This window comes from Bacteroidota bacterium (assembly GCA_016721765.1).
Lineage (GTDB): Bacteria > Bacteroidota > Bacteroidia > UBA4408 > UBA4408 > UBA4408.
In genome coordinates this window covers 57,672-110,000 of the sequence record JADKHO010000003.1, presented here as the reverse complement: position 1 = coordinate 110,000, position 52,329 = coordinate 57,672, and the positions used below count along the sequence as shown (strand labels likewise).

Genomic DNA, 52,329 nt, shown 5'->3' with positions numbered 1-52,329 from the left:
CGGTGTGTACAAGGCCCGGGAACGTATTCACCGTATCATTGCTGATATACGATTACTAGCGAATCCAGCTTCATGAGGTCGAGTTGCAGACCTCAATCCGAACTGAGACGAGTTTTAGAGATTGGCATCATGTTACCATGTAGCAGCCCTTTGTACTCGCCATTGTAGCACGTGTGTAGCCCTGGACGTAAGGGCCGTGCTGACTTGACGTCATCCCCACCTTCCTCACCGCTTACGCGGGCAGTTTCATTAGAGTCCCCAGCATAACCTGATGGCAACTAATGATAGGGGTTGCGCTCGTTGCGGGACTTAACCCAACACCTCACGGCACGAGCTGACGACAGCCATGCAGCACCTAGTTTCGCGCCCCGAAGGGATGAATGCTTTCACACTCAGTCGCTAACTTTCAAGCCCAGGTAAGGTTCCTCGCGTATCATCGAATTAAACCACATGCTCCTCCGCTTGTGCGGGCCCCCGTCAATTCCTTTGAGTTTCACTCTTGCGAGCGTACTCCCCAGGTGGATTACTTATCACTTTCGCTAAGACGCGTACTGTATATCGCACACATCGAGTAATCATAGTTTACAGCGTGGACTACCAGGGTATCTAATCCTGTTTGATCCCCACGCTTTCGTGCCTCAGCGTCAGTTATAGTTTAGTGAGCTGCCTTCGCAATCGGTGTTCTGTGTCATATCTAAGCATTTCACCGCTACACGACACATTCCGCCCACTTCAATTATACTCAAGATTAGCAGTATCAATGGCAGTTCTGTCGTTAAGCGACAGGCTTTCACCACTGACTTACTATTCCGCCTACGCACCCTTTAAACCCAATAAATCCGGATAACGCTTGGATCCTCCGTATTACCGCGGCTGCTGGCACGGAGTTAGCCGATCCTTATTCTTACAGTACCGTCAGCCTGATACACGTATCAGGGTTTCTTCCCGTATAAAAGAAGTTTACAACCCATAGGGCCTTCATCCTTCACGCGGCATGGCTGGTTCAGAGTTGCCTCCATTGACCAATATTCCTTACTGCTGCCTCCCGTAGGAGTCTGGTCCGTGTCTCAGTACCAGTGTGGGGGTTAGTCCTCTCAGATCCCCTAGACATCGTAGCCTTGGTGAGCCGTTACCTCACCAACTAGCTAATGTCACGCATGCCTATCTTCAACCGACTGATCTTTAATTATAATTTGATGCCAAATCATAAAGTTATGGAATATTAATCCCTCTTTCGAGGGGCTATCTTCCAGTTGAAGGTAAGTTGCATACGCGTTACGCACCCGTGCGCCACTCGTCATCAAGTATTGCTACTCATGTTACCGTTCGACTTGCATGTATTAAGCCTGCCGCTAGCGTTCATCCTGAGCCAGGATCAAACTCTTCATTGTAGTTTGTCTTGAATCTCAAAATTAATTTGAAATTTTAATTATTTGGAATTTGTTTCATATCGAAAAACCTAAAAGATTAATTCGATAGGATACTTGCTTTGCTTTTTGCTATCTTCAATATTTTCAAAGAACGTAACTATAATGAACCTTTTGAAAGGTTTATAATAATCAATTTTGTACTCTTTTAATGAACTTCCCTTTTCGTTTGGGGCTGCAAAAGTAAACAACTTTATATTAACTCCAAATTAATTTTCAATTATTTTTCTAATTAGCTGAAAAACAGTTGAATAATTTTTCTTTGTTAAAATTGCCTCAGATTTCTATTTTGAAGCGTTATTTAAAAGAGCATTCCTTTTTGTAAGGGGCTGCAAATGTACAGCGATTTTTTAAACTAACAAATGTGTATGTAATATTTTTTTCAACTCCCCCTTTAAGTGCTGAATTTCAATGATTTATTTTTCACTTATGGGGTTGCGCTCGAAACAGGAATTGTTTTTCCATTAAAAAAATGGGAGCTCTTTAATGCAAATTCTGTAATAAAATCAGCCATTTCAGCGGGTTCATGTGGTGCTACATATTCCGGGAACGCCTTTTTAAGCATGTTGGTGTTCACTGATCCCAATGCTAAACAATTTACACGTATTTTATCCTTCTTTAATTCTTCAGCCAAGCATTCGGCTAAAATCGATAAAGCTCCCTTTGATGAACTATAAGCACTTAACCCGGGAAACTTCACCGTACCATTCATTCCGCCCATGCTCCCAATTAGTATTACTTGCGCATGCTCACTCTTTCTCAATGATGGCAACAACGCTTGTATTAACAAATAGGGCGCAAATACATTCACTTCATAAACCTGTTTTAATTCCTCCGGTGAAATGGTATCAAAGGGTTTATTGATGATGCTTCCGGCATTACAAATTAAGACATCCAATTCAGACATATGTAGACCGACTTGTTCCTGAATTCCTGCCATGCTTCTGGGATCCGTTAAATCCATGGCTAAGGGGATTAATGTATCACACTTATACTCGGCATTTATTTCGGATTTCAATTTATTCAACTTTTCAGCATCCCTCGCGATTGCTATTATTTTATTAGAAGCATCAGTAGCAAATTTCTTTGCAACAAAATACCCTATTCCATTCGATGCTCCTGTGATAACAATATTCATTTTGATGTAAAATTTAAAGTAAAAAAAAAGCACCGAAATTATTTTTCGATGCTTTTTCAAAGTTATTAAATTTGATTAATACTCCCACATGTCATGCTCGTAATTGAAAATATTTTCTTTTATCTTCTCTGCTTCCAATAATGCATCCATACCGGTTTTGTATGAATTGATATATCTATCATAAACATTTGACTCTTTTAGAACGTAGCTTGCAAAATCTCGCTTCCAAAAAATATCTTCAAAAGTTCTTCTTTCTGCATCATTATTACGATTAAACACTTCAGAATTCGCAAAAACATAACGGGTTTCAGGGAAGTAAATCCAAAATAAAGGCTTTTGTCCTCTAACTGTTACTCCATCATCCTCTATTACGTCAAGTAAGCAGCACAAACCAATAATTCTAACATCCATAACTGATCGTTGCTTATCAAAAAACCAATCCTCTTTAATGTCAATCTTTTTGATACTTTCAGGCTTAAATGGATTATTAATCACCTTGGGAATAAGGTTACCCGGATTATCCGGATCATCGACATATTGCGTATCAATTTTACCAGCTAGCAGACCTTGTACCTCTGATTTTGTTAATGGTTTCTTAAATTCATCGTCTGCACCATCATAAGCAGTTATTGTACCGTCATTTAAAATACCATCTAGAATTACCTGAACAATACTTTTGCGGTTATTGATTTTTTCAATAGGAAAATAAAGTGGGTGATTCTTTTTTTCTCTTAAATCTATTCGTCTCCAAATCCTTCTTGACCATTGAACATCCGCTTCACGCAAATAGGTATAGGGAATAACCTTCCTTTCTGGTGAATGCTCTTTAACGTAAACACCATCCAAAACATTCGTTTGAGCTAAACTTTGCTTTGTCACAACTAAAGAAAAAAATAAACCAGCGATAATTAATCCTAATTTTATTTTAGTCATTTTGAATTTATTTTTAGTTAACTTTTAATATAATGGTATTTAGCCCTCTTGTTGTTCCATCAGGCATTTTAGCTTTAATATCCTCAAAATATACTTTTTGATTGCTTGGAAGGGCTTGAATCATCGAAATCATCTCAGAAGTTAACGCACCATTGGGTGAAGTCTTTTCTTGAATCATTCCGCCCTTACCTGTAACACTCATTCTAAAACCTGTAATAAGAATTTTCAAATCAAAATCAAAAGATTCCATTTTGGGTATAACATTACCCGCCGCAATTAATAATCCCTTTTTGATTGGTCCTCCATTTGTTCCGCCTATATATGCAACTGGAGTTGGTAATTGCTTAACTCTAAACTCAAAAGGTGTTCCCATAGGTCTTGTGGTTGTTCCCATTTTAGCGCCCACACTAATAGTGCATTTATTTGAGCCACTAACAACCCTAACATTATACTTACCGCTGCTAACTTTGGTTAATGTACCTCCATTACCCGCCAAATTAGCAACTATATTTTCTGGAGCAACACCGGCAGCACTAATATCCACCGGGTTATCTACTCCAATGTAAAATACATTCATTTTAGTTGGTGAAACTGCTGCTGCTGGCTTAGCCACTTGATACTCAGAAGTAAATGGATAGGAATCAAACTCACCAGGACGTCCTGGTTTCTCAACTTTAATTACCCCACTCCATTTTTGCAAACCTTCAGCGCTTGTTCTAATCACATATTTTCCAAGACCACCTTCAACCGGTAATTCTTTCCCTTCACCACCTGTTTTTAATTTTGAAGTATCACCAACAATTATTTTTGGATTAGTAGTTGAATTTGATGCAACTAATAATACATCTGCGGTATACTCATCTCCTGCAATCACATAGCTTGATTTTGCAATTACTTTAGCAGACAACTTATCAAAAGTAAAATCTTGACCCTTTACCGATTGAAACAATTGATTCACAACATCTGCTTCAGCATTCTTAGCATCTGCTTGAATTCCGGATAAAATAGTAATAATTGCAGCCAAAGGAATATGTTCGAAGTTGGTAGTCTCCCACGTTCTTACTTCTCCTTCTTTTGGTTTCGGATCCGGAGTTTTCAAACCCAATTTTGATTCCATTTGCTGTTTTACAACCGGTAAGAAAATTTCTTGCCCGGGAGGATTGTCAAACAACTTAATAAAATCAGCACGTGCAGCATTAATTTTTGCTTTCAAATCAGCAGCTGTAAAATCGCCCTTTTTAGGACTTTCAGGGTTACTGCCAATCATGATTTCAGATGGAACGGTGTAATTGTCTTTGGATTGCAAATACTCTAAATGCATTGTATCTGCAGCATCCATTGTAATTTTATCCGTTTCAGATAACAATTTTGTTTTGATTTGCTTAATGTATTTTACCAAATCATTAGAAATCTTTTGAGCCTTTTTTGCACGCTCGTAATAAGGCCCTGTTTTTTTAGGATCCTTGGTATTTGCGGCTTCGAAGTCACTGTAGACTTTTTCATTTTTCTTTGAAAAATTCTCATTGGTTTTTTCCAAGCCATCGTTAACGATTATGAATGAATCCAAAATTTCTTTTGAAACGTTTAGTGCTAACAAGGCTGTTAACACTAAATACATCATACCAATCATCTTCTGCCTTGGGGTTCCTTTTGCTGACATACTCTTTAAGTGTTTTTTATGAAGTGATTATAATACTTATAAGTTAAAAACTACAAATTATCTATTGTAGTTCATTGCTGTTAGCATGTTACCATAAATGGTATTCAATGAGCTCAAGTTTGTGGCTAATTTACCCACTTCATCTTTATATTTTCTTGTATCGTCAACAGAACCACTCAAGTTTTCAATTAATTGATTCATACCTTCATACATTTTGTTTGACACTTTCAAATGGTCGTTTGCACCTTGTAATTGCAATTCATAAACTGCATTAAGTGCAGATAAATTTTTTGAAACGGCAACCAATTGCTCACCATAAACTTGACCATCCAAATTAGTGCTTGTAAGACCTGTAAGCGCCTCAGAAGCCTTGATGTAGGATTGAGCCAATTGTCCAACAGAAGTAGTAGCCCCTTTAATATTATCTACATATCCTTGAGTTGCAACAGTAGCATCAGTAATATTTGAAAGCTTTCCTGCTTGCTCGCTTAGGCTTCTCATTCCACTGCCTAAACTTTCAATCAATTCAGGACCAATTTTGGCTTCGCTTAATAATTTATCAAGCTCAGCGGCAATAGGATCTTTTTTATGTTTGCTATCTTTATGACGACTTGCACCATGCTCATCAGCTCCTCTCAATTCAGGATAAACCAAACTCCAATCATCCTCTTCATGCACTGGTTCAAAAGCCGAAAAGAAGAAGATAACGGCCTCAATAGACAGACCGGCAACCAACATCGGACCCGCACCTGGCCAGTGTTGAATCTTAAACATCGCTCCTACAATTACGATAGAAGCTCCCCATCCATAAAGATAACCCATGAATGTTTTTCCTTTTTTTGACTGAAGTTTTTGAATGATTCCCATAGTTTGTTAAAGATTTAAAGGGTTGTTTTTAGATTTGTAAATAAACTATTTCTACTAAAGATTACTGCTCGTCTCCCGGAACTCTACCCAAATAAGACATCACACATCTGAATCCAATGTAACACTTTGCAGTATCTTGGTATTCATAGGTACGGGATCCATTTTGCAAGTAATAAGAAACATCTTTCCATGAACCGCCACGAATAACTTTTCGTTTAAGTGCAACTGCGTCATTCTCGGATGCTTCATAAACATAGTCCGGATTCATGTCATGCGAAAAATTATAAGCTGATTCGTCAAAAGCGTTACTTGTCCATTCAGATACGTTTCCAGACATGTCATACAAACCGTAATCATTTGGATTATATGTTCCAACTTTTAGTGTATTTAACCCCCCATCATCTGTATAGTTACCGCGAAGTGGTTTAAAATTCGCAAGGAAACATCCTCTAACATTCCTAATATAGGGACCACCCCAAGGATAAGGAGAAAGAGCTAAACCTCCTCTGGAAGCATACTCCCATTCGGTTTCGGTTGGCAATCTAAAATCTTGTACAATTGGAACACCTTGTCCCATAAAAAATCCGTTTAATAGCTGTGTTCTCCAAATACAAAATGCTCGTGCTTGTTTCCATGTTACCCCCACAACAGGATATTCATCATAAGCCGGGTGCCAAAAATACATATTGGTCATTGGCTCATTAAAGGAATATGTAAAATCATGAATCCAGGCTAACGTATCAGGATACACATTAATTACGTCCTTCTTAATAAACACCGATCTATCTGTCATTCCCTGTTCTCTGTTAGCTTTTCGAGCTGCTTCTCTAAGGTCAATCCAATAATATTCAAAATCCAATTTACGTGCATCAATTTCTTTTCTGTGGTAATAGCGTTCATTAACCGGTAAGAACATATCTGCGAGTGCTTCTTTCGCATCTTCATCGTCCCACTTTAAACGTTCTTCCCAATTGAGTTGACGAAAATCCGGATCTTCTTCGTTTTCTGCTTGGAGAAAATCCTCATTGCCGGCTTCTGCAATTTTTCTTCGGGCAATTGAATCTCTCACCCAATTCACAAACTGACGGTACTCGTTATTGGTAATTTCAGTTTCATCCATGTAAAATGACTGCATGGAAACTGTTTTTGCCTGAGTTGTTTGCGAATATGGAACATCCTGATCACTTGGACCCATTTGGAAACTTCCTAAGGGTATAATAAGCATACCATATGGGTTGAAATCATACCAAGTTTCTCTGTTTTGTGCTCCAATCAATTGGCCGTTATCACCACTTGCGCAGCTTTGTAGGACAATTGCTAAAAGAATAAAATAGATTACCTTTTTGATGTTTTCTAAAAGATGATTCATTTTTGTTTTTTTTGGTTTAACATTCTTCCCTGCAAAACTCACCATTTATTTAATTCTTGCTTAAATAATACAATTGACTCTTACGAGTCTGAAAAAAATTAGTTACTTTTATAGGAAACGAACGTTTTTATACTTGGTAGTTGTGGTTTTTGGAACAATTGTATAACAGAATCCAAGCATCAACTCGTGACTACCATTACTTTGTGTTTTAAGCTTAGAAGTAGTAACATCGTAAGCATAACCAACTTTAAAAGCACTTTTTGCATTAAGTGCCTTTTGAAATCCAACCATTGGGACAATTGCATCGGATGTTCTATAGCTAACGCCTAACCAAAGCAAATTATTGTAGAGAACATTTACATTCAAGTCAAATTGTGTGGATGAACCAACCGATTTAACCAATGCAGATGGGCGTAACGTAAACGTTTCATTAATGTCATAATTATAACCGGCGGTTACATAATAGTGACGGGCAATTTCAAAACTCAAGTTATTTTTTTCAATCTTTCCTTGATTCAAGTGAGTAGATGATAAACCAACATAAAACTTAGGAGTGTGGTAATGAACCCCAAAACCTAAATCAAAAGTATTGTCAGATGCCTTACCGGTAGGAATTGCTTTATCGGCAGCAATTGGATCTGTAGATTTCCAATTTCCATTTATCGATTTATTATATAATCCAGCCTCTACTCCAATACCCAAATTTCCATCGTTACCAATGGGTAAACGAAATGCATAAGACAGCTTGCCGAAAAAATTATTTTCAAAACCTAATTTATCTGTTGCTACGGTTAAACCCAAACCACCATGAAGCATTTTTACCGGAGCGTCAATTGAAAGAATATTTGTTTTAGGTGCCCCGTCAAATCCAACCCATTGCTGTCTTCCAATCAAAGTAGCACAAATTGAACCGTTTGCCCCGGCATAACCGGGATTATATCCAAGTCGGTTGTACATGTAGTGACTAACTTGTGGGTCTTGCTGTGCAAAGGAAAAAGAACCAATAAAAACGAAGCAGGCTAAAAGTGTTTTTTTCATATATGAATCGTTGTAATGCAGTTAAAATCTTTCAATAAATCCAGTCACCAATACATCAATCTCTAAAAAATTGGTGGGTAAAGTAAGTAAACATATTTTTAATTACCAAATTTTGGCAGAAATTATATTTTTCATGCTTTGTACTAGTTACATGGCATACCTATTAATCAGCTCAGTTTTTGGAAGGTGAGCCACCATTTATCGGGCATGTCTTCCTTGCAGGCAGTTTGGTAATCCTGATAGCTGCAAGGCACAAGGTGATGCCGCTCGTATTTAATTTTCTTATTCGGCGGATAAGGAACATCCATCCACCATCGATCACTTTTGGGGCTTTTGTAAAAAACAATTTCATATTTATTGTTTTGTATAAATACCCGGTACTTCGTAAAATCTCCTCGGCTTCCAATTGGAAAATCCTTTTTGCGATTGGAAAAGCCTTCCAAAAAATACCAAATCATTTGCGCCACCAAATGCGCTGTCTGACCATCTTTATCTAAACTCGGATTAAGCTCGTAAAATCCAATTGACGATAATTTATCGCTCATTCCTGCATAGCGCGCAATTTGACAAGCTTCCTCTCCGTGAAATCCATTGGGTGTTGCATTTGCATTTCCGGGTGCATCTGAATAACGAATACAAGAAATATCAAAACTAACAATATCGGCGTTACGAACAATGGGTTCAACTTCTTCCATGTTTGAGCGCACGTAGCCCAATCGATGGGTATCGAAAAATAATTTCGACATAAGCTCAACCGCATTTTTATCCACAAAATAGGTTTGATAGCCTATGTTGCTATAGTTGAATAAATAATTGGGTTTGTGTAAAATAATTTTGCTCAGATAGGATTGTGAATCCAACTCCTGATTCATTTCACCTAAATCAAATTTGGAATCTATAGAAACAATATTTACAACTTGTTCCAGTTCTTCATAAGCTTTATAATTCGCGTAGGTTAAGTCTTGCCCACCGCCAATAATTACCGGTACAATATTATTTTTTACTAGCTCTTTCACCACCGCAGAAACTGCGAAGTAAGTATCTTCAATAGAAAAGCCGGCATTAATATTTCCCAAATCCACAACTGAAATTGGACCTGACGGTTGAAATAATTTATACAAATGGTTTCGAACATGATCTGGTGATTCTGAACAACCCACATTATTTAAGGATTTTCGATCTTCCTTTACACCAATTAAAGCAAGTTGCACACCCGTCAAATCAGGGAATCCGCTTTGCGAATTGCGTGCAAGCGTTCTGCCGAGTTGTGTAGGTTGGTAGTCTGAACTATTCAGAATGCCTGTATTCTCGAGTGGCTCAAAGTAGATTGAAATATCCATACTTGCTATGTGACTATTTCTTTTTAGGTGATTTTGCTTTCGCAACACTTTTTTTTGCGGGTGCTTTTTTAGCAGATTCTTTCTTTGCAGGGGCTTTCTTTGAAGCCTTTTTAGGCTTTTCAGCTTTTGCAGGTAATGATTTTTTATTTGCAGCAACTTTAAATTTTGGTGCAGGTGCAGCGGCGGCAATTGCCAAACATTCTTCCAGTGTAAGGGTTGCCGGTTCGGTTCCTTTGGGTATTTTATAATTATTTTTCTCAATTGCAATATAAGGGCCCCATCTGCCATTAAGCACTTGCACACTTGGATTTTCTTTAAAGCTTACTATAACTTTTTCACGATCCGCTTTGCGTTTTGCTTCAATAAGTTCAATACATCTTGCTTCGCTTACAAGCATTGGATCGTCCTCCTTTTTTAAGGAATAAAAAGCCGAATTGTGACGAATGTAAGGGCCAAAACGTCCAATATTTACTTGCATCTCCTTGTCCTCATAAGTTCCTGAGATTCTGGGAAGCTTAAATAATTCGAGCGCATCTTCCAAGGTTATGCTTTCGAGACGCTGATTCGCGCGTAGACTCGCGAATTTAGGTTTGTCCTGATCATCACCCGACTCTCCAATTTGAATTAAGGCACCAAATCTTCCAATACGAGCATAAATATTTTTCTTTGTAGTCGGATCTACTCCAAGCAAACGCTCACCACTAGCACGATCGGTGTTCTCCAAGGTGCTTTCAACATGGGCATGAAACGGCTTATAAAAATCAGCCAACATTTTTGTCCAATCTAATTTTCCTTCAGCAATAATATCAAACTCTTCCTCCACATAAGCAGTGAAATTATAATCCATTATCTCATCAAAATTTTTAAGCAAAAAATCGGTTACCACCATACCGATATCAGAAGGAAATAATTTTGATTTCTCCGCTCCTGTATTTTCAGTTTTTACCTCTTTGGAAATAGAATTATTTTTTAGCGTAAGCACTTGGAATTTACGTTGAACCCCTTCCCTATCTTCCTTCACAACATAACCTCTTTTTTGAACTGTTGATATGGTTGGGGCATAAGTAGAAGGTCGACCAATACCCAATTCCTCCAGCTTTTTTACCAAACTTGCTTCCGTGTATCTTGGAGGATGGTTGCTAAAGCGTTGCGTCGCATTTGATTCAATCATTTGGAGCATTTCGCCTATTTCGATAGGTGGCAACATACCTTCTTGTTCCTCCGTATTTTCATCATCTGTGCCTTCCATATATACTTTCAAAAAACCATCAAACTTAAGTACCTCACCTTGTGCGATATACTTTTCCTTACTTTTTGAAATGGCTATGGTCGCCACAGTTTTTTCCAATACTGCATCGCTCATTTGTGAGGCGATAGTACGTTTCCAAATTAAATCATACAAGCGCTTTTCATTGTTTTCGCCTTCCACATTTTTTTGGTTGATGTAGGTTGGACGAATCGCTTCGTGGGCTTCTTGGGCTCCTTTACTTTTGGTTTTATATTGACGCGGCTGGTGGTAATTGTTTCCATAAGCACTGTTAATTTCATCCTTAATTGTACCCATTGCCAATTCAGAAAGATTTACCGAATCTGTTCTCATGTAAGTAATCTTACCGGATTCATATAATCGCTGTGCAAGCGTCATGGTTTGAGCCACCGAAAAACCTAACTTTCTACTTGCTTCTTGTTGAAGTGTGGAAGTGGTAAAAGGTGCTGAGGGTGATTTTTTTCCTGGCTTTACTTCAAGGTTTTCAATACTGAAATCAGCACCGATACAATCTTGCAAGAAGGCCATCGCTTCCGGCTCCGTTGCAAATCGTTTAGGTAATTCGGCCTTTAAGCTTGCCCCACTTTTAAGTTCAAATAATGCCGATACACGAAAAGCAGAGGTACTCACGTGAGCAGATACTTCTCTTTCTCTTTCAACGATTAACCGCACCGCAACCGATTGCACTCTACCGGCGGATAAGGACGGCTTTATTTTTTTCCATAAAACAGGCGATAACTCAAATCCTACTAACCTGTCTAAAATTCTTCTGGCCTGCTGGGCATCTACTAAATTCTTATCAATTTTTCTAGGATTATCAATTGCTGCAAGGATGGCCGTTTTGGTAATTTCATGAAAAACGATACGCTTCGTTTTGCTTTCTTCCAAATTTAATGTCTCGAACAAATGCCAAGATATGGCTTCTCCTTCTCGGTCTTCATCACTTGCCAACCATACCACATCCGCAGCTTTCGAGAGCTTTCTTAGTTCCGCTACAACCTTTTGCTTATCCTCTGAAACTTCATAATTGGGCTTAAACTTATTGGCAATTTCAACACCAAAATCCTTTTTAGCTAAATCTCGAACATGTCCAAAACTTGATTTAACAGTAAAATCTTTACCTAAAAATCCTTCTATAGTTTTAGCTTTGGCGGGGGACTCAACAATTACTAAATTTTTCGACATCTTATTTTAATTGGGTTTTAGGAGCAACAAAAATTTCACAAAGGAAAACAATTACAAAGTTGATTTCCAAATATTTTAAATTTTGGATTTCCGTTTTTGACTCATATATATTACATATATATAATTTTTTGAAATAATTCCCTTAACACATTTTGCAAAACTGACACTTTGGCAAAGTCGCTAAAAAAGGCTTACTTTGCAGCCCCAAAAAAAGGGTTCAATACATGTTGCTCGAAGAAAAAACAATTGACGAAAGCATTCAAGGACAGCCTACATTGCTGCCTACTGCCCATGCAGAAGTGAAGCGAAAACTATACCTTGAAAGTTATGGATGTGCGATGAACTTTGCGGATAGCGAGGTGGTAGCTTCCATTTTATTGAATAATGGTTTCGCCACTACTGATCTGGTGGGTGAAGCAGATGTTATTTTCATGAATACCTGTGCCATCCGAGATAATGCTGAAACACGAGTAAGAACACGCTTGCAGGATTTAAAAAAATTAAAAAAGCAAAATCCTGGATTGGTCATTGGGGTTTTAGGGTGTATGGCGGAACGACTAAAATCTAAGTTACTGGAAGAAGAAAAATTGGTAGATATTGTTGTAGGTCCTGATGCTTACCGCGATTTACCTAACTTAATTGAGCAAGTAGATTCCGGACAAAGGGCAGTAAATGTTTTGCTTTCGCGGGAAGAAACCTATGCGGATATTAGTCCCGTTAGGCTATCGAGCAATGGTGTTACAGCTTTTGTTTCCATTACCAGAGGCTGTGATAATATGTGTGCATTTTGCGTGGTTCCTTTCACCAGAGGAAGAGAGAGAAGCAGAGATCCCGAATCGATTGTTAATGAAGCCACAGATTTATTTGAGCGTGGGTACAGAGAAGTTACTCTGCTAGGTCAAAATGTAGATTCCTATTTGTGGACAGGCGGTGGTTTGAAAAAAGACAACCCTACGACCGAAGAATTGGAGCATGCAACCACTTTTGCTCAATTGCTTGAAAAGGTGGCATTGATTAACCCCTTGTTGCGTGTAAGGTTTAGCACCTCTCACCCCAAAGATATGACGGATGATGTATTGTATATGATTGCCAAGCATGAAAACATCTGCAATTACATTCACTTACCGGTGCAATCCGGAAATTCGCGGATGCTTGAATTGATGAATAGAGGTTATACACGTGAGTGGTACAAAAACAGAATTTTAAAAATAAGAGAAATAATTCCTGATTGTGGTATTTCAACCGATACCATATCGGGCTTTTGCAGTGAAACAGAAGAAGAGCACAAGGAAACAGTGACTTTAATGGAATGGGTAGGATTTGATTTTGCGTATATGTTTAAGTATTCAGAACGCCCGGGTACATTAGCTGCACGGAAAATGAAAGACGATATTGATGAGGCTATTAAGCAAAACCGTTTGGCGGAAATTGTTGCACTTCAACAAAAGCTATCTGAAGTAAAAACCAAAGCCGGTGTTGGTAAGATTCATAAGGTGCTAATTGAAGGAACATCAAAAAAATCAGCAGATTTTTTTGCCGGAAGAAATCCACAAAATACAACAGTAGTGTTTCCTAAAGAATCATACAAAATTGGTGAATATGTAAATGTATTGGCCACTTCTTGCACGCCAGCAACTTTGATTGGAAAGGTTGTTTAAGTAAACGTGAAGTACCAAATACAAGTTGCGGCCTTTAACGCCGTTTAATACTTAAAATAAAATGACAGTTTTAGATATAAAGCAACGTTTTGGAATCATCGGCAGCTCTTCTTTATTAGATCGGGCTATCGATATTGCAAAACAAGTTGCACCAACAGATTTAACCGTCTTAGTTAATGGAGAAAGCGGGTCTGGAAAAGAAGTCTTTCCTCAAATTATTCATCAATTAAGTACCCGAAAGCACGGACCGTACATTGCAGTAAATTGTGGCGCTATCCCGGAAGGGACAATAGATTCGGAATTATTTGGACACGAAAAGGGATCCTTTACCGGTGCCCATGAAGCTCGAAAAGGTTATTTCGAAATGGTGGGTGGTGGCACCATTTTTTTGGATGAAGTAGCTGAATTGCCCATGAGCACACAGGCGCGACTTTTACGAGTTTTAGAAACCGGCGAATTTATTAAAGTGGGCGCTTCGAAAGTACTTAAAACCGATGTTCGTATAATAGCTGCAACCAATGTAAATATTCCGGAAGCGATACGAAAAGGGCGATTTAGGGAGGATTTATACTATCGCTTGAACACCGTGCCAATAAAAGTTCCTTCGCTGCGTGAGCGCAAAGAAGATATACATTTATTGTTTCGCAAGTTTGCATCCGATTTTGCCACCAAATACCGCATGCCGACAATAAAATTAGTAGGTGCTGAGCAATATCTCGAGAATTATAGTTGGCCGGGAAATGTGCGTCAATTGAAAAATATTGCGGAGCAAATTTCTGTAATCGAAAAAAACAGAGACATATCCCCTGAAATTTTGGTTCGATACCTACCGGTTGAAAGTGCCAACACTTTGCCCATACTGGTAAAGGGAGAAAAATCAGACAGCGATTTTAGCGAACGTGATATTTTGTATAAAGTACTGTTTGATATGAAGAAAGAATTGGATGGTGTAAAAAAGATAGTGGCAGATATCATTCAAGGCAAAAAAATTACCGAGACCGATTTGACTGCTAATGCAGAACATTCAGCTTACAACGATTCACTTAGTCAGGAAAATACTTCTTTACAAGTGCATCGGCCAATACTTAGCCACCAGCAGCCCATTCATGAGATAGAGGAATCTTTATCCCTTGAAGAGAAAGAAAAGGATTTTATAAAAAAGGCCCTTGAAAGACATAAAGGAAAACGCAAAAACGCTGCTAAAGAATTAGGTATTTCAGAGCGTACACTTTATCGAAAAATTAATGAATACAAAATACCGGGATAAACTATACTATGAATAAAAGTTTTTTAGTTAGTATTCTTTTAGTTTTAGCTTCTTTCACTTCCTGTAAGGTGAATTATTCCTTTACCGGAGCATCAATTCCGCCGGATGTAAAAACAATTTCGGTGCAAACTTTTCCAAATTATGCTCCTTTGGTTCAACCTATATTAGGCCAAACATTTACAGAAGCATTGAAGGATAAATTTCAGGCGCAAACTAATTTGCAGCTGGTTTCGCGAGGAGGGGATTTAAGTTTTGAAGGTTCCATTACAGGCTACAATGTTGCACCTATATCGATCCAATCGGGTACGGATGTGGCAGCACAAACGCGATTAACCATAACTGTAAATGTAAAATTTAGCAATGCCAAAAACGAGAAGCAAAATTTTGAGAATAGTTTTTCGCGCTTCGCTGATTTTGAGTCCACAAAAAGTTTGGCTACCGAAGAAGAACGATTAATAAAAGAGATAAACGAACAATTGGTGCAGGATATTTTTAATAAGGCAGTCGTAAATTGGTAAAAAAGAGTAAAATGGAAGAATAAACACTCTAACCAAATAATCTGCATTCGACATAATTTGTAAATTTGAAATTAAGAGAAAAGTAAATGAAACGCGAACAATTCATCAACTATATGCTTCATCCTGAGGAACTGAAAGGTGAAAGCGCGGTTGCATTGAATAGTTTACTGAAGGAATTCCCTTATTTTCAAAGTGCTCAATTGTTGTATTTAAAAACTTTGCACAACGAAAAGAGTGTGCATTATCAAAGCCAATTAAAAATTGCTGCAGCCTATTCAGCCAATCGCAAGTCGCTTTATTTTTTAATTAATGGTGAACCTCAAAAAAAGGAGAAAAAGCCGGATTTACCTGAAACTTTCCCGATTCATGAAAATGAGGTTCTTGAAACCATGGAAATTCAGGCAGTTGAAGAAAACAGCCAATCTAAAGTCGAAATTGCAATAGCACTTGCAACAAACGAGGCAAATACAACCCAGGATAACTCTAATGAACCGAATATTGCTGAAATTAACGCTTCCATTTTGCCTATTCAAGAGCATATAGAAATTAAAACACCGGAAAGCACTTCTGAAAAAATACCATCTACTGCTCAAAGCATTGCGCCAGAAATTCTCGAATTGAACACCGAAGTTATGTCGGAAGCGCTTAGTGCAAAACTGTCAAATGAATTAATAAATTTACCAGAAAAGCTATCCGATCAGGAAAAAAATATAGTTCCTTCTGCACCAGTTATTGCACCTGAAATTGCGAAGGAGATACGAATTGAACATCATAGTTTCCTAGATTGGTTAAAGATAAGTCAACTACAAAAAATTACAACACCTGAACAGAAAGTTGTGGCTGTGGATTTAAAGCCAGAGAAAGAAGAAAAAAAGATATTGATTGAGAAGTTTATCAGCACCGAACCTCGCATCGTTCCTAAGAAACAAGAATTTTACAATCCTATAAATAAAGCAAGGCAGAGTGTGATGGAAAACGATTTTATTGTTTCGGAGACCCTTGCTAAAGTTTATTTAAAACAAGGAAACTTCCAAAAGGCGCTAAAATCCTACGAAATTTTAAGTTTGAAATTTCCGGAAAAAAGCAGTTACTTTGCAGCCCAAATTTTAAAAATCAAAAAATTACAACAGGAAAAAAAATAATACCTGTTTTGCAGCTTTAAAGTTGGAGTAAATATTAAATCAAAATAAATTAAAAAATGGAAACATTAGTAACAGTATTGATTATGATTGTGAGTGTGGTGTTGGTATTGGTGGTGTTGGTTCAAAATTCTAAAGGAGGCGGATTGTCATCACAATTCTCGAGCAGCAACCAGGTAATGGGCGTAAAAAAGACAAGTGAATTGATTGAAAAAATTACTTGGGGTTTGGCAATTGCCTTATTGGTATTGTGTGTAACCTCTTCTTTCGTATTAAATAGTACAACAACAGTGGCAAAGGATACAGAATTAAGAGAAAAAATTGAAAATACAGCTGCTCCGAAACCACTTCAAAACTTGCCTGCATCCGCAGCAGCAGGGGCTGATAGCACCAAAAAATAATTCTAAACAGCTGTCGAGTAGTTGTTTTCAACTCACTTCGAACGTTAAGAAATACAATATAAAATGTCAGAGTGTCCGCATTTCTGACATTTTTTGTGTCCTAAAATCTGCCAACTGCAAAATTGTCTATCATTATGCTAGTCAAGGCTTGTGGCACAATCTGTGACAAGTGAAAGGGCATTAAAATTTAATCAACAAAATTTCAAACTAAATAAAAACAAAAATGGCTAAAGTAAAAATTACCCCGATTGCAGACAGAGTGATAGTTGAAGCTGCTGCTGCTGAAGAAAAAACTGCCGGTGGTTTAATCATTCCCGACACGGCAAAAGAAAAACCACAAAAAGGAAAAGTAATTGCAGTGGGCACCGGAAAAAAAGATGAGCCAATGACTGTAAAAGTTGGCGATGAAGTGCTTTATGGAAAATATGCTGGAACAGAAGTAACTGTTGACGGAAAGGATTACCTCATTATGCGCGAGTCGGATATTTTCGCAATCGTTTAATATTGAAATGTCAAAAAGAGGAATGCATTTGCGCTAACCTACTATTTTCCAGCATTTTCTCCCTAGCGAAAGCGAATAATTAACCAAAAATCAATTTATCAAAACAAAAATCAAATAAATAATACATAAAATGGCAAAAGATATAACATTCAACCTTGAAGCACGTGACGCACTGAAAAAAGGTGTAGATGCCTTGGCAAACGCAGTAAAAGTAACACTAGGTCCAAAAGGGCGTAACGTGATTATAGATAAAAAATATGGAGCACCGGCAATTACCAAAGATGGTGTTACTGTTGCAAAGGAAATTGAATTGAAAGATCCTGTAGAAAATATGGGAGCTCAATTGGTGAAGGAAGTAGCTAGTAAAACTGCTGATATTGCCGGTGACGGAACAACTACAGCTACCGTATTAGCACAAGCAATTATTACAGCCGGATTGAAAAATGTGGCTGCCGGAGCAAATCCAATGGATTTAAAACGCGGTATTGACAAAGCAGTTATTGCAGTGATTGAGAATTTGAAAAAGCAATCCCAAAATGTAGGAGATGACAATAAGAAGATTGAACAAGTTGCTACCATTTCTGCAAACAACGATGCCACAATTGGAAAATTGATTGCTGATGCAATGAAAAAAGTTAAAAAAGAAGGAGTTATTACTGTTGAGGAAGCAAAAGGTACTGAAACAACTGTTGAAGTAGTGGAAGGAATGCAATTCGACAGAGGGTATATCTCTCCTTACTTTGTAACCAATGCTGAAAAGATGGAATCTGTAATGGAAACTCCATATGTATTGATTTACGACAAGAAAATTTCTTCGATGAAGGAATTGCTTCCTATACTTGAAAAAACAGCACAATCAGGTCGCCCTTTATTAATTATCGCTGAGGATATTGATGGAGAAGCATTGGCAACTTTAGTTGTAAATAAAATTCGTGGCTCATTAAAAATTTGTGCAGTTAAAGCTCCAGGATTTGGTGACCGCAGAAAAGCAATGTTGGAAGATATCGCTATCCTTACCGGAGGAACAATGATTTCGGAAGAAGGCGGATACAAATTAGAAAATGCCGACCTTTCATATCTTGGTAAAGCTGAAAAAATTACGGTTGACAAAGACAATACAACAATCGTTAATGGTTCAGGTAAAAAGGCAGATATCACTGCACGTGTAAATCAGATTAAAGCACAAATTGAAAATACCACTTCTGATTACGATAAAGAAAAACTTCAAGAACGTTTGGCTAAATTAGCCGGAGGGGTTGCAGTATTGTATGTGGGTGCTGCCACTGAAGTGGAAATGAAAGAGAAAAAAGACCGAGTTGACGATGCCTTGCATGCCACACGCGCTGCAGTAGAAGAAGGAATTGTTGCAGGTGGAGGTGTTGCTTACATCCGTGCAATTGATTCATTGGATAAGTTAAAAGGTGCCAATGATGATGAAAATACCGGTATCGCTATCATTCGACGTGCCATTGAAGAACCGTTACGCCAGATTGTTGCAAATGCAGGTGGCGAAGGCTCTGTTGTGGTAAATAAAGTGAAAGAAGGAAAAGCTGACTTCGGATACAATGCACGTACCGATAAATTTGAAAATTTATTGGCAGCAGGTGTTATTGACCCAACAAAAGTAACTCGTGTAGCATTAGAAAACGCAGCATCCATTGCAGCGATGTTATTAACTACCGAATGTGTACTTGCTGAACAAAAAGAAGACGCAGCTCCAATGCCGGGCGGAATGCCAGGTGGAATGGGCGGAATGGGTGGCATGATGTAAGCATTCAAATACTTAGTTCCAAACAGTTTATGAATGGCACTAAAGTTAAAAGCCTCGCAGAAATAAATTCTGCGAGGCTTTTGCATTAAGAGTAACAAGGATTACAATGTTGCAAGAATATTCACATTCAACATTCCATTTAATAATATTATCGGCGAGTATAAAGCAAAAAAAAGCGGACCTTAGTCCGCTCTTAGCTTTTAATATTCGTCTTCATTAAAGAAGAAATCATCTTTGGATGGATAATCCGGCCAAATTTCTTCAATGGTATCATAAATCTCACCTTCGTCTTCGATCTCTTGCAAGTTTTCGATCACTTCCAATGGAGCTCCTGAACGCATTGCAAAATCAATTAATTCATCTTTGGTGGCAGGCCATGGTGCATCTTCGAGATAGGATGCTAATTCTAATGTCCAATACATATTGTACTATTATTTTAGGTTTGCTTACGCAAAATTAGATTAAGGGTTTCTTGCTTCCCTCAGAATTTTCTAAGGGTGTGCAAAAGTAAAAATTTAATGATAGGAACAAAACAAATAAAACAATTTTAAATTCTTGGTTTCCAAGGTGTTTCATTTACCTTTAGTTGCAAGCTTAGAAAGCGTGACAATACGAAGAGATAATCAGAGAGTCGATTCAGGTATTGTACAACTAATGGAGCCACAAAATTATTTTCAGCCAGATGAATAGTGTTCCGTTCGGCTCGGCGACACACACAACGGGCGATGTGACAAAATGAAATGATGGGATGCCCTCCCGGAAGCACAAAAGAGCGCATTTCAGGAAGCTTTGCATCCATTTCGTCCATTTCACTTTCCAGTAAACTTATGTCCTCTTGTTTCAAATCAGGAATTTTCATTTTAGATTTTTCGGGATCACTAGCAAGTGATGATCCTATCGTAAAAAGTCGGTCTTGAATTTCGGCTAAAATTGATTTGGAGTGTGCATCTATTTCCTGATCCTTAATTAATCCAACATAGGAATTTAATTCGTCGACTGTGCCGTACGATTCGATCCGAATATGATGTTTAGGAACGCGCGTGCCGCCAATTAAAGAGGTTTCGCCAGTATCACCGGTTCTAGTGTATATTTTAAATGCCATTTGAAAAAACTGATGTAATTTGTATTAATTACTATTGAAAAGACATGTTAATACTTTTCAGTATTAAATTGCCTTCTCGGTACGCTCTACTTTCCTATAATTCACATTTTGTTCATCCGATTCAATAAGTCCATCCTTCAAACGGATTATTCGATGTGCATACTTTGCAATGTCTTCTTCATGTGTTACAACAATAATGGTATTTCCCGCGGCATGAATATCCTGAAACAAGCCCATTATTTCAACCGATGTTTTTGAATCCAGATTACCGGTAGGCTCATCGGCTAAAATAATGGCGGGATGGTTCACCAATGCTCTAGCCACTGCAACCCTTTGACGTTGCCCGCCCGAAAGTTCATTGGGTTTATGAAGCATTCGATTTGTTAAACCAACTTCACCTAATACCTGTGTGGCTCTTGCTATGCGCTCCTCTTTTGATTTTCCAGCATAAATTAAGGGCAATGTAACATTTTCTAAAGCTGTAGATTTTGGAAGTAAATTAAAGGTTTGAAAAACGAAGCCAATTTCCTTATTTCTAATTTCGGCCAGTTCATTGTCGTTGAGTTGACTTACATCGGTTCCATTAAGCACGTAAGTCCCACCGCTAGCGGTATCCAAACAACCTAAAATATTCATCAGGGTAGATTTTCCGGAACCTGAAGGACCCATTAAAGCCACGTACTCATTTTTAAAAATCTCGAGTGATACAGAGTTTAGTGCACTTACTACCTCGTTTCCAATTTGAAATTTTCGTGAAATATTGGTTAAACGTATGATGGTTTTCATCCCATTTTTTTCTCAAAGTTAACTCAAATCCTAATAGCGAATCGTAAAATTTTCTTTTACTTGTTCCTTTCTGAAAAATACAATACCCACAAAAAACAAATCGATTGTAACCTTCACTTGCGGATGTTGTTTAATGCAAGTCCATGCTTCTTCCATTTCAATACTCCAATGAATATCATCAAATACAAAAACGGTTTCGTTGCAACAAAACTTTAAGCATTCTTCAAAATAGGCAATTGTAGGAATCCGTCTATGGTTACCATCAAAAAAAACGAAATGCAATTTCTCTAGTTTTTGAATTGAATGGGATAAATTTTCTTCAAAGGTGCCTGGTAATACCTCCACATTTGAAAGCATTAATGCATTAAAATTTTGCTGAGCAATGCGCGCCAATTCAGTGCTTCCTTCCAAGCTAATAAACTGCGCTTGCTTGTGCGCAGAAGCCATATACATTCCACTTAATCCAAGTGATGTGCCCAATTCCAATATCGTGGAAGGCTGAAATTTATTTACAAGGCGAAATAACAAGCGTCCGTATTTTTTAGGTTTAGCGGAATGCATAGCCAACTCACTGATTTTTCGTTTCGAATTGTTAACACGAAGCGAGCCTGCGCCAAAATCCTGCATAAAAATAAGCGAATGATTTGCCAACATTTTTTCCCGAATCTTCTCAATTTTAGAAAAGCAATAGAATTCCTTTTCATCATAAATAACGGTGGTTACTAAATCATACACAAAGGGAGAATGCACGCCGTGTTCGTTTGTTGAACGGAAATAATAAAGCAGGTAACGAAAAAGCAGTTGCAGTTTTTTCATTTTGCGAAAATAGAGAAATGAGATTGAAAATTCATTTCATAAAAAAGAGCAGTTAATTTCGGTGATTCCAATTTCTCTTATATGGGTCCTTTTAACTTCTCGCAGAGGCTTTTCAGGTTTTCGGCTTTAGTTGAATTTTATTTTTATCTGCGCTTTTTCATTGGTGTTTTCTCACTTTTTGCTTGATCAAAAAGTAAGCAAAAAATCAAGGCTGATGAGTAATTGGCTAAAATTTGAATTAATTTTTACTCGCAACCCAAGCCGCTCGATAATATTCTGTTAAAAGAAAATACTTTCATTTCTCGCTCGTGGATTGCTTACACAGTGCCCGCGCATAAAAATGAATTCAAATTTCTTAACGCCAATTTCTCATAGGCCGGTCCTTTCCGGATTTTGATTTTGTTTTATGCGTTTCGTTTTAGGGTGATTTTGAATTGGATTTTTTTGAATGAGAAATGGCTGGCGACTGAAAAGCAAAAAAGGAGCAACGTTTTTAGCCTTGCTCCTTTCAAAATTAAAATGCTTTAGGTTAAAATTTAAACCCTACAGTAGTCAACACTGCACCCGATTGAATTTTATTTGTGCTGGCATGCACATAAGCAGGATCAAACATGTAATATTTTTCGCTGCTTTGTGAAAATTGATAGGCAACATCCAAATAAAATACTTCCATCTTATATCCTAAGCCAAATGAGTAGGTGCTACGACTGCCATCGTTAACATCGTTTTTGTATGGAGTACCATAGTAAGAGTATCCTGCGCGAATGCTAAAAGGATCAAAACGCCATTCGGTACCCACTCTAATATTTGAAGCGGAGGTATAGGATGTTTGAATCGTTTTATTTGCAGTTCTAAATTCATCTTTGCTGGCGTTGAGTTTTGCTTGAGCATAATTCACATATTCATAATCTGCGCTAATCACACCATGCTTACCGATAATAAATCCTATACTCCCAATGGCACGAAACGGGGTTGTTAAGGAGTAATCAAACATTCCTTCCGGTGAAGAATAGGTTTTTACTTTTCCGTAAGAGGGAAGAAATTCAGGTGTTTCAAAATACTTATAGGTGGCGGTAATGCTATCACTATAAATATCCGTCATGTTGTAATAAAGTGTTGGGGTGTGCACAGCTGCCCCAATTCTTAACCAATCAAATACCGAATAAATTGCACCCACTTTAAAATCAACACCACGGCCGGTTGTACTTAATTTTCGGTCCAACACAAATTTCTCCAAATCCATTCTATAAAGTGGAACATAAGTACCCGTTTTGGTAGTATCGTTATCACTTTCTTCGTACCTGGAATTTTCTTCGTATTTAATTTTTTGAATCCAATACTTGCGCCCAAGTATAGTTTGTTATTATAATTTGCACCAAACGAAAGTGCTGTTTCTCCCATAGAACCGGTAGTTTCAACCGACATTTTTTGGGTACCCTTTAAGTTATTGGTATTGGCAAAATACACGTTATTTTGGCCGGGGATGGTATCTATTAAATAAGTTTGGTAGGCAAGATCGGCCCCAAATTGATCGAGGTAATCGGGGCTTTTACCATTTGCTTCATCCACATATTGAAAAAGTTTTGACGATCCATCGGCATCCCCTTCAATGAAACTGCGGTTATGGAAATTGTTTTGTCGGTTGTAAGCAATCCCAAAGCTAAAGCTTTTCCACTCTGCATTTCCATCATTCTTAGCTTTTGGCACATTGATAATAAATGCAGCATTACCAAAATTCATATTAAACTTATTGTCTTTATTGCTGCTATTGTTGTAACTGCTGCTTGTTGTCCTATTAAATAGCGTGGGCGAAAAAGTTAAATCAGATTTTCTGTATAATGCAATGCCGGCGGGGTTCGAAGCTAAGGTACTAGCATCTGCCCCTAAGGCTCCAAATGCACCTCCCATCCCAACATATCGAGCAGTTCCACCATAAGTTATTTGAGAATAGCGTAACGCATCTACTTGATCTTGTGCTTTTACCTCACTTATCAATGCGGCAGCAACGCTTATTGTTATAACAAGTCTTTTCATAAATTCATTATTAAATTTAGTGAGCTTATCTTCTGCGGCCTCCACCATTTGAATTGCCTTCGCGTTGTGCCGGTGCAGAATTATTTTGTTGCATACGCGGAGCTTCTTGACGTGGTTGCTCAAAACGTTGCTCATTACGCGGTGCGGTTTGAGTTTCTTGACGCGGTGCGCTCTCAAATACATTTCTTCTGGGGCGTCCTTCATTTTGTGGCACCACAATTCTTGGAGGCTCCTCATTGCGTTTTATTTCATTGTTTGGACGCGTTCCATTTGCCGGATTGGAGCGTGGAGTTTCATAGGTTGGTTTTGTAGGTTCTTGGTTGTTATTACCATTTGCTCCATTATATCTTGGGCGACCTGTATTGCCTCCATTGTCATATACCGGCTCTTGATTCGCATTGGTTTTTGGAGTATTTGAATTGTTCCAATTTCCATTTGGTCGCACTCCCCCATTTGAATTGTTATTGGCCGGCTGAGTGGTTTCGGAATGAGTAGGTCTTCCATTGGATCCGTTTTCAGACTCAGAAGTTTTACCTTTTACAGGAGTTGATTCATCTTTAGTAGTCCAATTGTTTGGTCTTCCATTCGTTTCCGTCTCAATTATTTTACCTTTAACCGGAGTTTCATTTACTGCACCTTTTGGGGTAGAATAAGTTGGCCTGCCGGTGTTTTCATTTTCAAGTGTTCCTTTTGCAGGAGTTGCGGTACCGTTAGATTTTGGTGTACTATCAGAAGGTCTTCCGGTACTATTATTTGTTCCGATAGTTGCATCTTCTCTTTTTGGTCGTCCGGAATCCTCACCGTTCTTAATTGTATTAATATCTCTACCACGATCAACTGTAACAGCTCTTTCGAATTTGTCGCCAAAACTATCTGCGCCTCTTCCATGTGTTCCGGTGCCATTTGAAGCGGTACCATTGCGTGGGCCGTAATAGGTATTTTTATGTTCGTAGCTGTTGTAGTAATAATAGTTATTGCCATAAAAGCCATTATTAAAACCTTGATTGTAACCATCCCAATAGCCGTTTGCATAACCATTATTATATCCGTTCCAATATCCGCCATAACCAAAGGAATTGTATCCATATCCCATCCATGGATTATAGCCCCAACTGCTGTAGCCATAATATTGATAAGGTCTCCAAGGATTGTATCCCCATGAGCTTCCAATTACAATTGTTGATGTAGGGCTCCAAAAATTATAGCTGGAATAAATACTGGTGCCCCAGCAGGAAGGTTGATAATTATAGTAATAAGCATCGGTATAAAAGGGATCATAATATCCGAAATAAGAAGAATTGTGAAATCTTCTAATGCGCGATGAATAAGCATAATCATAATAATCATCGTAGTTGAACTGATCGTTGTTGTAATTATTGGTGATGTAAGTATTACCACCTTCTGTAGCAGTTGTTGTTGAAGTTGGTTTAGCATTTGGATCGTAGTAATCGTCGGAAGTTTGCGGAGTTGTATTCTCGGATGTGCTTTCGTTGTCGGAAGCTTTAGAATAGTTTTCAGCATTTGCCTTTTTAATTCTATTGGCCTCTGCAGCTGCAAGTTGAGCGGCTTTTTTATCGTCTATTTCCTTTTGCGCATCCTTGGATGAATAATAAATATCATCTGTATTATTTTTAACTGATTGATTGGTAGATGAGCAGGCACTTGCAAGAACTACAAGAGAAATTAAAAAATAATTATACGTTTTCATCTTTGGGATTTTTAAATTTATTATTCTGACTCTGAATTTTAGCAATGGTTTAAATTTTTACTTTTGCCGCTGCTGTTTATTTTCCAAGTAAAATTACAAATACTATACCAAACCAAAAATTAATATGAGTAAAGATTTTCCAACACGTGCCGAAAATTATTCGCAATGGTACAATGAATTGGTAGTTAAAGCTGATTTGGCTGAGAATTCGGCTGTTCGAGGATGCATGGTTATTAAACCTTACGGATTTTCTATTTGGGAAAAAATGCAAGCAGCCTTGGATAAGATGTTCAAAGATACCGGACACAGCAATGCATACTTTCCCTTGTTTATACCTAAGTCTTTTTTTAGTAAAGAAGCCAGTCATGTGGAAGGGTTTGCAAAAGAGTGCGCTGTAGTAACTCATTATCGCTTAAAGAACGGGCCGGATGGGACAATTATTGTGGATGAGGATGCGAAGTTGGAAGAAGAATTGATTATAAGACCTACTTCCGAAACTATTATTTGGAATACCTATAAGGGATGGATACAATCTTACCGCGATCTTCCGCTCTTAATAAATCAATGGGCGAATGTGGTGCGTTGGGAAATGCGTACACGTTTATTTTTGAGAACTGCTGAATTTCTTTGGCAAGAAGGGCATACTGCACATGCAACCGCTGACGAGGCAATATTTGAGACCAAGCAAATGCTAGATGTGTATGCGGATTTTGCGGAGGAATGGATGGCCATACCCGTCATTAAGGGTGTAAAAACAGCCAATGAACGTTTTGCCGGAGCTCTAGAAACCTATTGTATAGAAGCGTTGATGCAAGATGGAAAAGCACTGCAAGCAGGGACTTCGCATTTTTTAGGTCAAAATTTTGCAAAGGCTTTTGATGTTAAATTCACCGGTAAAGATGGAAAGCTGGACTATGTATGGGCCACCTCTTGGGGTGTTTCGACACGCTTAATGGGAGCATTGGTAATGAGCCACAGTGACGATGAAGGCCTCGTATTACCCCCAAAGCTTGCACCTATTCAAGTAGTGATTGTGCCCATTTATAAAGGCGATGAGCAATTGGCACAAATAAGTGCAGTTGCATTAAAATTAAAAAAAGCATTAGAGTTCAAAAATATTCGTGTAAAATACGACGATCGCGATACACAGCGACCAGGTTGGAAGTTTGCCGAATATGAATTTAAAGGAGTTCCAATTCGCATTGCAATTGGAGGACGTGATTTGGAGAACGGGACAGTAGAAATTGCACGCAGGGATACCAAAGAAAAAGAAACACTTCAACAAGCTGATTTAGAAAACAAGGTAGAGCATTTGTTAACTCAAATACAACATAATCTTTACCAAAAGGCCTTGGATTATAGGGATTCAATGATGCATCGTGTGGATAGTTATGCCGAATTTAAGGAGGTATTAGAATCAAAAGGAGGATTTGTGCTGGCACATTGGGATGGAACCACTGAAACAGAATTAAAAATTAAAGAAGAAACAAAAGCGACAATACGTTGCATACCTCTGAATAATCCTCTGGAAACTGGTCATTGCATTTTAACCGGGAAGCCATCAACCCAACGTGTTATGTTTGCAAAAGCCTATTGATTTGGAATATTTATTTGAATTTTAAAAGTAAAATATTATTTTTACGAGGCTTTGGACATATTTAACTAAAATTATGAAAAAACATCTACTCCTTATTTTATCTATATCGCTACTAACTTCTTGGAAAATAGACGCACAGAGTATTTCTAAAAAAGTAAATCTTGCACAGCATCTAGCGATACAAAATAATACTTCTGTTCCGTTTCAAAGAAATTGCGGAACTATGGAAAACCTCGCTTTTGAATTGCAAAAAGATCCTGCACTTCAAAAAAAGATGGAAAAAATGGAAGAGGAACTTCAAGAAGAAATAGCAGTTCATCAACAGCATGTTGGAAATAAAACAAGTACAGTTTACAAAATACCTGTAGTAGTGCATGTTGTATATAAAAGTGGCACAGAGAATGTAAGTGATGCTCAAATATATTCACAGATTGCTGCTCTAAATCGTGATTACAGAAAGCAGAATACCGATATCAGCCAAGTTCCGGCTGCTTTTGCTGCACTGGCTGCTGATGCAGAGATTGAATTTTGTTTGGCAAGTGTGGACCCTAATGGCATTGCAACCACAGGAATAACACGAACATTAACCAATAATACTCAAGGATTTGGAAACCCTACACCAAGTGTAAAAACTGCTCCTGATGGAGTTAGTCCATGGGATCCAAGCAGGTATATGAATATGTGGGTGTGCGACTTGCAAGGACAATTGCTGGGGTATGCTCAATTTCCGGGCACAGGTTCAGCCAGTACTGATGGAATAGTGATTGACTTTGCCTATTTTGGAACCATGGGTACAGCGACAGCACCTTTTGACAAAGGCAGAACAGCTACACATGAAGTTGGACATTATTTAAACTTACGCCACATATGGGGAGATGCCAATTGTGGCAATGACTTTGTGAACGATACTCCTACGCAGCAAGCTTCCAATGGGCAATGTCCTACATTTCCACATGTAACATGCAGCAACGGCCCTAATGGGGACATGTTCATGAATTATATGGATTATGTAGACGATGCCTGTATGTTTATGTTTTCGGAGGGGCAAAAAGCGCGCATGGTGGCTACCTTAACAGGCACGGGTTCCGGATCCAGAGCTAGTTTATTGACCAATACTAATGTTAATTGCAGTACACCATCACAAGTTTTATCGTGCGATACCATTGCAAATTTTACCGCTTCAACTCCATTAGCACTATACCGGCCTTCACATGTAGGCCAACCGGGCACCGGCTACTTATCCGGAACAAATAGTTGGGGAGACATTGGATTTGCCGAAAAATTCAATGCATTACAACCGCTTCAAAAAATATACGGGGCTCAAATCTTATTTGGCTATGGGTATGGTTTTTCGAATGCAACTTTGAATGCAAAAGTTTGGAAGGCCGATGGTGTGGGTGGAACACCGGGTACAACCCTGGCAACCAAGACATTGGTTTTGAGCGATATATTTGCGGATATAACTGCGGGCAACCCTACGAATGTTACGTTTACAAATCCAATTGCTATCAATTCCGGTTCTTATTTTATTGGTATTGAATTCAACAATAATACGATAGATACGATTGCACTTTATACCACCTCAAATGGGAGTGTAACTACCGGTAAAGCCTATGAAGGCTTGAGTGATGGAAGTTGGTATCCCTTTACAGATAATACCAATTCATGGGGCTTAAATCTTGGATTGGCAATAGCACCTGCACTTTGTATTGACTATACCGGAATTGCAACTTCAACACAAAATTCGGATGCCATACAGTTATTTCCTAATCCATCAAATGGAAATATTAGCCTAGCATCGGATGAATTTGCAACAGAAAAGGTGGATATTAAAGTGTTTAATTCAGTAGGCTCTTTGGTTTTAAATTTGGCGAATGTATCCGCAAATGGAAAACTTATAACTGTTGATTTATCAGGGTATCCGCAAGGTTTGTATATTTTTGAAATAGCAACTAAAGAGCATTCTTATACAAAAAGGCTGAACCTAATTCATTAAAACTAGACAGGGCTAACTGGTGTAAAAAAGAATAAAAAAAAACAGACAAAGATTTTTTTGTCAGAAAATAAAAATATTCTACATTTGCACTCCCTTTCAAAAAAGGGGAAATTTTGGCCCGTTCGTCTAGGGGTTAGGACGCCAGGTTTTCATCCTGGAAACAGGGGTTCGATTCCCCTACGGGCTACAGAGTAAATTAAAAGAGTTAATTGAAAATTGTTATTAGTAACACAATTAACATGAAACTAATAACAGAAACAAAAAAATAAAATGGCAAATCACAAATCGTCAATAAAAAGAATTCGCTCTAACGAAGCTAAAAAAGAAACGAATCGTTACCAAGCGAAAACTGCGCGTACAGCAATCAAGGCATTAAAAACAACAACAGATAAAAAAGAAGCTGCAAAAAAGCTACCTGAAGTTATTTCGATGGTAGATAAATTGGCAAAGAAAAATATCATCCACAAAAATAAAGCGGGAAATATTAAATCGAAGTTAACCAAGATGGTTGGTAAATTGTAATTCATTAGTTAGTAATAACTTAAAAAAGGTCTTCCTATTCGGAAGACCTTTTTTATTTTTATAATTTATCTTAGCGAAAGAAATAAGGGAGATATGAATAGAGAAGCAATGCCAATTTCGTTGTGGTCGGAGGCAGATAAACCACGGGAGAAGTTATTAGAGAAAGGACGCCACGTATTATCGGATGCAGAGTTAATTGGCATTTTACTGGGATCAGGAAGTAGGGACGAAAGCGCTGTTGCCCTTGCTAAGCGGATTTTAAGCAGTATTGATAATGATCTAAACGCATTAGGAAAGTTACAAGTATCGGACCTAACACAGTTTAAGGGAATGGGTGAAGCAAAAGCAATTACCGTAATAGCAGCGTTAGAATTGGGACGTAGAAGAAAGATACATGAGAGTCCCAAACGGATTAAAATTGTAAGTAGCAAAGATGCCTTTAACTACATAGCTGCAGAATTTGAAGATTTAACTCATGAAGAATTTTGGGTGCTTTTAGTTGACAGAAGCAACCACGTGTTACGGAAAATCAATATCAGCAAAGGAGGAGTTAGCGGAACAGTGGTAGATGCACGAATAATATTTAAGTTAGCGATTGAAAATTTAGCGAGTGGGCTCGTTCTGTGTCACAATCACCCATCAGGAAACTTAAAAGCAAGTGAAGACGATATAAGAATAACCCGGCGCTTAACAGAAGCTGGAAAACTATTTGAGATAAATGTTTTAGATCACCTCATTCTTGCAGGAAAAGAATTTTATAGTTTTGCAGACAATGGCCAACTGTAAATTAAACTGCCATTAACCTAATTAGCAGATGCTAAAAATCCTCACAATAATTGGGGCACGGCCTCAAATCATCAAGGCTGCAGCCTTAAGTCGCGCAATTCGAACGCATTTTGCCAGCCAGATGAAAGAAATTATTGTGCACACTGGCCAGCATTACGATGCAAGTATGTCGTTGGTGTTTTTTGATGAATTGGGTATTCCGAAACCGGATTACAATTTAAATGTGGGCAGCAATTCGCATGGCAAGCAAACGGCAGCGATGCTGGTGGGCATAGAAGAAATTTTAGATATAGAAAAGCCCAATTGCTTAGTTGTTTATGGCGATACCAATTCAACCTTAGCAGGAGCCTTAGCTGCAGCGAAAGTGCATGTTCCGGTTGTACATATTGAAGCAGGTTTGCGTTCCTTCAACAAAGCAATGCCGGAGGAAATTAACCGTATAGTTTGCGACCATGTTTCTACCCTGCTTTTTTCGCCTACCAAAGCAGGATATACTAATTTATTACGGGAAGGATTTAAAGAGTACAGCGATAAAATAGCCAATGCAGACCACCCCAAAATTTATCATTGCGGGGATGTAATGTATGATAATAGCCTTTATTTTGCTGAGCTATCTGAACAAAAAACCCGTGTTTTAGCTGATTTAAAACTGGAAAGGAATAATTACATTTTGGCTACTATTCACCGCAACAACAATACAGATGAGCCTTTGCGCCTAACTGCCATTTTTGAGGCATTTGTTGAAATAACGGCGCAGTTAAATATCACACTTGTGTTGCCAATTCATCCCAGAACATCAAAACTTTTGAAGCAAAATTTACGACCTGATGTGTATGCTAAAATTAGTGCAAACGAGCGCATTAAGTTGGTGCCACCGGTTTCATTTTTAGAAATGACAGCTTTAGAAAAAAACGCAAAATTAATTGTAACTGATTCCGGTGGTGTTCAGAAAGAAGCTTTCTTTTTTAAGAAGCCCTGTGTTATTTTGAGAGCGGAAACTGAGTGGGTGGAATTGGTTGAGTGCGGCGCTGCACAACTTGCGGATACTGACCATGCAAAAATAATAGCTTCTATTAATAAGTATTACGTAAAAAGCGATTTATCCTTCCCTCCCCTTTTTGGAGATGGGCAAGCCGCCGAGTTTATTTGCAAAGAGCTTTTGCAATTGTTCGAATCAACGCCCAAGAAAATAGTGGCTTAATAATACTTACACACGAAAATGATTCTCGTATACACGCCAAAGATAAATAATCGAATACGCTATATCTTTCGTTTAATTTTTACGGATGTATTGGGTGTTGATGTGTTGTTAACCGAAAATGTAAATGAATTTAAGCTCCACGAGGGAACTAAAATAAATTATTCGGGACATGCATTTGGGGATGAATTATTTTTCTTGTCGAAGCCATTTTTATCTGAAACAGGAATTAAGGATCAGGACATAACTGTTTTTGATTGGGATGGCACAAAAGCATTTTTTCCAACAAGCAGAACTTCCGCCTTTCCATTTGATCCGTTTGCTGCAAGTTTTACTTGGTGAGCCGTTATGAGGAATATTTACCTACCATTCATGACAAGCATAATCGATTTGAAGCCTTGGAAAGTCTGGCCTTTCAAAACAATTTTTTGCATCTGCCTTTGGTAAATATTTGGGCCGATAAAATTAAAAAACTCATATTATCGAAGTATACAGATGTTGAATTTCCTAAAAAGAAATTTAAGCATATTCCCACCATCGACATCGATAATGCCTACGCATTTAGGGAAAAAGGGTTTATTCGCACAATTGGCGCTTCACTTCGTTCATTGCTACATTTGGATTTGAAAGAGTTTATTGAACGTGGCAGAGCGGTCTTCGGATTTCAAACCGATCCGTATGATACCTATCAATTTCAATTAGACATTCATAAAAAGTATGGACTGCATCCAATTTACTTTTTCTTGTTTGCTGATTATGGATTAAATGACAAGAATGTTCCAACGCGTAGTCAACGATTCCGCTATTTGATTAAATCGATTGCAGATAATGCTGATGTTGGGATTCATCCCTCTTACAATTCCAATTTTAAGTTGGAAAAATTAGAAAAAGAAGTTCGTGGTTTATCTAAAGTTTTAAATCGAGAAATCGTAAGAAGCCGGCAGCATTTTTTAAAACTTACTTTCCCTGAAACGTATCGCAATTTGATGAATTTAGACATCAGCGACGATTATACTATGGGCTATGCTTCGGAAGTTGGGTTTCGAGCAAGTATTTGTAATAGCTTTAATTTTTATGATTTGGATTTAGAAATTGAAACCAAACTAAGGTTGCATCCCTTTCAGGTGATGGACGCTACGCTTAACTTTTACTTACAAATAAGTCCGGAAGAATCGCTTGAAAAGATTAAAAAAATAATTGATGAGGTTAAAAAAGTGGATGGTGAGTTTATAAGCTTGTGGCACAATGAAACATTGGCAGAATATAAGTTTTGGAAGGGATGGAGAATGGTTTATGAGGAAATGTTGAACTATGCGCATACTATTTAAGAACTAAAACAGTGATAAAATATTATTCGAATAAAGATATAGATTACACCAAATGGGACGATTGCATTCGCAAATCGTTTAATGGTAATATTTATGCATACACGTGGTATTTGGATATAGTATGCGAAGGATGGAATGCATTGGTGGAAGATGATTATAAGAGTGTAATGCCGCTTACCGGGAGAAAAAAATTAGGTATAAATTATTTATTCCAACCTCCCTTTACGCAGCAATTAGGGGTGTTTTCGGTGAACAAATTTTCTCAAGAAAAAGTAGAAGAATTTATAACTGCCATCCCATCTCGTTACAAATTAGTGGAGATAAATCTGAACAAGTATAACACCGTTGATGAAGGACAATTTAAGGTTAAACAAAATTTAACGCATGAACTTGATCTGATTAATTCGTATGTTAATTTACGAACTTATTATGCAGTTAACACTTTACGTAATATCACAAAAGCAACGAAAAAAGGACTGAGTGTTAATTACAAGGCCGACCCCTTAGAAATCATCAAACTATTTCGCAGGAATCGAGGAAAAGACATTAGCAACTTAAAAAGTAAGGAGTATAAGATTTTAAAAAACCTTATTGAATATTGTATAGCACGGGGCCATGGTGCAAGTTGGGGAGTATATACTGAAAAAAAGGACTTATGTGCGGGTGCTTTTTTTGTGCAGAGTAATAATAAAGTGATTTTTTTATTTTCGGCTACAAATGCAACAGCCAAGAAAAATGGGGCAATGCCTTTTTTGATAGACCATTTTATTCAGGAAAATGCACAACGCAGTCTTACTTTTGATTTTGAGGGGTCGAACGATAAAAACCTAGCGCGGTTTTACAAAAGTTTTGGCTCTAAAGAATGTAATTACTTGGGGATCAAAAAAAACAATTTGCCATTTCCCCTTAAGTTATTAAAGAAATAAGTTTTATTCCTCACGAATTAATTTCTACCTTCATAGCCACCTTTCATCACTAATAACAGCGCAGCTATGATACACATTTTAGGTAACGAAAACTCTATTTTCAACGAATTTATTTCTGAAATACGCGACGAGCAAATACAAAGCGACCGTATGCGATTTCGAAGAAACATGGAACGCATGGGTGAAATATTTGCATATGAAATCAGTAAAAAACTTAACTATGCTATAGAGGATGTGACCACATCACTTGGGGTTGCTAAAGTTCCAAAAATTGCTGAACAACCTGTAGTGGCAACAATTTTAAGAGCAGGATTGCCATTGCATTTAGGGATTTTAAATTATTTTGATCAAGCTGACAATGCATTTATATCGGCCTATCGAAAACACCATAAAGATGGAACATTTGATGTGCAGGTTGAATATTTATCGAGCCCTGATTTGGATGACCGTATTTTGATTCTTTGTGATCCAATGTTAGCTACCGGAACCTCGATGGTGCTTGCTTACAATGCGCTGTTAAAAAAAGGGAAACCTAAACATACGCACATCGTATCTGTTATTGCCAGTACAGAGGGAGTTAATTACGCTAAAATGCATTTACCTGAAAACGTTAGTTTATGGATGGGGGCAGTAGATGAAGAGCTTACTGCTCAATCTTACATTGTACCGGGATTGGGAGATGCAGGAGATTTGGCATTTGGAGTAAAATCCTGAAAAATATATGAATGATTGGGGAGAAATTATTTCGGTTTTTTTACTTAGTACAGTAAAATTTGTACTCGGAAGTGTACCGCTGGCATTGGGCTTTGGATTTTCATTTTTAAAATCATTACTTGTAACTACCGCCGGGGGATTTTTAGGAGTGTTTATTTTTGTGAATACAAGTGAATACATTTTGAATAGATGGCAAGAGCGAAAAAAAACAAAGAAGAAAATCACTCCCTTTAAAAAGAATTTTACACGGAAAAACAAACTTATTGTCCGCACAAAGCGAAGGTTTGGATTAACCGGAATCGCTTTATTGACGCCACTTTTGTTATCGATACCCATTGGAAGTTTTATTGCTTTGCGTTATTTTAAAAATAAGCATAAGGTATTAGTCTATCTATTTGGCTCAGTCATATTTTGGTCTGCTTCTTCTTATTATTTATATAAGCCCCTATTTGATGCCATTCAAAACTATTTTTTTTGACCTAGACCATACTCTTTGGGATTTTGAGACCAACTCGACACAGACATTGCTTGAAATTGTTGGAAAATTTCGCCTATTAGAAGTAGGATTAGTATCTGCCAATCAATTTATAAGTCGCTATAAACAAATAAATGATCAAATGTGGGACGATTACCGTAAGGGTTTAGTAGACAGAACTACCTTACGAAATACGCGTTTTCACAAAGCATTGTTGGAATTTAATATCGACAACTATGAGCTCTCTCTTGAAATGGGTGAATATTACATAAAAGAAAGTCCATTAAAGAAAAATTTGTTTCCACATGCCCTTGAAACGCTCGGTTATTTAAAAGAAAAATACGAGTTAAACATTATTACCAATGGCTTTAATGAGGTTCAATTTATTAAATTGGAGCATTCCGGTTTAGCTCCCTATTTTACACATGTTATAACCTCAGAAGCAGCCAATAGCAAAAAACCTGAACCAACCATTTTTGAATATGCCACCCAATTGGCAAATTCCAAATCGCACGAAAGTGTAATGATTGGGGATAGTTTGGAGCAAGATATAGTTGGTGCTCGAAATTATGGGATGACTCAAATTTTTTTCAATCCGGCTAAAATTAAGCATGATGTGGAAGTTACTTATGAGATTAGCTCATTAGATGAGTTGAAAGAAATTCTATAATTTTTTATACGTTCCCTTTGGAAAAAGAAAAAAGTCAAAATCCTTATGCAGTATTTACGGTACCTGAGTTTGTACCTTTTATTGGAGGCCGATTTTTTCTAACCATTGCAATACAAATGCAGAGTGTAATTGTTGGATGGCAAGTTTATGCACTCACAAAAGATGTTTTTGCTTTAGGGATGATTGGTTTAACCGAAGCTATTCCCTTTATAATCACTTCCTTTTTTTCGGGACATGTTGCAGATAGTTATGATCGCAGAAAAATTATTCGTTGGGCAACTTCCTTTTTCATGCTCGCTACCTTAGCTTTATTTTGCTTTAGCTTAAACGATTCTTCTTTTATAAAGGATAACGGGGTTGGTCCAATTTTCAGTGTTATTGTATTGGTTGGAATTACTAGAGGATTTTTATCGCCCGCAGTTCCATCCCTTTTAACCCAAATAGTACCCCGCAATTTATATACGAATTCAGCGACATGGAATACTACTGTATGGCATATCGGAGCTATCGCCGGACCTGCCATGGCCGGAATTATTTATGGCTATTTTGGTGGCAGTGTGGCTTATGGTATAAATGTGCTTTTTTTACTTTTATCGATTTTCTTCTTTTCATTCATAAGTTTTCGCCCATTGCCGGCTAAGCAGCAGCAAGAGTCGCTAAAGCAAAGTTTAATGGTTGGAATTAAATTTGTGTTTAGTCATCAAATTATTTTGGGAGCGCTTTCGCTTGATTTGTTTGCAGTTTTGTTTGGAGGAGCGGTGGCGATGTTGCCAGCTATTGCCGATACTGTTTTACACGTTGGACCGGAAGAGCTGGGAATTTTGCGTGCAGCTCCGGCAGCCGGGGCAGTGCTAATGGCGCTAATACTGGCTTACCATCCACCTATAAAAAATTCCGGTAAGAAATTACTACTTTCAGTAAGTGCATTTGGTGTTTTCACCATTTTGTTTGCACTTTCCACCAACTTTTACCTTTCCTTGTTTTTGCTGGTGCTTACGGGTGCATTTGACAATGTAAGCGTTGTGATTCGTCACACCATTTTGCAGCTCTTAACACCCAACGAAATGCGCGGTAGAGTTTCTTCCGTGAACAGTATTTTTATTGGTTCTTCAAACGAAATTGGGGCCTTTGAATCGGGAATTGCTGCTAGGGCAATGGGTTTAAAACCTTCGATTGTTTTTGGTGGGGTAATGACTTTAATGGTAGTAGCTTTAGTTGCAAAAGTTTCGCCCTCGCTGCGAAAACTGAGTTTAAATAAAATTAAATAGTCATATCAGCCGGTTAGTGACCTCTTGAAAACTCAAAATTATTACTAAGAATAGCGTATTGAGTTAGTTGCCCGTCGCTGTTGTATCGATTTTGGAGTTGTATCTTTTTACCGCTTACTTTTCCAACTAATTTTGCCCCAATCGCTGCAAAATCCCAACCGCTAATTTTTCGTTTCTTCTTAGCATCTTCGGCAGCAAGTTCATCAAGATTATCTTTTGACATTGCCTTTATTTTTTGTTCAGCCATTGATTTTATGGATATAAATGAAGTGGACGCATTTCCTGTTATCGGTGATTCAGTAACATTAGGAATAGCGGAGGATTCAGAAGCAGCCTCGTTTCTCTTTTCAACAATTGCAGCCATGGTTTGCTCCTGAGTAGAAATAGTTGAAAGACGCGATTCAGTAGAATCAACCTGCACCAGTGTTGACCTTTGAGGAACTGTTTGTTGGGTTATAGATGCCTTCGCCGTTTTATGCGGTAGTTTGTCTTGATTTGATGCAAAATGCTTAGGAGTATGTGCAATCACAATTTCCTCAACAGCATTCTTCCCTATTAGGTTAAACTGCTTAGCTCTTTGTTTTGAATCGTTTACATTTGATGCAAAGTGCGACTCATCAGAATTATTTCCTGAGTAAAAGCGGAGTAACAAAGGAATAGCTACTAGTAAAAGAAGCAGGGCAGCAATGGAAGAAATTCTATAAAAGAGAGGGATAATACGTCCTCGCTTTTTCAGCGAATCTCTATCTGAAAATTGCAAGAATAAATCAGGTTTAAGTATCGTTTTTTCAAATAAACCAAGCTCTTTTCTAAAGGAAATATTTTGAGCTAAAAATGCATCCAGTTCAGCAATTTCACTTTGAGATAAATCATTCTCAATTTTTCTCACTAAAAAATTACTTGCATTATTTTCGTTAATTAACGTAACTGGTGGTTTTTTTTTAAGTGCCTCCTTATTTGGAAATAGGTCGCTTGAAACAACTGTCAATGCAGATAACTCAACTCCTTCAAACTCTTCTTTTATATCCGGGTTTTGTTCTAAAAAAAGCAATAAATTGGCCACTTCCAATGGCGTTAATTTGCCATCGAGGTAATCGACTAAAAAAGTTTCGTAATTGGCCCTACTCAGTTTCATTTTCTATTAAATTATTGTATCTAAACTTCCAATATATTCCTTTAAAAACACTCGCGCTCGATAAATATATACCTTCACTTGGCTTTCGTTTAATCCTGTAATTTCTCCAATTTCAGCATAATTATATCCTTCATAATCACGCAACAAAATAACAGAACGTTGAATCTCCGGTAATTTATTTAGTGCCTCATTCAAAACTTCCTTTACATCATTAAAAGAATTTTTTGCTGTCAAGCCATCTGTATGTCCATCCTGCAATGGAGTTTGTTTTGTATCGCGCCTTACTTTATCAATCATGGTGCGGTATGCAGCCGTAAACATATACGACTTTGCATTGGTAGCCGGAAGTTCCGAAACTTTTAGCCAAAGTTTTTCATAGGTATCCTGCACAATATCCTTAGCCTTATCGCTATCCTTAATATTTTTAAGAATAAAACGATACAAGCTATCCGCATATAAATCCACACAGGAATTGAATTCGTTTACGGTCATTAAGAGTTCCGGTTTAATAGTGTGACGATTACAGGTAAGCGGAAGTTACAGGTAAAATTAAAAAAATTACCGGTCATGTCATTTCTCAAGCTAAAACCATTATGAATGATGGAATGCGTATAATTTTACGCAATCCCCATTTTCGAGAATGAGAAGATTGAGCTTCCTAATTTAGGTTTACCTACTCTTCATTGAGCTTAATCATTTATACCTGAAATAATGCAATACAACTCAATTATTCGGTAACCACAGCTCCGCCTTTGTATAATTGCTTTTGGTATTTAAGAGAGGGAGATCGCACAAACTCACCCAAACCAAGATTTGCCCACTTTTCGTCGATTGCCTTAATCGTTAACGGATTAGCAGCAATAATATTTGGCCAATCGCGGTGAAAATTATCGAATTCCTTTGTTTTGCGCGTGCCGTCAAATCCGATGTGTGAAATTTCGTTTTCGTTTAGTGCCTCTATAATAAAACTATCGCGCTTTGGATCGATGTTATTTGCGAAACGCCATATTGCATCAGCAATATCATTTGCATCCACAGTATGTTCCACATAAATGACAACCTTAATTGCTGAAAAATCAGGCATACTAAAAAGCTGTTGATTTAACTCCTTGATATGATTTTTTTTGTTTTTTTCAACGGCAACAAACACAACAGAAATTTCATGATTCAAAAGGGAATCATTTAAAGAAGAAATCTCAGGATACAGTGCTTTAATTTTGGGCACATCTAATTTCAAATCACCGAATAGTTTTTGAGTACCTGATCGCTTTTCCTCCTCAAATTTTGTGGTTGCATCCACACACATTTTTCCTCCAAAAGCAAACTTACTGCAGGAATGGTCGAGCACATCCATAGGGCCTTGGCTCAAATATATATCTTGTTGCGGATCGCAATTTTGGGAGATCGCTTTGGCCACTTCCGAGTAATTATGAATATTAATTTCCCCATCGGTAATAACCAAAATTTTATTGAACATCATTTGACCGGCGCCCCACATGGCATTCATAACTTTTTGAGCATGGCCTGCAAATTCCTTTTTAATTTTAACAATGGTAAGGTTGTGGAACACCCCTTCAATGGGCAATTCCATGTCGACAATTTCGGGTAGTAAAGTCATTTTAATTGGCGCCAGAAATATTCTTTCGGTTGCTTTTCCAATCCAAGCATCCTCTTGCGGCGGGATACCTACAATTGTGCTCGGATACACTGCATTTTTTTTATGTGTGATGCAGGTAACGTGAAATTTTGGATACCAATCGGCCAATGAATAATAACCGGTGTGATCGCCAAAAGGGCCTTCCCAAATAAGCTCATCTTCAGGATCAACATAGCCTTCAATAATAAAATCGGCATCTGCGGGAACATACATATCTTGTGTGATGCACTTCACTAATTCCACTTTTTTCTTTCGAAGGAATCCGGCAAGCATGTATTCATCCACATTGGGCGGCAGTGGTGCAGTAGCAGCGTAGGTATATACAGGATCTCCGCCAAGGGCAACAGCAACAGGCATTTTCTTTCCTAATTTCTTGTACTCATTAAAATGCCCTGCGCTCACTTTGTGTTTGTGCCAATGCATACCGGTTAAGGTAGGGCCGAATACCTGCATGCGATACATTCCCACGTTACGTATTCCACTTTCGGGATGCTTTGTATTGATAATGGGAAGCGTAACAAAAGGGCCACCATCTTCGGGCCAGCAGGTCATTACCGGAAGTTTTGTGATGTCAGGGCTTTCCATAATAACTTGTTGGCATTCTCCCCTTCCGCTGATTTGCTTGGGCATCCAAGAAGAAATTTGCCCTAACATAGGAAGCATTTTAAGTTTATCTAAAATGCCCTCTTTGGGACCGGATAGTTGATGGAAAAGGCTTTCAATTTCTTTGCTGATATCATCGAGGTTATCCACGCCAAGTGCCATACACATGCGCTTGTAGGAACCCATCGAATTGATTAGGACCGGAAAATCAGTACCGGTATTTTCAAACAGTAGCGCCTTGTTATTTTTTGATTTTGACAATCGATCGGTAATTTCGGCTATTTCGAGGTGTGGGTTTACGAATTCTTTTACTCGAATAAGTTCACCTTCGCGTTCGAGTGTATCGATAAAGTGTTGTAGATTTTTGTAAGGCATAGTATTTTAATTCGTTGTAAAAGTAACGATTCATTGCGCTTTATGTTTAATTATTAAAGAAAATCAAGCGAATTGGGATTTTTGGAGCCCTTTGAAAAGAATTTTTAGAAGGTTAAAATTAATTACTAAGTTGAAATTAATTTGGTCTAACAATCAAAAAATCAAGTATTGATTACAATCCCTTTCGAATGGGAAATACTTTATTGAGGATGCTGTTTCGCTGATGCATGGTACTGTATCGAAGTTGATTAGCTTCCCTAATATCTTCAACAGAATAAAATGCATTGGGATTATAGAGATTAATGAGGTTAATTATATTATCAACCTCCTTTCTTTTAAGTACAATAAAAATAAGTTTAACAGGTCCTCTAGCGCCTTGTCCATCGAGTATTGTAAGTCCAAAATTTGCTTGCTTAATTGTTTCAATCAATTTTTCGCAATCTTGATTGGTGATGATACGCATCACTTGATTTCCAATGGCCAATTTTTCTTCGATAGCTAGACCAAGATAAATTCCGGTGGCATAACCTCCTGCCCAAGCAATATAGCTGGTTACACTGTGAAGATTTTTCAATATTGAACTTATCGCGAAAAGCCAAATTAATACTTCAAAAAAACCAATGAAAGGAACAATGTGCTTTTTACCTTTTGAGGCAAGCACACTTCGCAGGGTGCCTAAGGTAACATCAGTCATACGTGCAAAAAAAATGATGAGCGGAAATATTACCCAATCATATAAATTGCCGCTAAAAAAATCACTTAATAACATTTTGAATAAAATCAGAAAATAAAATCAAGAATAAAAAAAACTGCAAACACTACACTTGCAATACCATTAGTGGTAAAAAAAGCTAGATTAAGTTTACTTAAATCGTCCACCTTTACTAAAGTATGCTGGTAAACTAATAGTGCAATAAATAAAGCCGCTCCGATCCAATAAAATGTTCCAAAATGTGCTTGAATACCGGCAAGTAGAATAAAAAATGTAGTTAGCAAATGAAAAACATTAGAAAGTTGAAGTGCATTTTTTTTTCCAAGCATCACAGGAATGGAGCGCAGGTTATTGGCTCTATCGAATTCTTCATCCTGCAAAGCATAAATAATATCGAAGCCACTCACCCAAAATAAAACTGCAAAAGAAAAGTAAAGTGGCAAGAATGCAAACTCACCGGTAACTGCGAGATAGGAACCAATAGGAGCAAGCGCAAGTCCGGCTCCCAAAATTAAGTGACATAGTGGGGTAAATCGCTTACTATAACTATACCCAAGAACTACCAGTAATGCAATGGGAGAAAGATAAAAGCAGAGTGGGTTAATTAAATAAGCTGCACCAATAAAAAGGATACAATTCACTACAACAAACGCCAGCGCTGCATTGGGCTGAATAATACCGGCTGGGATTTCACGCACAAAGGTACGTGGGTTTATTTTATCAATATGCCTATCAATGTAGCGATTAAAGGCCATGGCTGCACTTCGTGCAAAAACCATACAAACAACAACCAAGAGTAAAAGCTTTATGTTAATTGCTGCTTGAGTGCTTTGTGTACCCAGTAAAAATCCTATGAAAGCAAAAGGAAGAGCAAATATGGTATGACTGAATTTAATTAAAGATAAGTAATTTTGAACAGCAACTTTAGGCATTTGTAAAACTGAAAATGAGTTGCGAAATTAGCAAATTATGCGCTGATAATTTTTAAGTTTACATCCTATTAATTCATAAAAAGTGCACGAACACATCAGCAGCCTCCAAAATCCTAAGATTAAAAATATTGTAAAGCTCCAGAAAGCAAGTGAACGGAGGGAGCAAAATTTATTTATAATTGAAGGGGAACGCGAAATTAATTTGGCATTACAATCGGGAATAGCATTGCACTCTTACTTTTTATGTGCAGATTTTGGCAAACAAATTCCGGTTCTAGATAGCCAAGTAAGAACATTTACAGTGAATAAAGAGGTATTTCAAAAAATTGCTTATCGCGAACATTCGGATGGATGCTTGGCTTTAGCACATCCCAAAAATATAAGCCTAAAGCATCTAAAATTAAGTCCTACTCCATTTATAATTGTTTTAGAATCGGTTGAAAAACCCGGAAACCTCGGGGCTATTCTGCGCACTGCTGATGCCGCACAAGTAGATGCAGTAATCGTATGTGATCCCTTAACGGATATTTATAATCCAAATGTTGTTCGCTCAAGTGTTGGTTGTGTGTTTACCAATCAAGTTGTAGCATGCAGTTCGGCTGAAACTTTGCAATGGTTGAAAGCCAATGATATTACCAGCTATGCAGCCGCCTTAACAGCTGTGGAATATTATCAAGATGTAGATTTTAAAAAAGCTTCTGCCGTTGTGATGGGCACCGAAGCCGATGGTTTAAGTTCCTTGTGGTTAGAAGGTGCTGACAAGCAGATAAAAATCCCCATGCGCGGGAAAATTGATTCTCTAAATGTTTCTACAAGCTGCGCCGTTTTAGTGTTTGAAGCGATGCGACAGCGCAATTTTAATTCTTAATTGATGGGGTATTTTAAAACAATTTTAGCTATTGGACTTCTAATTTATGTTCAGGCATTTTCACAAAATGTGCTTAGTCCTGAAATTATGTTGAGTTTGAAACGACTTTCAGAACCATCGGTTTCGCCGGATGGTAAAACAATATTATATGTTGTGGAAACGATTGATTTGGAAAAAAACGGCGGAACAAAGGCTATTTTTTCTATTCCCATTGATGGTGGAATGCCACATCAACTTAGTTCAACTGAAGAGAATTCCTTTACACCACGTTGGTTGCCGAATGGGAAGCGGATCAACTATATTTCAGGGAAGAATGGACAATGGTATGAAATGGAAACAAGTGGTGATCCTAAAATTCAAGTAACAAATTCAAGTATTGGGATTGGTTCAATTTCTTATTCCGCCGATTCAACTGTTGTGATTTCTGCTGAAGTGGAGGGCTCAAACACACTTCAAGAGCTTTATCCTGATGTAAAAAAATCAAGTGCAAAAATTATTGACGATTTATTTTACCGGACTTGGAATCAATGGGATGACTCGCGTTTTCAGCACCTTTGGATTGCAAAAGGGAATAAGGGCCTATCGGACATCAATGCCTTTGAAGACATCCAAAAAAAAGAACCTTACGATGTTGAAGAATTTGATGTAAGCATAAGCGGGAAATACATTGCCTATTCGAGTAAAAAACTAAGTGGTAAGGAATTTGCAAAAAGTACTAATAATGATATTTATTTATACAACGTTGAAAGCAAAAGCACTTTAAATATTAGTGCAGGGATGCCGGGTTATGATTTACATCCAAAATTCAGCAGAGATGGTAAAAAATTATGTTGGACAAGTATGCCCACAAATGGGATTGAATTGGATGAAAGTAATTTAATGTGTTATGATTTAACTACAAAAAAGATAAATTATTACATTCAAAATTTAGGTGAGAACATTGATGTTTTTGAATGGAGTGCTGATAATCGCCTTATTTATTTTTTAAAAGAAACCGAAGGGACCGTTCAGTTGTATGCTTTGAATTGCGCTTCAAAAAAAATTAAGCAAATCACAAAAGGGAAGCAGGATTATACCTCGCTTGCTATTGCCGGAAATTATGCTGTGCTTTTAAAGACCAGTTTCATTTTGCCGGACGAGTTGGTTAAAATTAATTTACAAACAGGTGAAGAAACCCAATTAACCTTTACGAATAAAGCCACTCTTGATAAACTAAAATTTGGGCGGGAAGAAATTAATTGGATAAAAACCACTGACAACAAGCAGTTACAAACACTTGTATTTTACCCGCCTGATTTTGATTCAACAAAAAAATATCCGACAATCTTGTATTGTCAAGGTGGACCACAAGTGGGTATTTCGCAAGCATTTTCTTACCGATGGAATTTGCAATTGATGTGTGCAAAAGGTTACATAGTAGTAGCTCCAAATCGCAGAGGGGTTCCTGGTTTTGGCAAAGCGTGGAAGGATCAAATAAGTGAAGATTGGGGAGGGCAATCCATTCAAGATTATTTGAGTGCAATTGATTCGATTGCTAAACGGCCTTATGTGGATGTAACTCGCATAGCTGCGGTTGGAGCGAGTTATGGAGCGTATTCAGTGTATTGGTTGGAAGGACATAATGAGAGCCATCGTTTTAAGACGTTTATTGCGCATTGTGGCGTTTTTAATTTAGAGAGTTGGTATAGTACCACAGACCAAACATTTTTTGGCGACCATGAATTGGGGGGAAATTTTTGGATGCAACCTTTACCAAAAAGCTATGCGCAATTTTCACCTCAACATTTTGTAAAAAATTGGGATACACCCATACTTGTTATTCATAATGAAAAGGACTTTCGTGTTCCAGTCTCGGAGGGTATGCAAGCATTTGGGGTGGCTCAACTTAAAAACATTAAGAGTAGATTTTTATATTTTCCTGACGAAGGGCATTGGGTGCTAAAACCGCAAAATAGTTTGGTATGGCATCGTGAATTTTATCGCTGGTTAACAGAAACATTGAATTAAATTTAAACCAAAAATATACCTCACAATGGATACAAAAATTTTAGCTGAAGTTTACGAACGTGGAATTCATGCGCTTATAGCTGAATTGAAGCTGTATGCAGATGAGAAAACGATTTGGAATATTGAAAAAGAAATAAGTAACTCGGCAGGGAATTTATGTTTACATCTTATTGGAAACCTCAACCATTTTATTGGCAGTGTGCTCGGTAATACCGGATATGTGCGGAATCGAGATGCCGAATTTTCGAGCAAGAATATTCCCAGAACTGAATTGATTGCTACTTTGGAGCAGACCACTGATGTGGTTAAAAAAACACTCCTAAAACTGACTCCGGCCGATTTGGAAAAAGAATTCCCGCTTGAAATAATGGGAATGAAAAACGCAACCGCATTTTGGTTAGTACATTTTGCGTGTCATTTGAATTATCATTTAGGACAAATAAACTATCACCGCAGATTGATAACTCACTAAAAAAACATTTATTGTTTAAGATGAATAGACAACATAGTTATAAAACTAAAATTACCTGGACCGGAAACAACGGTGCCGGAACCATTTCGGCAAGAGATTATGAAAGAAGTCATCTTATAGAAGTTGCCGGCAAGGTTGCTATTATGGGTTCTTCTGACGCTCCTTTTCGCGGGGATGTGAGCAAGCACAATCCTGAAGATTTTTTGGTTTCGGCACTCTCCGCATGCCATATGCTTTGGTATTTGCATTTGTGTGCAGATGCCGGTGTGATTGTAACAGCATATATTGATTCAGCGCAAGGTTTAATGGAAGAAAAAAGTGGTGGAGGAGGAAACTTTGTGGAAGTTACTTTACATCCTGAAATTAAATTGAAAAATAAATCAATGCTTGAAAGAGCTGAAAAATTACATGAAGCAGCCAATAGCAAATGTTTTATTGCAAACTCATGCAACTTTCCGGTGAAGCATGCTGCCACTTATCATTTCGAAAATGAGTAGCTATATTCTTCCATTTTTGCTTTTATTTCAAATTGCCAGTTTCGCTCAAAGTATCGAAAATAGTAGCCATAGCACCACTGCATATATTAAGGCTGATGGCGCAATTGAGAACAGCAGTCATTCAACGATAGGTTATATTCGTAAGGAAGGAACAATTGAAAACAGCAGTCACAGCACCATCGGATATATTCGTTCTAATGGAAGCATTGAAAACAGCAGCCACTCTTCAGTTGGTTATGTGAAAAAGGATGGAACAATTGAAAATTCAAGCCATAGCACAATTGGATATGTGGGAAAAGATGGGACTGTAGAAAACAGCAGTCACACTACTATTGGCTATGCAAAATCGATTCAACTAGAATGGGTTGCAGTATGTTTTTTCTTTTTTAAATTTGATAAATAAGACTATACGATGAAAGTAGATTATATTGCTTTATCAATCCCTATTTTTTTCATATTGATTGGGATTGAATTAATCATAGCCTTTGTTACAAAGCGGAAACTCTATCGCTTTAATGATTCAATCACCAATATCAGTTTAGGAATAGGTCAGCAGGTAACCGGAATTTTCATGAAAACTGCTTTATTTTTTGGCTATCTCTATTTGTATAACCATTACCGAAATTGGACGATTTCCTCTACCCTACTCAATTGGATTTTACTTTTTTTAGCGGTTGATTTTTTTTATTATTGGTTTCATCGTTTAAGTCATGAGGTAAATGCAATGTGGGCTGCGCATATTGTGCATCACCAAAGTGAGGAGTATAATTTATCGGTAGCTCTACGTCAGAGTTGGTTCCAAAGTGCCTTTTCGTGGGTGTTTTATTTGCCCCTTGCGTTTCTAGGTTTTGATCCCATAATGTTTTTAACGATAAGCTCTTTTAATACGCTTTATCAATTTTGGATTCATACGCGGACAATAGGCCGTATGGGATTTCTGGAATGGGTATTAAACACACCTTCCCATCACCGTGTACACCATGGATCAAACCCTAAGTACATCGATAAAAACCATGCAGGAACCCTTATTATTTGGGATCGTATGTTTGGCACTTTTCAAGAAGAGGAAGAAGAAGTGGTTTACGGCATTACAAAACCACTCGAAAGTTGGAATCCTGTTTGGGCGAATTTTCATTATTGGAAAGAACTATTTAGTCTCGCTAAGCAAACCAGCTCCCTTACTAATAAGGTAAAATTATTTTTAAAGCCACCGGGTTGGAAACCTGCAGACCTAGGTGGTCAAGAGTATCCCAAAGAAGTGAATTTGGATGCGTATAAAAAGTATGATCTCCAGCCCAACCAAAATACTTGGAATTTATATGTACTTTATTTATTTGTTGTGTGTTTAACTGTTGCCACCATGCTACTTTTTAAGCAAAAATACCTGAGCAACACAGAGTTGATTGCTGGAAGCGTATTTTCCATTTTCACCCTTATCAATTGCGGTGGGATTTTGGAAAATAAACAGTGGATCAAAGCCGCTGAGTTAGCGCGTATTATTTATTTACCGCTTGCAACACTCTTGTTTTCAAAACAAAGTTCATTTCAGTTGATTTTGATTTCAGGATGTTTTATTAGTGCATTTTCATTTATCCTTTTTGCTTATTTGCAGAAACAAAAAAACAAAGTAAGTACTAATGGATAGAACTAATTTCAGCTATTTGTTTCTATTGCTTTCCCTTTTATACTTGGGCGTAGAATTTTTAAATCTGAACGAAATCAGGTATTTCACGAAACCACTACTTTTGATTTCTTTGTCGTTCTATTTTTATCAATCCACTAAAAAAAGCAGAAATAGGTTTTCCCTATTTGTTCAATGTGGACTCTTTTTCTCCCTTTTGGGTGATGTGGCATTGCTTTTTACAGCTGTGCATGAAGCATACTTTATATTGGGATTGCTTCTCTTTTTAGTCGCCCACATATGTTATATAATTGCTTTTAGGAATTTTTTAAAACACACTCAAATCAACTATACGCGTGCACAAATAATTTTATTTACACTACCGTATATCGTTGTTTCGGGAATTGTATTTTATACTTTAAGCAGTCGTTTGGGTGCATTATTCTATCCGGTATTGTGTTATGTGAGTGTAATAACAGGAATGGGCATAGCAAGTGCCATGAGATACAACAGTGTAAGCAAAATGAGTTTCTCATTAATCCTGAGCGGTGCAATTTGCTTTATGCTTTCGGATACTTTGTTGGCTTTTAATAAGTTTTACGCACCCTTTAATTTTGCCGGAATTTCAATAATGGCGAGTTATATTTTAGCGCAGTACCTGATTGTTGAAGGGAGTATTGCTGAACTTAAAAGTGAAATTAAATAATACCTTCTTTTAATAAATCATGAAGGTGCACAAAACCAGCGTATTTTCCTTGGTTGGTAACAATTAGTTGAGAGATATTATTAGATTGAAGGACTTGTAATGCGGAGATTGCCAGTTCATGCATTTCAATTTTCTTCGGATTGGGATTCATGATATCCGAAGCCTTTAAGTTATTGAAAGATTCAGTTTTTTCGAGCATTCTTCTTAAATCACCATCGGTAATAACACCTGCAAGTTCACCATTATTCAGTACAGCAGTTGCTCCCAATCGTTTGGAAGATATTTCCATAATGATAGATTTTATAGAATCATCAAGATTTACTTGAGGTTTAGCATTTTGGGTACTTATATCTTCAACTTTGAGGTAAAGTTTTTTTCCTAGGGCTCCACCGGGGTGAAACTTAGCAAAGTCGTTGCTTGAAAAATCCCGGCACTCAAGCAGGCAAACGGCTAATGCATCGCCCATAGCCAATTGAGCGGTTGTGCTGGAGGTAGGTGCTAAATTATTTGGACATGCTTCCTTTTCAACAAAGGTATTCAAGACAAAATCGGCTTGCTTTGCTAAAAATGAATCTGGGTTACCGACTAGAGCTATAAGCTTATTACCACCTTGTTTAAGCAGCGGAACAAGTACTTTTATTTCAGGGGTATTACCACTTTTAGAAATACAAATAAGTACATCCTCCTTACTGATGGTGCCCAAATCGCCATGAATAGCATCGGCAGCGTGCATAAAAGAAGCGGGTGTGCCTGTGGAATTAAGTGTGGCAACAATTTTTTGCGCAATTATGGCACTTTTACCAATTCCTGTAACAATAACCCTCCCTTTTGAATCAAAAATCAATTCCACACTTTTCACAAAATCATCGCCAACAAAATGGCTTAAATTTAATATGGCGTCAGCTTCTATTTTCAGCGTTGATAGGGCAAGTTCCTTAATTTTATCGGGTGATTTCACAAGTAGAGAGAAAAGTTAAAAAAACAACTATTATTAACGTACAATTCAAAATATTTTATTATATCTTTACACAAATGTATTACTAAAAATATAAATTAAATTTTTAAAATGTTAGCAGTTGAATCATCGTTATTGGACAACCTTCAAAGGTATTTTGGGTTCGATAGTTTTAAAGGGGACCAGGAAGCCATTATCAATAACGTATTAGATGGAAAAGACACATTTGTAATTATGCCAACCGGAGGCGGCAAGAGTATGTGCTACCAATTACCCGCCTTGATGAGCCAAGGAACCGCAATCGTAATTTCCCCGCTTATCGCTTTAATGAAAAATCAGGTGGATGCCATGCGTAATTTTGGGAGTGAAGATGGTATTGCACATTTCTTAAATTCGTCACTTAATAAAACAGAAATAGCTCAGGTTAAAAAGGACATTACCGCAGGAAAAACTAAATTGCTTTATGTAGCCCCTGAATCTCTAACAAAGGAAGAGAATGTTACCTTTTTAAAAGACATTAATATATCCTTTTTCGCCATTGATGAAGCACATTGTATTTCGGAATGGGGGCATGATTTTAGACCAGAATACAGACGCTTACGCCCAATTATTGAGCAAATAGGTACGGTGCCCATTATGGCACTCACTGCTACCGCTACTCCAAAAGTTCAGCAGGATATACAAAAGAACTTAGGGATGAGCGAAGCCAATGTATTTAAATCATCCTTTAACCGTAAAAATTTATATTACGAGGTACGACCAAAGGTGAATGTGATAAAAGAAATTATCAAATACATTAAATCTCAAAACGGAAAATCCGGGATTGTATATTGTTTGAGTCGAAAGAAAGTGGAAGAGATTGCTGAAACCTTGAAAGTAAATGGAATTAAAGCAATGCCTTACCATGCAGGCTTAGAAGCAAATGTACGGGCTAAAACACAGGACGATTTTTTGATGGAGGAAATTGATGTAATTGTTGCCACTATTGCTTTTGGTATGGGAATAGACAAGCCGGATGTGCGCTTTGTAATTCATCACGATATTCCTAAAAGTTTAGAAGGTTATTACCAAGAAACCGGACGTGCCGGACGCGACGGAGGAGAAGGTAACTGTGTAGTTTTTTACAGCTATGACGATATTGTAAAGTTGGAAAAATTCATGAAAGGCAAACCGGTTGCCGAACAAGAAATTGGGAAACAGCTTTTAATTGAAACGGTTGGATATGCGGAGACTGCAAGTTGTCGGCGAAAAGTGTTGCTTCATTATTTTGGAGAAGAATATCCGCAAGATAATTGCGGAGGCAAATGCGATAATTGTTTGCACCCTAAACAGCGTTTTGAAGGTGAAGAAAGTATTTGTATGGTATTGGATACCGTTCTTGAGATAAAAGAAAAATTTAAAGCTAAACATGTTGCACAAGTTTTGTGTGGCATTTCAACCGCACAAACCAAATCCTATAAGCATGAGAAATTGGAAGTATTTGGAAAGGGTTCCGAGTACGATGAAAAATACTGGACAGCAGTAATACGTCAATCTATCATTAATGGATTTTTGTTGAAAGATATTGAGAATTATGGCTTGTTGAGATTAAGCGATAAGGGAAAAGAATACCTCGAAAAACCCTATTCGATGATGCTTACAAAGGATGTGGATTATGATGCAATTGCCGAAGAAGATGATATTGCAATAGCCGGAGGTGCAGGTAAAACTGCTGCGGCAGATGAAACGCTTTTTGCGATGTTAAAAGATTTGCGAAAGAAAATTGCAAAGCAAAAAAATGTACCTCCTTTTGTTGTATTTCAAGATCCATCCTTAGAGGATATGGCTATACAATATCCCATTACCATGGATGAGATGAAACAAATTATTGGCGTTGGTCAAGGAAAAGCGCTACGGTTTGGAAAAGAGTTTGTTGATGTAATTAAAAAATATGTCGATGAAAATGAAATAGATCGCCCGATGGATATGGTGGTGAAATCGGTTGTAAATAAATCAGGGCTAAAAGTTTATTTGATTCAGAACATTGATCGCAAAATTCCATTTCAGGATTTAGCAAAAGCCAAAGGAATTTCTTTAGGTGAGGTAATTAATGAAATTGAAAGCATCGTTAGTAGTGGTACCAAAGTGAATATTGATTATTATATAGATGATACCATTGATGACGATAAACAAGAAGAGGTATTTGATTATTTTAAAACAGCCGAAACAGATTCAGTTGATGCTGCATTGAAGGAATTGGGTGAAGAAGATTATACCGAGGAGGAAATTCGATTGATGCGTATTAAATTTATTTCGGAAATGGGGAATTAAACCCATTAATATTTTAAAAAAGCTTGTCATTAATTCGTTAGTGACAAGCTTTTTTATTGCATTTGTTTTGTGA

48 protein-coding genes, 1 tRNA gene and 1 rRNA gene (1 of these 50 cut by a window edge) are annotated in these 52,329 nt (G+C 37.6%); 28 read left to right on the top strand and 22 right to left on the bottom strand.

Features of this window, described 5'->3' with window-relative positions; genetic code table 11:
* The 9 genes from IPP32_13415 to topA form a co-directional block, all read right to left on the bottom strand.
* Positions 1–1,391: ribosomal RNA gene (locus IPP32_13415) — 16S ribosomal RNA — on the bottom strand; it reaches 132 nt to the left of the window's first position.
* A 463-nt stretch (positions 1,392–1,854) separates the two neighbouring features.
* On the bottom strand, positions 1,855–2,565 hold the full coding sequence (locus IPP32_13410) for an SDR family oxidoreductase (protein ID MBL0049081.1): 711 nt from the start codon (positions 2,563–2,565) through the stop codon (positions 1,855–1,857).
* 75 nt (positions 2,566–2,640) lie between these two features.
* Positions 2,641–3,498: a gliding motility protein GldN gene (gldN, locus tag IPP32_13405; protein MBL0049080.1), complete on the bottom strand. Its 858-nt coding sequence runs from the start codon at positions 3,496–3,498 to the stop codon at positions 2,641–2,643.
* Between the two features lie 13 nt (positions 3,499–3,511).
* Positions 3,512–5,158: a gliding motility protein GldM gene (gldM, locus tag IPP32_13400; protein MBL0049079.1), complete on the bottom strand. Its 1,647-nt coding sequence runs from the start codon at positions 5,156–5,158 to the stop codon at positions 3,512–3,514.
* Positions 5,159–5,215: 57 nt separating this feature from the next.
* Positions 5,216–6,025, bottom strand: a complete 810-nt coding sequence (gene gldL, locus IPP32_13395; GenBank protein MBL0049078.1) for a gliding motility protein GldL — start codon at positions 6,023–6,025, stop codon at positions 5,216–5,218.
* A gap of 61 nt (positions 6,026–6,086) precedes the next feature.
* Positions 6,087–7,394 (bottom strand): SUMF1/EgtB/PvdO family nonheme iron enzyme, encoded by a 1,308-nt coding sequence (locus tag IPP32_13390; GenBank protein MBL0049077.1) that lies wholly within the window; start codon positions 7,392–7,394, stop codon positions 6,087–6,089.
* Positions 7,395–7,502: 108 nt separating this feature from the next.
* Positions 7,503–8,432, bottom strand: a complete 930-nt coding sequence (locus tag IPP32_13385; GenBank protein MBL0049076.1) for a type IX secretion system membrane protein PorP/SprF — start codon at positions 8,430–8,432, stop codon at positions 7,503–7,505.
* A gap of 167 nt (positions 8,433–8,599) precedes the next feature.
* A complete protein-coding gene (locus IPP32_13380; protein ID MBL0049075.1) occupies positions 8,600–9,772 on the bottom strand; it encodes a formimidoylglutamase in 1,173 nt (390 codons plus the stop codon).
* Between the two features lie 13 nt (positions 9,773–9,785).
* Positions 9,786–12,224: a type I DNA topoisomerase gene (gene topA / locus IPP32_13375; GenBank protein MBL0049074.1), complete on the bottom strand. Its 2,439-nt coding sequence runs from the start codon at positions 12,222–12,224 to the stop codon at positions 9,786–9,788.
* Positions 12,225–12,448: 224 nt separating this feature from the next.
* Between topA and miaB the strand changes: the two genes are divergently transcribed.
* From miaB to groL, 7 genes are all read left to right on the top strand, one after another.
* Positions 12,449–13,882 (top strand): tRNA (N6-isopentenyl adenosine(37)-C2)-methylthiotransferase MiaB, encoded by a 1,434-nt coding sequence (gene miaB, locus IPP32_13370; GenBank protein ID MBL0049073.1) that lies wholly within the window; start codon positions 12,449–12,451, stop codon positions 13,880–13,882.
* 61 nt (positions 13,883–13,943) lie between these two features.
* Complete coding sequence (locus IPP32_13365) at positions 13,944–15,149, top strand: sigma-54-dependent Fis family transcriptional regulator (protein ID MBL0049072.1); 1,206 nt, start codon at positions 13,944–13,946, stop codon at positions 15,147–15,149.
* Positions 15,150–15,157: 8 nt separating this feature from the next.
* Positions 15,158–15,667 (top strand): LptE family protein, encoded by a 510-nt coding sequence (locus IPP32_13360; GenBank protein MBL0049071.1) that lies wholly within the window; start codon positions 15,158–15,160, stop codon positions 15,665–15,667.
* A 389-nt stretch (positions 15,668–16,056) separates the two neighbouring features.
* Entirely contained in the window at positions 16,057–16,809 is a 753-nt protein-coding gene (locus tag IPP32_13355; GenBank protein ID MBL0049070.1) for a hypothetical protein, read from the top strand.
* A gap of 56 nt (positions 16,810–16,865) precedes the next feature.
* Positions 16,866–17,207, top strand: coding sequence for a preprotein translocase subunit SecG (gene secG, locus IPP32_13350; GenBank protein ID MBL0049069.1), 342 nt, complete (start codon positions 16,866–16,868; stop codon positions 17,205–17,207).
* 223 nt (positions 17,208–17,430) lie between these two features.
* On the top strand, positions 17,431–17,709 hold the full coding sequence (locus IPP32_13345; GenBank protein MBL0049068.1) for a co-chaperone GroES: 279 nt from the start codon (positions 17,431–17,433) through the stop codon (positions 17,707–17,709).
* 130 nt (positions 17,710–17,839) lie between these two features.
* Entirely contained in the window at positions 17,840–19,480 is a 1,641-nt protein-coding gene (gene groL / locus IPP32_13340) for a chaperonin GroEL (protein ID MBL0049067.1), read from the top strand.
* Positions 19,481–19,680: 200 nt separating this feature from the next.
* Here groL and IPP32_13335 read toward each other — a convergent pair whose 3' ends face one another.
* The 7 genes from IPP32_13335 to IPP32_13305 all read right to left on the bottom strand — a co-directional run bounded on the left by IPP32_13335 (position 19,681) and on the right by IPP32_13305 (position 25,926).
* Positions 19,681–19,902: a DUF2795 domain-containing protein gene (locus IPP32_13335; GenBank protein ID MBL0049066.1), complete on the bottom strand. Its 222-nt coding sequence runs from the start codon at positions 19,900–19,902 to the stop codon at positions 19,681–19,683.
* A gap of 125 nt (positions 19,903–20,027) precedes the next feature.
* Positions 20,028–20,582: a cob(I)yrinic acid a,c-diamide adenosyltransferase gene (locus tag IPP32_13330; GenBank protein MBL0049065.1), complete on the bottom strand. Its 555-nt coding sequence runs from the start codon at positions 20,580–20,582 to the stop codon at positions 20,028–20,030.
* A gap of 63 nt (positions 20,583–20,645) precedes the next feature.
* Positions 20,646–21,359, bottom strand: coding sequence for an ABC transporter ATP-binding protein (locus IPP32_13325; protein MBL0049064.1), 714 nt, complete (start codon positions 21,357–21,359; stop codon positions 20,646–20,648).
* A 39-nt stretch (positions 21,360–21,398) separates the two neighbouring features.
* Positions 21,399–22,184: a class I SAM-dependent methyltransferase gene (locus IPP32_13320; protein MBL0049063.1), complete on the bottom strand. Its 786-nt coding sequence runs from the start codon at positions 22,182–22,184 to the stop codon at positions 21,399–21,401.
* Positions 22,185–22,713: 529 nt separating this feature from the next.
* Positions 22,714–23,427 (bottom strand): outer membrane protein transport protein, encoded by a 714-nt coding sequence (locus IPP32_13315; GenBank protein ID MBL0049062.1) that lies wholly within the window; start codon positions 23,425–23,427, stop codon positions 22,714–22,716.
* Positions 23,391–24,218: a hypothetical protein gene (locus tag IPP32_13310; GenBank protein ID MBL0049061.1), complete on the bottom strand. Its 828-nt coding sequence runs from the start codon at positions 24,216–24,218 to the stop codon at positions 23,391–23,393. The genes IPP32_13315 and IPP32_13310 overlap by 37 nt, the downstream gene beginning before the upstream one ends.
* A 25-nt stretch (positions 24,219–24,243) precedes the next feature.
* Positions 24,244–25,926, bottom strand: coding sequence for a hypothetical protein (locus tag IPP32_13305; GenBank protein ID MBL0049060.1), 1,683 nt, complete (start codon positions 25,924–25,926; stop codon positions 24,244–24,246).
* A gap of 124 nt (positions 25,927–26,050) precedes the next feature.
* On the opposite strand from IPP32_13305, the gene IPP32_13300 reads away from it, so the two are divergent.
* The 13 genes from IPP32_13300 to IPP32_13240 all read left to right on the top strand — a co-directional run bounded on the left by IPP32_13300 (position 26,051) and on the right by IPP32_13240 (position 37,406).
* Entirely contained in the window at positions 26,051–27,523 is a 1,473-nt protein-coding gene (locus IPP32_13300; GenBank protein MBL0049059.1) for a proline--tRNA ligase, read from the top strand.
* 73 nt (positions 27,524–27,596) lie between these two features.
* A complete protein-coding gene (locus tag IPP32_13295; GenBank protein ID MBL0049058.1) occupies positions 27,597–29,519 on the top strand; it encodes a T9SS type A sorting domain-containing protein in 1,923 nt (640 codons plus the stop codon).
* A 115-nt stretch (positions 29,520–29,634) separates the two neighbouring features.
* Positions 29,635–29,706: transfer RNA gene (locus tag IPP32_13290), tRNA-Glu, on the top strand.
* Between the two features lie 83 nt (positions 29,707–29,789).
* The gene (locus tag IPP32_13285; GenBank protein MBL0049057.1) at positions 29,790–30,041 is read left to right on the top strand and encodes a 30S ribosomal protein S20; all 252 of its coding nucleotides are present in this window, start codon (positions 29,790–29,792) and stop codon (positions 30,039–30,041) included.
* A gap of 93 nt (positions 30,042–30,134) precedes the next feature.
* Entirely contained in the window at positions 30,135–30,827 is a 693-nt protein-coding gene (gene radC / locus IPP32_13280; GenBank protein MBL0049056.1) for a DNA repair protein RadC, read from the top strand.
* Between the two features lie 28 nt (positions 30,828–30,855).
* Positions 30,856–32,028 (top strand): UDP-N-acetylglucosamine 2-epimerase (non-hydrolyzing), encoded by a 1,173-nt coding sequence (gene wecB, locus IPP32_13275; GenBank protein ID MBL0049055.1) that lies wholly within the window; start codon positions 30,856–30,858, stop codon positions 32,026–32,028.
* A gap of 18 nt (positions 32,029–32,046) precedes the next feature.
* Positions 32,047–32,367, top strand: a complete 321-nt coding sequence (locus tag IPP32_13270; protein MBL0049054.1) for a hypothetical protein — start codon at positions 32,047–32,049, stop codon at positions 32,365–32,367.
* Positions 32,364–33,353 carry a polysaccharide deacetylase family protein gene (locus tag IPP32_13265; GenBank protein MBL0049053.1) on the top strand — a complete coding sequence of 330 codons (990 nt, stop codon included), beginning with the start codon at positions 32,364–32,366 and terminating at the stop codon, positions 33,351–33,353. Before IPP32_13270 ends, IPP32_13265 begins: the two co-directional genes overlap by 4 nt.
* An 11-nt stretch (positions 33,354–33,364) precedes the next feature.
* Entirely contained in the window at positions 33,365–34,279 is a 915-nt protein-coding gene (locus tag IPP32_13260) for a hypothetical protein (GenBank protein ID MBL0049052.1), read from the top strand.
* 66 nt (positions 34,280–34,345) lie between these two features.
* The gene (gene upp / locus IPP32_13255) at positions 34,346–34,993 is read left to right on the top strand and encodes a uracil phosphoribosyltransferase (GenBank protein ID MBL0049051.1); all 648 of its coding nucleotides are present in this window, start codon (positions 34,346–34,348) and stop codon (positions 34,991–34,993) included.
* Positions 34,994–35,000: 7 nt separating this feature from the next.
* The gene (locus IPP32_13250; protein ID MBL0049050.1) at positions 35,001–35,471 is read left to right on the top strand and encodes a hypothetical protein; all 471 of its coding nucleotides are present in this window, start codon (positions 35,001–35,003) and stop codon (positions 35,469–35,471) included.
* Positions 35,446–36,138 (top strand): noncanonical pyrimidine nucleotidase, YjjG family, encoded by a 693-nt coding sequence (locus IPP32_13245; protein ID MBL0049049.1) that lies wholly within the window; start codon positions 35,446–35,448, stop codon positions 36,136–36,138. Before IPP32_13250 ends, IPP32_13245 begins: the two co-directional genes overlap by 26 nt.
* A gap of 17 nt (positions 36,139–36,155) precedes the next feature.
* A complete protein-coding gene (locus tag IPP32_13240) occupies positions 36,156–37,406 on the top strand; it encodes an MFS transporter (GenBank protein ID MBL0049048.1) in 1,251 nt (416 codons plus the stop codon).
* A gap of 13 nt (positions 37,407–37,419) precedes the next feature.
* Here IPP32_13240 and IPP32_13235 read toward each other — a convergent pair whose 3' ends face one another.
* The 5 genes from IPP32_13235 to IPP32_13215 form a co-directional block, all read right to left on the bottom strand.
* Positions 37,420–38,541: a DegV family protein gene (locus tag IPP32_13235; GenBank protein ID MBL0049047.1), complete on the bottom strand. Its 1,122-nt coding sequence runs from the start codon at positions 38,539–38,541 to the stop codon at positions 37,420–37,422.
* Positions 38,542–38,547: 6 nt separating this feature from the next.
* Positions 38,548–39,033, bottom strand: coding sequence for an RNA polymerase sigma factor (locus IPP32_13230; GenBank protein ID MBL0049046.1), 486 nt, complete (start codon positions 39,031–39,033; stop codon positions 38,548–38,550).
* A gap of 235 nt (positions 39,034–39,268) precedes the next feature.
* On the bottom strand, positions 39,269–41,176 hold the full coding sequence (locus tag IPP32_13225) for a menaquinone biosynthesis decarboxylase (GenBank protein MBL0049045.1): 1,908 nt from the start codon (positions 41,174–41,176) through the stop codon (positions 39,269–39,271).
* A 172-nt stretch (positions 41,177–41,348) separates the two neighbouring features.
* Complete coding sequence (locus IPP32_13220) at positions 41,349–41,945, bottom strand: DUF2179 domain-containing protein (GenBank protein ID MBL0049044.1); 597 nt, start codon at positions 41,943–41,945, stop codon at positions 41,349–41,351.
* An 11-nt stretch (positions 41,946–41,956) separates the two neighbouring features.
* Entirely contained in the window at positions 41,957–42,820 is an 864-nt protein-coding gene (locus tag IPP32_13215) for a UbiA family prenyltransferase (protein ID MBL0049043.1), read from the bottom strand.
* 82 nt (positions 42,821–42,902) lie between these two features.
* Here IPP32_13215 and IPP32_13210 point away from each other — a divergent pair, with 82 nt between their 5' ends.
* The 7 genes from IPP32_13210 to IPP32_13180 are packed head-to-tail and all read left to right on the top strand — an operon-like array spanning position 42,903 to position 48,991.
* Positions 42,903–43,688 carry an RNA methyltransferase gene (locus tag IPP32_13210; GenBank protein MBL0049042.1) on the top strand — a complete coding sequence of 262 codons (786 nt, stop codon included), beginning with the start codon at positions 42,903–42,905 and terminating at the stop codon, positions 43,686–43,688.
* Between the two features lie 3 nt (positions 43,689–43,691).
* Positions 43,692–45,695: a S9 family peptidase gene (locus tag IPP32_13205; GenBank protein MBL0049041.1), complete on the top strand. Its 2,004-nt coding sequence runs from the start codon at positions 43,692–43,694 to the stop codon at positions 45,693–45,695.
* 25 nt (positions 45,696–45,720) lie between these two features.
* Positions 45,721–46,167: a DUF1572 family protein gene (locus IPP32_13200; GenBank protein MBL0049040.1), complete on the top strand. Its 447-nt coding sequence runs from the start codon at positions 45,721–45,723 to the stop codon at positions 46,165–46,167.
* Between the two features lie 20 nt (positions 46,168–46,187).
* Positions 46,188–46,664, top strand: a complete 477-nt coding sequence (locus tag IPP32_13195; GenBank protein ID MBL0049039.1) for an OsmC family protein — start codon at positions 46,188–46,190, stop codon at positions 46,662–46,664.
* Positions 46,657–47,067 carry a hypothetical protein gene (locus IPP32_13190; GenBank protein MBL0049038.1) on the top strand — a complete coding sequence of 137 codons (411 nt, stop codon included), beginning with the start codon at positions 46,657–46,659 and terminating at the stop codon, positions 47,065–47,067. Before IPP32_13195 ends, IPP32_13190 begins: the two co-directional genes overlap by 8 nt.
* A 9-nt stretch (positions 47,068–47,076) precedes the next feature.
* Positions 47,077–48,309: a sterol desaturase family protein gene (locus IPP32_13185; GenBank protein ID MBL0049037.1), complete on the top strand. Its 1,233-nt coding sequence runs from the start codon at positions 47,077–47,079 to the stop codon at positions 48,307–48,309.
* Complete coding sequence (locus IPP32_13180; protein MBL0049036.1) at positions 48,302–48,991, top strand: lysoplasmalogenase; 690 nt, start codon at positions 48,302–48,304, stop codon at positions 48,989–48,991. Before IPP32_13185 ends, IPP32_13180 begins: the two co-directional genes overlap by 8 nt.
* Here IPP32_13180 and IPP32_13175 read toward each other — a convergent pair.
* The gene (locus tag IPP32_13175; GenBank protein ID MBL0049035.1) at positions 48,984–49,949 is read right to left on the bottom strand and encodes a KpsF/GutQ family sugar-phosphate isomerase; all 966 of its coding nucleotides are present in this window, start codon (positions 49,947–49,949) and stop codon (positions 48,984–48,986) included. The genes IPP32_13180 and IPP32_13175 overlap by 8 nt on opposite strands.
* 108 nt (positions 49,950–50,057) lie before the next feature.
* On the opposite strand from IPP32_13175, the gene recQ reads away from it, so the two are divergent.
* The gene (gene recQ, locus IPP32_13170) at positions 50,058–52,256 is read left to right on the top strand and encodes a DNA helicase RecQ (GenBank protein MBL0049034.1); all 2,199 of its coding nucleotides are present in this window, start codon (positions 50,058–50,060) and stop codon (positions 52,254–52,256) included.
* Positions 52,257–52,329: the final 73 nt, after the last annotated feature.

Bases quoted from the DNA above. Each gene is read 5' to 3' on its own strand.
- IPP32_13410 (MBL0049081.1), bottom strand. From the start codon at position 2,565: ATGAATATTGTTATCACAGGAGCATCGAATGGAATAGGGTATTTTGTT.
- gldN (MBL0049080.1), bottom strand. From the start codon at position 3,498: ATGACTAAAATAAAATTAGGATTAATTATCGCTGGTTTATTTTTTTCT.
- gldM (MBL0049079.1), bottom strand. From the start codon at position 5,158: ATGTCAGCAAAAGGAACCCCAAGGCAGAAGATGATTGGTATGATGTAT.
- gldL (MBL0049078.1), bottom strand. From the start codon at position 6,025: ATGGGAATCATTCAAAAACTTCAGTCAAAAAAAGGAAAAACATTCATG.
- IPP32_13390 (MBL0049077.1), bottom strand. From the start codon at position 7,394: ATGAATCATCTTTTAGAAAACATCAAAAAGGTAATCTATTTTATTCTT.
- IPP32_13385 (MBL0049076.1), bottom strand. From the start codon at position 8,432: ATGAAAAAAACACTTTTAGCCTGCTTCGTTTTTATTGGTTCTTTTTCC.
- IPP32_13380 (MBL0049075.1), bottom strand. From the start codon at position 9,772: ATGGATATTTCAATCTACTTTGAGCCACTCGAGAATACAGGCATTCTG.
- topA (MBL0049074.1), bottom strand. From the start codon at position 12,224: ATGTCGAAAAATTTAGTAATTGTTGAGTCCCCCGCCAAAGCTAAAACT.
- miaB (MBL0049073.1), top strand. From the start codon at position 12,449: ATGTTGCTCGAAGAAAAAACAATTGACGAAAGCATTCAAGGACAGCCT.
- IPP32_13365 (MBL0049072.1), top strand. From the start codon at position 13,944: ATGACAGTTTTAGATATAAAGCAACGTTTTGGAATCATCGGCAGCTCT.
- IPP32_13360 (MBL0049071.1), top strand. From the start codon at position 15,158: ATGAATAAAAGTTTTTTAGTTAGTATTCTTTTAGTTTTAGCTTCTTTC.
- IPP32_13355 (MBL0049070.1), top strand. From the start codon at position 16,057: ATGGAAATTCAGGCAGTTGAAGAAAACAGCCAATCTAAAGTCGAAATT.
- secG (MBL0049069.1), top strand. From the start codon at position 16,866: ATGGAAACATTAGTAACAGTATTGATTATGATTGTGAGTGTGGTGTTG.
- IPP32_13345 (MBL0049068.1), top strand. From the start codon at position 17,431: ATGGCTAAAGTAAAAATTACCCCGATTGCAGACAGAGTGATAGTTGAA.
- groL (MBL0049067.1), top strand. From the start codon at position 17,840: ATGGCAAAAGATATAACATTCAACCTTGAAGCACGTGACGCACTGAAA.
- IPP32_13335 (MBL0049066.1), bottom strand. From the start codon at position 19,902: ATGTATTGGACATTAGAATTAGCATCCTATCTCGAAGATGCACCATGG.
- IPP32_13330 (MBL0049065.1), bottom strand. From the start codon at position 20,582: ATGGCATTTAAAATATACACTAGAACCGGTGATACTGGCGAAACCTCT.
- IPP32_13320 (MBL0049063.1), bottom strand. From the start codon at position 22,184: ATGAAAAAACTGCAACTGCTTTTTCGTTACCTGCTTTATTATTTCCGT.
- IPP32_13315 (MBL0049062.1), bottom strand. From the start codon at position 23,427: ATGGATTTGGAGAAATTTGTGTTGGACCGAAAATTAAGTACAACCGGC.
- IPP32_13310 (MBL0049061.1), bottom strand. From the start codon at position 24,218: ATGAAAAGACTTGTTATAACAATAAGCGTTGCTGCCGCATTGATAAGT.
- IPP32_13305 (MBL0049060.1), bottom strand. From the start codon at position 25,926: ATGAAAACGTATAATTATTTTTTAATTTCTCTTGTAGTTCTTGCAAGT.
- IPP32_13300 (MBL0049059.1), top strand. From the start codon at position 26,051: ATGAGTAAAGATTTTCCAACACGTGCCGAAAATTATTCGCAATGGTAC.
- IPP32_13295 (MBL0049058.1), top strand. From the start codon at position 27,597: ATGAAAAAACATCTACTCCTTATTTTATCTATATCGCTACTAACTTCT.
- IPP32_13285 (MBL0049057.1), top strand. From the start codon at position 29,790: ATGGCAAATCACAAATCGTCAATAAAAAGAATTCGCTCTAACGAAGCT.
- radC (MBL0049056.1), top strand. From the start codon at position 30,135: ATGAATAGAGAAGCAATGCCAATTTCGTTGTGGTCGGAGGCAGATAAA.
- wecB (MBL0049055.1), top strand. From the start codon at position 30,856: ATGCTAAAAATCCTCACAATAATTGGGGCACGGCCTCAAATCATCAAG.
- IPP32_13270 (MBL0049054.1), top strand. From the start codon at position 32,047: ATGATTCTCGTATACACGCCAAAGATAAATAATCGAATACGCTATATC.
- upp (MBL0049051.1), top strand. From the start codon at position 34,346: ATGATACACATTTTAGGTAACGAAAACTCTATTTTCAACGAATTTATT.
- IPP32_13250 (MBL0049050.1), top strand. From the start codon at position 35,001: ATGAATGATTGGGGAGAAATTATTTCGGTTTTTTTACTTAGTACAGTA.
- IPP32_13245 (MBL0049049.1), top strand. From the start codon at position 35,446: ATGCCATTCAAAACTATTTTTTTTGACCTAGACCATACTCTTTGGGAT.
- IPP32_13235 (MBL0049047.1), bottom strand. From the start codon at position 38,541: ATGAAACTGAGTAGGGCCAATTACGAAACTTTTTTAGTCGATTACCTC.
- IPP32_13230 (MBL0049046.1), bottom strand. From the start codon at position 39,033: ATGACCGTAAACGAATTCAATTCCTGTGTGGATTTATATGCGGATAGC.
- IPP32_13225 (MBL0049045.1), bottom strand. From the start codon at position 41,176: ATGCCTTACAAAAATCTACAACACTTTATCGATACACTCGAACGCGAA.
- IPP32_13220 (MBL0049044.1), bottom strand. From the start codon at position 41,945: ATGTTATTAAGTGATTTTTTTAGCGGCAATTTATATGATTGGGTAATA.
- IPP32_13215 (MBL0049043.1), bottom strand. From the start codon at position 42,820: ATGCCTAAAGTTGCTGTTCAAAATTACTTATCTTTAATTAAATTCAGT.
- IPP32_13205 (MBL0049041.1), top strand. From the start codon at position 43,692: ATGGGGTATTTTAAAACAATTTTAGCTATTGGACTTCTAATTTATGTT.
- IPP32_13200 (MBL0049040.1), top strand. From the start codon at position 45,721: ATGGATACAAAAATTTTAGCTGAAGTTTACGAACGTGGAATTCATGCG.
- IPP32_13195 (MBL0049039.1), top strand. From the start codon at position 46,188: ATGAATAGACAACATAGTTATAAAACTAAAATTACCTGGACCGGAAAC.
- IPP32_13190 (MBL0049038.1), top strand. From the start codon at position 46,657: ATGAGTAGCTATATTCTTCCATTTTTGCTTTTATTTCAAATTGCCAGT.
- IPP32_13185 (MBL0049037.1), top strand. From the start codon at position 47,077: ATGAAAGTAGATTATATTGCTTTATCAATCCCTATTTTTTTCATATTG.
- IPP32_13180 (MBL0049036.1), top strand. From the start codon at position 48,302: ATGGATAGAACTAATTTCAGCTATTTGTTTCTATTGCTTTCCCTTTTA.
- recQ (MBL0049034.1), top strand. From the start codon at position 50,058: ATGTTAGCAGTTGAATCATCGTTATTGGACAACCTTCAAAGGTATTTT.